59 protein-coding genes and 1 pseudogene (2 of these 60 only partly in view) are annotated in these 55,570 nt (G+C 68.8%); 35 read left to right on the top strand and 25 right to left on the bottom strand.

What is annotated here, in order from left to right:
• The 10 genes from C5E41_RS16525 to C5E41_RS16565 all read left to right on the top strand — a co-directional run.
• Window positions 1-933 carry the 3' portion of a hypothetical protein gene (locus C5E41_RS16525; RefSeq protein ID WP_104376724.1) on the top strand. The gene continues 399 nt to the left of window position 1, outside the view, so only the last 933 of its 1,332 coding nucleotides appear in the window; its start codon lies beyond the left edge, outside the window; its stop codon occupies window positions 931-933.
• Window positions 934-959: 26 nt separating this feature from the next.
• Complete coding sequence (locus C5E41_RS36195; RefSeq protein WP_439956437.1) at window positions 960-1,079, top strand: DUF6893 family small protein; 120 nt, start codon at window positions 960-962, stop codon at window positions 1,077-1,079.
• Window positions 1,076-1,552: a hydrogenase maturation protease gene (locus C5E41_RS16530; RefSeq protein ID WP_104376725.1), complete on the top strand. Its 477-nt coding sequence runs from the start codon at window positions 1,076-1,078 to the stop codon at window positions 1,550-1,552. The genes C5E41_RS36195 and C5E41_RS16530 overlap by 4 nt, the downstream gene beginning before the upstream one ends.
• A 2-nt stretch (window positions 1,553-1,554) precedes the next feature.
• Entirely contained in the window at window positions 1,555-1,794 is a 240-nt protein-coding gene (locus C5E41_RS16535; RefSeq protein ID WP_104376820.1) for a HypC/HybG/HupF family hydrogenase formation chaperone, read from the top strand.
• Between the two features lie 116 nt (window positions 1,795-1,910).
• Window positions 1,911-4,184 (top strand): carbamoyltransferase HypF, encoded by a 2,274-nt coding sequence (gene hypF, locus C5E41_RS16540; protein WP_104376822.1) that lies wholly within the window; start codon window positions 1,911-1,913, stop codon window positions 4,182-4,184.
• Window positions 4,185-4,204: 20 nt separating this feature from the next.
• Window positions 4,205-4,540: a HypC/HybG/HupF family hydrogenase formation chaperone gene (locus C5E41_RS16545; RefSeq protein ID WP_104376821.1), complete on the top strand. Its 336-nt coding sequence runs from the start codon at window positions 4,205-4,207 to the stop codon at window positions 4,538-4,540.
• On the top strand, window positions 4,537-5,649 hold the full coding sequence (gene hypD / locus C5E41_RS16550) for a hydrogenase formation protein HypD (RefSeq protein ID WP_104376726.1): 1,113 nt from the start codon (window positions 4,537-4,539) through the stop codon (window positions 5,647-5,649). The genes C5E41_RS16545 and hypD overlap by 4 nt, the downstream gene beginning before the upstream one ends.
• On the top strand, window positions 5,642-6,727 hold the full coding sequence (gene hypE, locus C5E41_RS16555; RefSeq protein ID WP_104376727.1) for a hydrogenase expression/formation protein HypE: 1,086 nt from the start codon (window positions 5,642-5,644) through the stop codon (window positions 6,725-6,727). Before hypD ends, hypE begins: the two co-directional genes overlap by 8 nt.
• Window positions 6,728-6,757: 30 nt before the next feature.
• Window positions 6,758-7,822, top strand: coding sequence for a HoxN/HupN/NixA family nickel/cobalt transporter (locus C5E41_RS16560; protein ID WP_219823177.1), 1,065 nt, complete (start codon window positions 6,758-6,760; stop codon window positions 7,820-7,822).
• Window positions 7,819-8,577: a DUF6390 family protein gene (locus C5E41_RS16565; RefSeq protein ID WP_258081020.1), complete on the top strand. Its 759-nt coding sequence runs from the start codon at window positions 7,819-7,821 to the stop codon at window positions 8,575-8,577. Before C5E41_RS16560 ends, C5E41_RS16565 begins: the two co-directional genes overlap by 4 nt.
• 12 nt (window positions 8,578-8,589) lie before the next feature.
• On the opposite strand, the gene C5E41_RS16570 is transcribed toward C5E41_RS16565, so the two are convergent.
• Both C5E41_RS16570 and C5E41_RS16575 read right to left on the bottom strand, forming a co-directional pair.
• Window positions 8,590-9,300, bottom strand: a complete 711-nt coding sequence (locus C5E41_RS16570; RefSeq protein ID WP_181063275.1) for a YihY/virulence factor BrkB family protein — start codon at window positions 9,298-9,300, stop codon at window positions 8,590-8,592.
• Window positions 9,301-9,424: 124 nt separating this feature from the next.
• Complete coding sequence (locus tag C5E41_RS16575) at window positions 9,425-11,365, bottom strand: serine/threonine-protein kinase (RefSeq protein WP_104376730.1); 1,941 nt, start codon at window positions 11,363-11,365, stop codon at window positions 9,425-9,427.
• Between the two features lie 141 nt (window positions 11,366-11,506).
• On the opposite strand from C5E41_RS16575, the gene C5E41_RS16580 reads away from it, so the two are divergent.
• Window positions 11,507-12,190: a pentapeptide repeat-containing protein gene (locus C5E41_RS16580; RefSeq protein WP_146097578.1), complete on the top strand. Its 684-nt coding sequence runs from the start codon at window positions 11,507-11,509 to the stop codon at window positions 12,188-12,190.
• Window positions 12,191-12,308: 118 nt separating this feature from the next.
• A complete protein-coding gene (locus C5E41_RS16585) occupies window positions 12,309-16,964 on the top strand; it encodes a cation-translocating P-type ATPase (RefSeq protein ID WP_104376732.1) in 4,656 nt (1,551 codons plus the stop codon).
• A gap of 35 nt (window positions 16,965-16,999) precedes the next feature.
• Here C5E41_RS16585 and C5E41_RS16590 read toward each other — a convergent pair whose 3' ends face one another.
• From C5E41_RS16590 to C5E41_RS16605, 4 genes are all read right to left on the bottom strand, one after another.
• Window positions 17,000-17,491 carry a DUF2231 domain-containing protein gene (locus C5E41_RS16590; protein WP_104376733.1) on the bottom strand — a complete coding sequence of 164 codons (492 nt, stop codon included), beginning with the start codon at window positions 17,489-17,491 and terminating at the stop codon, window positions 17,000-17,002.
• A 107-nt stretch (window positions 17,492-17,598) separates the two neighbouring features.
• Window positions 17,599-17,811, bottom strand: coding sequence for a hypothetical protein (locus C5E41_RS16595; RefSeq protein WP_146097579.1), 213 nt, complete (start codon window positions 17,809-17,811; stop codon window positions 17,599-17,601).
• Window positions 17,812-17,946: 135 nt separating this feature from the next.
• Entirely contained in the window at window positions 17,947-18,144 is a 198-nt protein-coding gene (locus C5E41_RS16600) for a hypothetical protein (RefSeq protein WP_104376735.1), read from the bottom strand.
• Between the two features lie 68 nt (window positions 18,145-18,212).
• A complete protein-coding gene (locus C5E41_RS16605; RefSeq protein ID WP_308706070.1) occupies window positions 18,213-18,650 on the bottom strand; it encodes an Hsp20/alpha crystallin family protein in 438 nt (145 codons plus the stop codon).
• A 132-nt stretch (window positions 18,651-18,782) separates the two neighbouring features.
• Here C5E41_RS16605 and C5E41_RS16610 point away from each other — a divergent pair, with 132 nt between their 5' ends.
• On the top strand, window positions 18,783-19,136 hold the full coding sequence (locus C5E41_RS16610) for a MerR family transcriptional regulator (protein ID WP_104376736.1): 354 nt from the start codon (window positions 18,783-18,785) through the stop codon (window positions 19,134-19,136).
• Window positions 19,137-19,159: 23 nt separating this feature from the next.
• Here the strand turns inward: C5E41_RS16610 and C5E41_RS16615 are convergent, their stop codons facing one another.
• On the bottom strand, window positions 19,160-19,771 hold the full coding sequence (locus C5E41_RS16615) for a hypothetical protein (RefSeq protein ID WP_104376737.1): 612 nt from the start codon (window positions 19,769-19,771) through the stop codon (window positions 19,160-19,162).
• A 249-nt stretch (window positions 19,772-20,020) separates the two neighbouring features.
• Between C5E41_RS16615 and C5E41_RS16620 the strand changes: the two genes are divergently transcribed.
• The 5 genes from C5E41_RS16620 to C5E41_RS16640 all read left to right on the top strand — a co-directional run bounded on the left by C5E41_RS16620 (window position 20,021) and on the right by C5E41_RS16640 (window position 23,452).
• Window positions 20,021-21,037 (top strand): RNA polymerase subunit sigma-70, encoded by a 1,017-nt coding sequence (locus tag C5E41_RS16620; RefSeq protein ID WP_104376738.1) that lies wholly within the window; start codon window positions 20,021-20,023, stop codon window positions 21,035-21,037.
• Window positions 21,037-21,294, top strand: coding sequence for a hypothetical protein (locus tag C5E41_RS16625; RefSeq protein ID WP_104376739.1), 258 nt, complete (start codon window positions 21,037-21,039; stop codon window positions 21,292-21,294). The genes C5E41_RS16620 and C5E41_RS16625 overlap by 1 nt, the downstream gene beginning before the upstream one ends.
• Before the next feature lie 62 nt (window positions 21,295-21,356).
• Window positions 21,357-22,094, top strand: coding sequence for an SDR family NAD(P)-dependent oxidoreductase (locus C5E41_RS16630; RefSeq protein WP_104376740.1), 738 nt, complete (start codon window positions 21,357-21,359; stop codon window positions 22,092-22,094).
• Entirely contained in the window at window positions 22,091-22,825 is a 735-nt protein-coding gene (locus C5E41_RS16635) for an SDR family NAD(P)-dependent oxidoreductase (RefSeq protein WP_104376741.1), read from the top strand. The genes C5E41_RS16630 and C5E41_RS16635 overlap by 4 nt, the downstream gene beginning before the upstream one ends.
• 51 nt (window positions 22,826-22,876) lie before the next feature.
• On the top strand, window positions 22,877-23,452 hold the full coding sequence (locus tag C5E41_RS16640) for a dihydrofolate reductase family protein (RefSeq protein WP_104376742.1): 576 nt from the start codon (window positions 22,877-22,879) through the stop codon (window positions 23,450-23,452).
• Between the two features lie 71 nt (window positions 23,453-23,523).
• Here C5E41_RS16640 and C5E41_RS16645 read toward each other — a convergent pair whose 3' ends face one another.
• Complete coding sequence (locus tag C5E41_RS16645) at window positions 23,524-24,765, bottom strand: fatty acid desaturase family protein (protein ID WP_104376743.1); 1,242 nt, start codon at window positions 24,763-24,765, stop codon at window positions 23,524-23,526.
• Between the two features lie 8 nt (window positions 24,766-24,773).
• Window positions 24,774-25,883: a ferredoxin reductase gene (locus tag C5E41_RS16650; protein ID WP_104376744.1), complete on the bottom strand. Its 1,110-nt coding sequence runs from the start codon at window positions 25,881-25,883 to the stop codon at window positions 24,774-24,776.
• A 254-nt stretch (window positions 25,884-26,137) separates the two neighbouring features.
• Between C5E41_RS16650 and ilvD the strand changes: the two genes are divergently transcribed.
• Together ilvD and C5E41_RS16660 are read left to right on the top strand one after the other, a co-directional pair.
• A complete protein-coding gene (gene ilvD / locus C5E41_RS16655; RefSeq protein ID WP_104376745.1) occupies window positions 26,138-27,829 on the top strand; it encodes a dihydroxy-acid dehydratase in 1,692 nt (563 codons plus the stop codon).
• 17 nt (window positions 27,830-27,846) lie between these two features.
• Window positions 27,847-28,464, top strand: coding sequence for a PIG-L family deacetylase (locus tag C5E41_RS16660; protein WP_104376746.1), 618 nt, complete (start codon window positions 27,847-27,849; stop codon window positions 28,462-28,464).
• Here C5E41_RS16660 and C5E41_RS36200 read toward each other — a convergent pair.
• A pseudogene (locus C5E41_RS36200) lies at window positions 28,452-28,664 on the bottom strand (hypothetical protein); the annotation flags it as partial. The gene C5E41_RS16660 and the pseudogene C5E41_RS36200 overlap by 13 nt on opposite strands.
• A 308-nt stretch (window positions 28,665-28,972) precedes the next feature.
• On the opposite strand from C5E41_RS36200, the gene C5E41_RS33910 reads away from it, so the two are divergent.
• Both C5E41_RS33910 and C5E41_RS16665 read left to right on the top strand, forming a co-directional pair.
• On the top strand, window positions 28,973-29,128 hold the full coding sequence (locus tag C5E41_RS33910; RefSeq protein WP_181063276.1) for a DUF6131 family protein: 156 nt from the start codon (window positions 28,973-28,975) through the stop codon (window positions 29,126-29,128).
• 71 nt (window positions 29,129-29,199) lie between these two features.
• Complete coding sequence (locus C5E41_RS16665) at window positions 29,200-29,679, top strand: hypothetical protein (RefSeq protein WP_181063277.1); 480 nt, start codon at window positions 29,200-29,202, stop codon at window positions 29,677-29,679.
• 33 nt (window positions 29,680-29,712) lie between these two features.
• Here C5E41_RS16665 and C5E41_RS16670 read toward each other — a convergent pair whose 3' ends face one another.
• Complete coding sequence (locus C5E41_RS16670; protein WP_104376825.1) at window positions 29,713-30,201, bottom strand: hypothetical protein; 489 nt, start codon at window positions 30,199-30,201, stop codon at window positions 29,713-29,715.
• Window positions 30,202-30,401: 200 nt separating this feature from the next.
• Between C5E41_RS16670 and C5E41_RS16675 the strand changes: the two genes are divergently transcribed.
• Window positions 30,402-32,348 carry a glycoside hydrolase family 15 protein gene (locus C5E41_RS16675; RefSeq protein ID WP_104376747.1) on the top strand — a complete coding sequence of 649 codons (1,947 nt, stop codon included), beginning with the start codon at window positions 30,402-30,404 and terminating at the stop codon, window positions 32,346-32,348.
• A gap of 206 nt (window positions 32,349-32,554) precedes the next feature.
• Complete coding sequence (locus C5E41_RS16680; protein ID WP_104376826.1) at window positions 32,555-33,046, top strand: beta-class carbonic anhydrase; 492 nt, start codon at window positions 32,555-32,557, stop codon at window positions 33,044-33,046.
• A 314-nt stretch (window positions 33,047-33,360) separates the two neighbouring features.
• Here C5E41_RS16680 and C5E41_RS16685 read toward each other — a convergent pair whose 3' ends face one another.
• Complete coding sequence (locus C5E41_RS16685) at window positions 33,361-34,905, bottom strand: WS/DGAT/MGAT family O-acyltransferase (protein WP_104376748.1); 1,545 nt, start codon at window positions 34,903-34,905, stop codon at window positions 33,361-33,363.
• A 511-nt stretch (window positions 34,906-35,416) separates the two neighbouring features.
• On the opposite strand from C5E41_RS16685, the gene C5E41_RS16690 reads away from it, so the two are divergent.
• Window positions 35,417-35,875 carry a hypothetical protein gene (locus C5E41_RS16690; protein WP_181063278.1) on the top strand — a complete coding sequence of 153 codons (459 nt, stop codon included), beginning with the start codon at window positions 35,417-35,419 and terminating at the stop codon, window positions 35,873-35,875.
• 16 nt (window positions 35,876-35,891) lie between these two features.
• Here C5E41_RS16690 and C5E41_RS16695 read toward each other — a convergent pair whose 3' ends face one another.
• Both C5E41_RS16695 and C5E41_RS16700 read right to left on the bottom strand, forming a co-directional pair.
• Complete coding sequence (locus C5E41_RS16695) at window positions 35,892-36,230, bottom strand: histone-like nucleoid-structuring protein Lsr2 (RefSeq protein ID WP_036505585.1); 339 nt, start codon at window positions 36,228-36,230, stop codon at window positions 35,892-35,894.
• A 97-nt stretch (window positions 36,231-36,327) separates the two neighbouring features.
• The gene (locus tag C5E41_RS16700) at window positions 36,328-36,774 is read right to left on the bottom strand and encodes a zinc-binding dehydrogenase (protein ID WP_258081021.1); all 447 of its coding nucleotides are present in this window, start codon (window positions 36,772-36,774) and stop codon (window positions 36,328-36,330) included.
• 61 nt (window positions 36,775-36,835) lie between these two features.
• Between C5E41_RS16700 and C5E41_RS16705 the strand changes: the two genes are divergently transcribed.
• From C5E41_RS16705 to C5E41_RS33915, 3 genes are all read left to right on the top strand, one after another.
• Window positions 36,836-37,282, top strand: coding sequence for a Zn-ribbon domain-containing OB-fold protein (locus C5E41_RS16705; RefSeq protein WP_439956438.1), 447 nt, complete (start codon window positions 36,836-36,838; stop codon window positions 37,280-37,282).
• Window positions 37,275-38,474 (top strand): lipid-transfer protein, encoded by a 1,200-nt coding sequence (locus C5E41_RS16710; protein ID WP_104376750.1) that lies wholly within the window; start codon window positions 37,275-37,277, stop codon window positions 38,472-38,474. Before C5E41_RS16705 ends, C5E41_RS16710 begins: the two co-directional genes overlap by 8 nt.
• A 295-nt stretch (window positions 38,475-38,769) precedes the next feature.
• Window positions 38,770-38,931, top strand: coding sequence for a hypothetical protein (locus C5E41_RS33915; RefSeq protein WP_181063279.1), 162 nt, complete (start codon window positions 38,770-38,772; stop codon window positions 38,929-38,931).
• Window positions 38,932-39,113: 182 nt separating this feature from the next.
• Here C5E41_RS33915 and C5E41_RS16720 read toward each other — a convergent pair whose 3' ends face one another.
• The 9 genes from C5E41_RS16720 to C5E41_RS16760 form a co-directional block, all read right to left on the bottom strand.
• Window positions 39,114-39,428, bottom strand: a complete 315-nt coding sequence (locus C5E41_RS16720) for a cold shock domain-containing protein (protein WP_258081022.1) — start codon at window positions 39,426-39,428, stop codon at window positions 39,114-39,116.
• A 125-nt stretch (window positions 39,429-39,553) separates the two neighbouring features.
• A complete protein-coding gene (locus C5E41_RS16725; protein WP_104376752.1) occupies window positions 39,554-40,501 on the bottom strand; it encodes an ABC transporter substrate-binding protein in 948 nt (315 codons plus the stop codon).
• A gap of 33 nt (window positions 40,502-40,534) precedes the next feature.
• Window positions 40,535-41,242 carry a class II aldolase/adducin family protein gene (locus C5E41_RS16730; protein ID WP_104376753.1) on the bottom strand — a complete coding sequence of 236 codons (708 nt, stop codon included), beginning with the start codon at window positions 41,240-41,242 and terminating at the stop codon, window positions 40,535-40,537.
• A 7-nt stretch (window positions 41,243-41,249) separates the two neighbouring features.
• Entirely contained in the window at window positions 41,250-42,419 is a 1,170-nt protein-coding gene (locus tag C5E41_RS16735) for an LLM class flavin-dependent oxidoreductase (RefSeq protein ID WP_104376754.1), read from the bottom strand.
• Window positions 42,416-43,546: an LLM class flavin-dependent oxidoreductase gene (locus C5E41_RS16740; protein WP_104376755.1), complete on the bottom strand. Its 1,131-nt coding sequence runs from the start codon at window positions 43,544-43,546 to the stop codon at window positions 42,416-42,418. Before C5E41_RS16740 ends, C5E41_RS16735 begins: the two co-directional genes overlap by 4 nt.
• A complete protein-coding gene (locus C5E41_RS16745) occupies window positions 43,543-44,568 on the bottom strand; it encodes an ABC transporter substrate-binding protein (protein ID WP_104376756.1) in 1,026 nt (341 codons plus the stop codon). Before C5E41_RS16745 ends, C5E41_RS16740 begins: the two co-directional genes overlap by 4 nt.
• 16 nt (window positions 44,569-44,584) lie before the next feature.
• Window positions 44,585-45,337: an ABC transporter ATP-binding protein gene (locus C5E41_RS16750; RefSeq protein WP_104376828.1), complete on the bottom strand. Its 753-nt coding sequence runs from the start codon at window positions 45,335-45,337 to the stop codon at window positions 44,585-44,587.
• Complete coding sequence (locus C5E41_RS16755) at window positions 45,334-46,173, bottom strand: ABC transporter permease (protein ID WP_104376757.1); 840 nt, start codon at window positions 46,171-46,173, stop codon at window positions 45,334-45,336. The genes C5E41_RS16750 and C5E41_RS16755 overlap by 4 nt, the downstream gene beginning before the upstream one ends.
• A 1-nt stretch (window position 46,174) precedes the next feature.
• Window positions 46,175-47,218: an NrtA/SsuA/CpmA family ABC transporter substrate-binding protein gene (locus tag C5E41_RS16760; protein WP_104376758.1), complete on the bottom strand. Its 1,044-nt coding sequence runs from the start codon at window positions 47,216-47,218 to the stop codon at window positions 46,175-46,177.
• A 280-nt stretch (window positions 47,219-47,498) separates the two neighbouring features.
• On the opposite strand from C5E41_RS16760, the gene C5E41_RS16765 reads away from it, so the two are divergent.
• Together C5E41_RS16765 and C5E41_RS16770 are read left to right on the top strand one after the other, a co-directional pair.
• On the top strand, window positions 47,499-48,245 hold the full coding sequence (locus tag C5E41_RS16765) for an IclR family transcriptional regulator (RefSeq protein ID WP_104376759.1): 747 nt from the start codon (window positions 47,499-47,501) through the stop codon (window positions 48,243-48,245).
• Between the two features lie 123 nt (window positions 48,246-48,368).
• Complete coding sequence (locus tag C5E41_RS16770) at window positions 48,369-49,178, top strand: alpha/beta hydrolase (protein WP_104376760.1); 810 nt, start codon at window positions 48,369-48,371, stop codon at window positions 49,176-49,178.
• 18 nt (window positions 49,179-49,196) lie between these two features.
• Here the strand turns inward: C5E41_RS16770 and C5E41_RS16775 are convergent, their stop codons facing one another.
• Entirely contained in the window at window positions 49,197-50,174 is a 978-nt protein-coding gene (locus tag C5E41_RS16775; RefSeq protein WP_439956439.1) for an adenylate/guanylate cyclase domain-containing protein, read from the bottom strand.
• Between the two features lie 134 nt (window positions 50,175-50,308).
• Between C5E41_RS16775 and C5E41_RS16780 the strand changes: the two genes are divergently transcribed.
• Window positions 50,309-51,160 (top strand): SigB/SigF/SigG family RNA polymerase sigma factor, encoded by an 852-nt coding sequence (locus C5E41_RS16780; protein ID WP_104376829.1) that lies wholly within the window; start codon window positions 50,309-50,311, stop codon window positions 51,158-51,160.
• Between the two features lie 396 nt (window positions 51,161-51,556).
• Here the strand turns inward: C5E41_RS16780 and C5E41_RS16785 are convergent, their stop codons facing one another.
• On the bottom strand, window positions 51,557-52,396 hold the full coding sequence (locus tag C5E41_RS16785; protein ID WP_258081023.1) for a hypothetical protein: 840 nt from the start codon (window positions 52,394-52,396) through the stop codon (window positions 51,557-51,559).
• A 47-nt stretch (window positions 52,397-52,443) separates the two neighbouring features.
• Between C5E41_RS16785 and C5E41_RS35120 the strand changes: the two genes are divergently transcribed.
• The 4 genes from C5E41_RS35120 to C5E41_RS16805 form a co-directional block, all read left to right on the top strand.
• Complete coding sequence (locus C5E41_RS35120) at window positions 52,444-53,064, top strand: DUF4232 domain-containing protein (protein ID WP_104376762.1); 621 nt, start codon at window positions 52,444-52,446, stop codon at window positions 53,062-53,064.
• Between the two features lie 157 nt (window positions 53,065-53,221).
• Entirely contained in the window at window positions 53,222-54,172 is a 951-nt protein-coding gene (locus tag C5E41_RS16795) for a hypothetical protein (RefSeq protein WP_439956440.1), read from the top strand.
• A gap of 21 nt (window positions 54,173-54,193) precedes the next feature.
• Window positions 54,194-54,529 (top strand): hypothetical protein, encoded by a 336-nt coding sequence (locus tag C5E41_RS16800; protein ID WP_104376763.1) that lies wholly within the window; start codon window positions 54,194-54,196, stop codon window positions 54,527-54,529.
• Window positions 54,530-54,536: 7 nt separating this feature from the next.
• On the top strand, window positions 54,537-55,570 hold the 5' portion of the coding sequence (locus C5E41_RS16805) for a DUF4185 domain-containing protein (protein WP_104376764.1). It continues 22 nt past the right edge of the window; 1,034 of the gene's 1,056 nt are visible here — the first part of the coding sequence; it begins with the start codon at window positions 54,537-54,539; its stop codon lies off the right edge, out of view.

Below are 55,570 nucleotides of genomic sequence, written 5' to 3' on the forward strand. Positions count from 1 at the left end.
CCGGGCGGCGCCGAGACCGAACCTCTCGACGACCAGGCGACGTTGCCGGGCGGTGCGATCGTGCGCACCCGGTGGCCGCTGCGCGGCGAATTCGCCCTGAATGTCGTTGCGGAGCACGGATATCTGCGCCTGCGCGCGACCGTGCGCAATACCGGCGAACCCGCCGCCGACAAGCGCGATGCTCTCGTCCGGTCGCTGGTCGGTGCGCATGTGATCGCGGAGGTCGCCGATGCGCGGTTCGTCTCGCTGCTGGAACCGCCGCCGGAGGCCGAGGCCGTGGTCGCGCGCTGCACTCAGCGCCGCTGCTTCCCGGTGCTCGCCGGACCGCGCGGTGATCACAGCCTGATGCTGGTCTCGCCGATCATCCTCTACGACCATCCCGAAATCGCCGAGCAGAGCCAGGAATCGCTCTACGACGCCACCGAGATCGATGAGATCCTGACGCTACGCGTCATGGCCATGACCGACGAGGAGAAGGCCGCCGCACGGGCCACCGATCCGCGCGCGGCCCGCATCGTCGAGAGCTGTGACGCGATGACCGCCGAGCAGATGGCCCGCCTGCACGGTGTGCTGCGCGACCCGCACGACGGAGCGGACCGGCTGGTGCCGGAGATCCCGCCCGGGACGGACTGGTGGGATCCCGCCGCCGACGGTGCGGTGCGGCCCGACTCGGATGCGGTGCCCATCGCCGGGACGCTGGTCCGCAAGGGTAGCCGGGTCCGGCTGCACCCGTCCCGGCGCGCCGACATCCACGACATGTTCTTCGACGGCAGGGACGCGCGGGTCACCTCGGTGCACGCCGACGTCGACGGGCGCACTCACGTCGGTGTGGTCATCGCCGACGATCCCGGAGCCGATCTGCACGAATGGTACGGGCGCTACCTGTATTTCGATCCCGACGAACTGGAGCCACTGGACGGACCGGGCGAATAGCGCGGTCGGAGGAAAGGACGGATCTCATGCAAACGGTGGGAATGGTGGCGACGGGAGTCGTCGCGGCGGCGGTCGTCGTCCTGGCGCTGATCGGAATCCGCTCGATTCCGGATATGCGCCGCTACCTGCGAATGCGGCGCATGTGAACAGCCGGGTGCTGGTCGCCGGAATCGGCAACATCTTTCTCGGCGACGACGGATTCGGCCCCGAGGTGGTGCGGCGGATACCCCCGGACCGCGAGGGTGGCGTGCGGGTGGTCGACTATGGCATCCGCGGCATGCACCTGGCCTACGACCTGCTCGATTCCTGGGATGCGCTGGTCCTCGTCGACGCGGTCCCGAATCGGGGCGCGGCGGGTCGCATCGAGGTGATGCGCGCTGAACCGGACCAGCAGGTGCGGGTGGATCTGGACGCCCACGGGATGGACCCGGCGGCGGTCTTCGCGGGGGTCCGGGCGCTGGGTGGGGTCGTGCCACCCACCGTGGTCGTCGGCTGTCAGGTGCTCTCGACCGAAGAGGGGATCGGGCTGTCCGAACCGGTGGCGGCCGCGGTGGACGAGGGCGCCGAGACCGTGGCGCGGGTGGTCGCGCAGTTGCGGATGTCGCGAACGGAGGTGTGATCGTGTGCCTCGGAATTCCGGGCCGGGTCGTGGAGATCGTCGACGGCTACGCGGGTCAGCTGGCTCTCGTCGACGTCTCCGGCGCCGAGCGCAAGGTGAATATCGGCCTGCTGGAAGACGATTCGGTAGGGCCGGGGGATTGGGTGATCATCCACATGGGCCTCGCGGTCGAGCGCACCGACGAGGCGGGTGCCCGCGAGGCGCTCGCCGGACTGCGACTGCTGAGCCGGGGCGAACCGTGAGTACCGAGGCGGGCCGAGCGGTGAGTACCGAGGCGGGCCGAGCGGTGGGCACCGAGGCGGGCCGAGCGGTGGGCACCGAGGCGGGCCGAGCGGTGGGCACCGAGGCGGGCCGAACCGTGCGCACCGGGCGCGCTCGGTGCCGGCTGGTGGTGCGCGGTGTGGTGCAGGGCGTGGGATTCCGGCCCTTCGTCTACAGCACCGCCGCCGAACTCGCGCTGACCGGCAGCGTCGCCAACGACAGCGACGGGGTGATCGTCGACATCGAGGGAACACCCTGGGCGCTGGCCGAATTCACCGATCGGGTGCGCCACCACCCGCCACCGCTGGCGGTGGTCGACTCCGTGGAGCGCACTGATCTGCCGGTGCGCGGCGGAACCGGATTCCGCATCGCCGGCACGACCCGCGGCAGCGGCCGCACCCTGGCCTCGCCCGATGTGGCGATCTGCGCCGACTGTGCGCGAGAGCTGGCCGATCCCGCCGACCGCCGCTACCGGCATCCGTTCATCACCTGTACCAATTGCGGGCCGCGATTCACCATCATCGCGAGTCTGCCCTACGACCGCGAGCGGACCTCGATGGCCGATTTCGCCATGTGCGAGCGCTGCGAGCGCGAGTACCACGATCCCGGCGATCGCCGCTTCCACGCCCAGCCGATCGCCTGCCCGGACTGCGGGCCCACCCTGCGCTACCGCGGTCCGGGAACCGGCGACCCCGTGGCCGCCGCCCGAAAGATGCTGCGCGCGGGCGGAATCGTGGCGGTCAAAGGGATCGGCGGCTATCACCTCGCCTGCGCCGCCGACGACGAGGATGCGGTGGCGCGACTGCGCGCGCGTAAACGCCGCGGCGCCAAACCCTTCGCCGTCATGGTCGCCGATCTGGCCGCGGCCCGCACCGTCGCACACGTCGACGCGGCCGCCGCGGCGATGCTGAGCGGACCCCAGCGGCCGATCGTGCTGCTCCCGCGCCGCGGGCACGCGCTGACGGATGCGGTGGCGCCGGGCCTTCGCGACCTCGGGGTGATGGCGGCCTACACCCCGCTGCACCTGCTGTTGTTCGGACTGCCCGGCGACTCGCCGGGTCCGCTCGCGCTGGTGATGACCTCGGCCAATCTCGGCGGCGAACCCCTCTGCTACACCGACGAGGACGCCGCGCGGCGGCTGCCGGAACTGGCCGACGCCGTGCTGGACCACGACCGCCGCATCCTCGTGCCCTGCGACGACTCGGTGGTCCGGCTGGTCGACGGCATCGAACTGCCGATCCGCCGCTCCCGCGGCTACGCGCCGCTGCCGCTGGCGCTGCCGCAGGAGTCGGCGCCCGTCCTCGCGGTCGGCGCGGACGTGAAGAACACCTGCGCGGTCGCCGAGGGCCGGTACGCGTGGCTGAGCCAGCACATCGGCGATATGGACGATCTGGCCACGCTGCGCGCATTCGGCGCCGCCGAACACCATCTGGAGGAACTGACCGGAGTGCACCCGGCGCGGCTGGCGGTCGACGCCCATCCCGGCTACCGCTCCAGCGCCTGGGCGCGCCGGGCCGCGGCCGGACGGCCGGTACACACCGTGCAGCATCACCACGCCCATATCGCGGCGGTGATGGGGGAACACGGTCTGCCCGGCTCGTCGACCGTCCTCGGAATAGCTTTCGACGGAACGGGTTTCGGCCCCGACGGGGCGATCTGGGGCGGTGAGGTGCTGGCCGCCGGGTACAAGGGATTCCGCCGCCTGGCCCATCTGGCCTATGTCGCACTACCGGGTGGTGACGCCAGCGTGCACCGGCCCTACCGGATGGCGCTGGCCCATCTGCACGCCGCCGGCATCCCGTGGGAGGAATCCATCGCCTCGGTCGCCGCGTGCCCGCCCGCCGAGCGGCGGGTCCTCGCACATCAACTCGGCACCGGGCTGGGCTGTGTTCCCACCTCGAGTATGGGACGGCTGTTCGACGCGGTGGCGTCGCTGGCGGGCGTGCGCCATGTGGTCGATTACGAGGCCCAGGCCGCCATCGAACTGGAGGCCCGCTCACGTGACGCGGATCCCGGATACGGCTATCGATTCGCGCTCGGCGCACCGGATCCCGATGGAGCCGTGCGAATCGATTCGGCTCCGGTGCTTGCCGCGGCGGTCGCCGACCTCGCGGGGGGAGCCGGTGCGGACCTCGTCGGCGCGCGCTTCCACGTCGCGGTCGCCGAACTCGTGGCCGCACTGGCGCGTCGGTTCGGCGAACCGGGTGTGCCGGTGGCCCTCTCCGGCGGCGTGTTCCAGAACGCGCTGCTGCTCTCGCTCTCGCGAAAACAGCTGCGGGACGAGGGTTTTCAGGTCATTACTCATCACAGAGTGCCACCCAACGACGGCGGCCTGGCATTCGGGCAGCTGCTCGCCGCCGGGGCTCGATGAGCGAAAGGAAGGAACCGATCATGTGCCTGGCAGTCCCGGGGAAGGTGCTCGACCTGTACGAGCGCGACGGCACGCTGATGTCGGTTGTCGACTTCGGCGGTGTCCACAAAGATGTGTGCCTGCAATACATTCCGGATGCCACGGTCGGCGACTACGTCGTCGTGCACGTCGGATTCGCCATTCAGCGCCTCGACGAGGAGTCGGCGCTGGCCACCCTGGCCGAATTCGAGCACCTCGGTGTATTGAACGAGGAATTCGGCGACGGATTCGCCATCGCCGCCCGGCAGTCCGGCCTTCCCGATCCCACCTCCGGCGCACCGTCGGAGCCCGCTCGCGACGACGAGGTGAACCGATGAAATACCTGGACGAATTCAGCAATCCCGAACTGGCTCAGCGCCTGCTCGAACGCATCCGGGCCGCGACCTCGCGCCGCTGGTCGATCATGGAAGTGTGTGGCGGGCAGACGCATTCGATCATCCGGCACGGTATCGATCAGCTGCTGCCGGATACGATCGAGATGATTCACGGCCCCGGCTGCCCGGTCTGCGTCACACCGCTGGAGGTGATCGACAAGGCGCTCGAGATCGCCGCCCGCCCGGAGGTCATCTTCTGCTCCTTCGGCGACATGCTGCGCGTGCCGGGCAGCTCCAAGGATCTGTTCCGGATCAAGAGCGAGGGCGGCGACGTGCGCGTGGTGTATTCGCCGCTGGACGCGCTCACCCTCGCGAAACAGAATCCCGACCGGCAGGTGGTGTTCTTCGGGATCGGCTTCGAGACCACCGCTCCGGCCAACGCGATGACGGTGTATCAGGCCCGGCGCCTGGGCATCGAGAACTTCTCGCTGCTGGTCTCGCACGTGCTGGTCCCGCCGGCGATCGCCGCCATTATGGAATCCCCGGACTGCCGGGTCCAGGCGTTCCTGGCCGCGGGTCACGTGTGCTCGGTGATGGGCATCGGCGAATACCCGCCGCTGGCGCGGAAGTACCGGGTTCCGATGGTGGTCACGGGATTCGAGCCGCTGGACATCCTCGAGGGTATCCGCCGCACGGTGATCCAGCTCGAACAGGGCCGCTGTGAGGTCGAGAACGCCTACCCGCGTGCGGTACCGGCCGAGGGCAATCCGGCCGCGAAGGCCATGTTGCAGGACGTCTTCGAGGTCACCGACCGCGGCTGGCGCGGCATCGGCGTCATTCCCCGCAGCGGGTGGCGGCTCTCGCCGCGCTATCGCGACTACGACGCCGAATACCGATTCAGCGTCGGCGATATCCACACCGCCGAATCGTCGGTCTGCCGCTCGGGAGAGGTCCTGCAGGGGCTGATCAAGCCGACCGATTGCGCGGCGTTCGGCACCCGCTGCACACCGCGTAACCCGCTGGGCGCCACGATGGTGTCCTCCGAGGGCGCCTGCGCCGCCTACTACCTGTATCGCCGCCTGGATCTGCCGGCGGAGGTGGCTCATGCTTGACCACGCCGGAACCTCCACTCCGCCACCGGTATTCGACGCCGGCAGCTGGGTGTGCCCGCTGCCGCTGCGGGATTCGCCGGCGATCGTGATGGCGCACGGCGGCGGGGGTGCGATGTCGGGCGAGCTGATCGAGCATCTGTTCCTGCCCGCGTTCGGCGCCGCCGCGGACGCCGCACTCGGGGATGCGGCGGTGGTCGAGGTCGGGGCCGCCAGGCTGGCCTTCTCCACCGATTCGTTCGTGGTGAAACCGCTCGTCTTTCCCGGCGGCACGATCGGCGAGCTGGCGGTCAACGGCACCGTGAACGATCTGGCCATGGCGGGTGCGCAGCCCCTGGTGCTGTCGACGGCGTTCATCCTGGAAGAGGGCACCGAGCTGGCCGATATCGCGCGGGTCGCCGAAGCCATGGGCGCCGCCGCTGTCACGGCCGGGGTGAAGTTGGTGACCGGCGACACGAAAGTGGTCGATTCCGGCCACGGGGACGGCATCTTCGTCAACACAGCGGGCATCGGGCTGGTGCCGGCGGGGGTCGACATCCGCCCCCAGCGCGCTCGGCCGGGCGACGTCGTGCTGATCAGCGGTGATATCGGCGTGCACGGGGTGGCGGTGATGAGTTGCCGCGAGGGCCTGGAATTCGGCACCACCGTGCGCAGCGACACCGCCGCGCTGAACGGTCTGGTAGCCGCGGTTCTCGAGACCGGCGCCGATGTGCACATGCTGCGCGATCCCACCCGCGGCGGGGTCGCGGCGACGCTGAACGAGATCGCGAGATCGGCGCATGTCGGTGTGCGGCTGGACGAACGCGCCCTGCCGATCCCGGACGCGGTCCGCGATGCCTGCGGATTGCTGGGACTGGATCCGCTGTACGTGGCCAACGAAGGGAAGGCGGTCGCGTTCGTCGCCGCCGAGGACGCGGACCGCGCACTGGCGGCCATGCGGGCGCATCCGCTGGGCGCGCGGGCCTGTGCGATCGGCGTCTGCGTCGACGAACATCCCGGGATGGTGGTCGCGCGCACCGCCCTCGGCGGTACCCGGGTGGTGGATCTGCCCGCCGGCGAACAGCTTCCGCGGATCTGCTGAGCGTCCGGTGGGGCGCAGGCGGGAGACACGATGCGGCCGTCGGTGACGATATCGCCCGCCCGGAGGTGGGCACGAGACCGTCGCGGCCGGCGCCGCGACGTGATCGGTATGGCCGTGACCGTGGCCGCGCTGCACGTCGCGGGGTGGGGGCTGCTGGCCGCCCTGATCGTCCCGGGCGACTATGCGGTGGGCAACATGGTGTTCGGCGCGGGATTGGGCGTGACCGCCTACACGCTGGGGATGCGGCACGCCTTCGACGTCGACCATATCGCCGCCATCGACAACACCACCCGCAAGCTGGTGGGCGAGCGCAAACAACCGCAGTCGGTCGGATTCTGGTTCTCGCTGGGACATTCCACCGTCGTCTTCGTCATGGTCGGTGCGCTGGCACTGGGCGCTCGGGTACTGGCATCCGGTGTCGAAGACGACGGTTCCGGCCTGCGGCGCTGGACCGGCACGTTCGGCAGCGGCGTCTCGGGAACCTTCCTGTTGCTCATCGGCCTGCTGAACCTGGTGTCGCTCATCGGTATCGGACGAGCGCTGCGCCGGGGCGAGGGCGACGAGCGAGACCTGGATTCCCGGCCGCACGCGCGCGGGGCCCTGAACCGGGTGCTGGATCCGCTGGTTCGCGCGGTTCGCAGGCCGGGGCAGATGTATCCGATCGGGGTGCTGTTCGGGCTGGGATTCGACACCGTCACCGAGGTGAGTCTGCTGGTGCTCGCCGGTGGCGCGGCGGCGGACACCGACCTGCCCTGGTACGCGATCGTCGTTCTGCCGCTGCTGTTCTCGGCCGGGATGACGCTGTTCGACTCGCTGGACGGGGCGTGCATGAACGCGGCCTACGGCTGGGCCTGCGCCGCGCCGGCCCACAAGATCTACTACAACCTGCTGGTGACCGGGCTCTCGGTCGCGGTGGCCCTGGTGATCGGCGCTCAGGAAATCGTCTCCGTGGTGACCGGCGCACTGGGCATCACCTCCGGTCCGCTGGCCTGGATCGGCGGCCTTGATCTGGGGGCGATGGGATTCGTCGTGGTGGCCTTGTTCGTGGTGACCTGGCTGCTCGCTCTGCTGCTGTGGCGACGTGGGGAAACATGAGCGGGCCGCAGATGTTCGCGCGGTACGCCTACGCGCCGAACGCGCTGGGCTACTGCGGACCGGCCGACGCCCCCGCGCTGGCCGGCGGATCCGATGGCGAGATCCGGGCCGTGGCACGACGCTTCTCCGGAGCCTGGCCGTATCTGCGGGTGCTGTCGTCGATGACCGGTATCGCCGATCCGCTCGACGCGCGGCTGGTCGAATCCTATTGGCTCGGTGGGGGAGTCGGCGCCGGCATCGACAGGACGGAGTTCCTGTCGGAGCTGTTGTCGGTGATCGGACCGATCGCGGGCGGGTACTGGTGTCATCTGGGCCCGGAGCTGGCTCCGGAAAGCGCGCCCAATCACAACTTCCATGTGTTCGGCATCTATCCGTGGACCCGTCTGCTCGGCCGGGGTCCTGCGGACCTGCCGCTGCGCGTGCTCGACAACTGCCGGATCACCTGGGCGCGGGTCTGCGCACGAGACGCCACCACCGCGACGATGTCCGTGCGCCGGCTGCGCTGGAGCGATTCCCAGCTGTCGCTCTCGGCAGCGACGCCGCGCCGCATCGAACTGGCCGGTGCGGGCATCGATGCCGCCGATATCGAAGTGGGCGACCATCTCGCGCTGCACTGGGACCACATCTGTGGCCGGCTCGACCCCACCGGAGTCGACCGGCTCAGGGCCGCGACGGCTTGGCAATTGGCGGCCACGAACCGCCGGCTGGACCCGCACTCCTCGACACCGGCCGCCCGGCGCTCGCAAGCCTCGTGACCGCGATGCCGATCACGCCTCGCGCAACGTTCGCTGCCGGGTGATCTGGGCATCGATGACCGCACCGAGCAGAATCGCGAAGTTGGTGAGCCACAGCCACATCAGCAGGACGACCGCCGCGGTCAGCGACCCGTATACCCGATTGAGCGAGTCGAAATGGGCGGCATACAGCGCCAGTCCGGCCGAACCCGCGATCCAGATGCCCACGGCGATCACGCTTCCGGGGGTCAGCCAGCGCAACCGCTGGCCCTCGGTGTTCGGCGCGACCCAATACAGCAGCGCCAGTGCGACACTCACCAGCAGGGCCAGCAGCGGCCACTTCACGATGGACCAGACGAGCAGGCCCGCCGAACCCATTCCGATCCGGTTGCCGGCGTGTTCGGCGAGGCCCGGGGTGATGGCGAAGCCGAGCACGGTGACCACCACGGCGACCACCAGCACCAGACCCAGCGCGAAACGCAATGGCAGTGTGCGCCACAGGGATCGGCTCTCCCGCACCCCGTAGAGGGCGTTGGCCGCCCGGATGAACGCTCCCAGGTAGGTCGATACGGTCCAGAACGCCGACAGCAGGCCCACAACCGCCATCGGACCGGACAGCGACTCGACCGACTGCAGATGACGAATCGACTCGGCGATCAGTGACGTGCCGCCGCCGGGCCCCAGCCGCCCGGCCGCGCCCGCGAGCGAGTCCGCGGGGGCGGGTCCGGCGACACTCAGCACCACGATGGCGATCTGCCGGTGCCGCGTATTTCCGCTGCAGTGCCCCGCGGTCCCGCCGCGCGACGGCTATCCCGACCACCGGCACGTTCGTGTGTCGTGGGGTGCGCGGTCGGGGCCGGGCGCTCGCCTATTCCGCGCCCGCGTCGGTGGTGGATGCGGCGGCGACGCGTTCGAGTGCCCGGAGGTCCTTCTCGATGACCTCGTAGCACACGTAGGCGAGCATGAAGCCGATGATGCCGCCGACGCACAGGACGCGGACCGCCCAGATGATGGACTCGATATCCGGCGCCGGCAGGAACGTGATGCCCGTGACGCCGACCAGCGGTACGGCGGCGGCCGCGGTGAGGTAGATGCCGGTCCGCCGGGCGAGCCGGCGCAGGTGTTCGACGTCGGCCGCGGCGGACCGTCCGTGGGCCAGGAAGACCGGGTACAGAAACCGCACCACGTACCAGGTGATCGCGAAGTACGGGTAGGCCAGTGCGACGGCACCGCAAACGACCAGTGACAGCAGGAAATGCGTGTAGGTGCCACGCGGAACGCCGCCGGCGACGAGATTCAGCATCACCGGGAATATCACGCCGCCGGATAACCAGAACACGAAGGCGATGGCGGCCACCCGGTTGCCGAGCCGCAACGCATCGATGCGCGCGCTCGTGAGTACGGCGTCGGGATAGTCACGCCCGTTGTGCAGTCCGATGGACACCTCGATGAGGTGGCGCGCGGTGTAGAGGATCAGGAGGGTGGCCGCCGCGATGGCCAGCGGATACAGCACCTGGGCCACATCGTGGAAGGACCGCTGGATCTCGGGCGTGAGTTTGCTGACGATCAGTGTTTTATTGTAGTAGTAGTTGTACCATGCGGCGGCCAGATTGGGCACGGCGATCGCGATCGCGAGAATGGGTATCGGCCACAGCGGCCCACGCGGCCGGTGGCTGTCCGGCGGTGCGTCGACCAGCTCCCGGGCACGCGGGTCGAGGCAGAGCTCGAATTGCTGGGCCAGTTCCGCGCCGTTGGCCCAGCGATCGGTGCGCCGCGGTGCCAGGCAGGTCAGCAGCACGCGGCGCAGCGAGGCCGGGCAGTCGGTGGGAAGGTCGTCGAGGAATTGCGGCGCGATCGGGCGGCGGCGCAGGTCGAGGAGCTGTTCGACCGCGTCCTGCGAATCCTTCGCCGCGGTCGGCCGAAACGGTCGTCGCCCGGTCAGCAACTCCCACAGCATGACCCCCAGAGCGTAGATATCGCTGCGTGTGTCGAGGTCGTCCACCGTGCCGGGCAACTGCGGGTGGCTCGCCTCGAGATGTTCGGGCGACATGTAGGCCAGCGATCCACCGAAGTACGCCACCGGATTGCTGCCCGCGACGTGGTCGCTGAAGCTGATGTTGAAGTCGGCCAGTTTGGGTGCGGCGTCGGCGGAGAGCAGGACGTTGGCCGGTTTGATATCGCGATGCAGCACACCACGTCGTTCGGCGTAGTCGAGGGCCTCGGCGAGCCGGCGTCCGAGCCACGCCACGGTCTCCGGCCAGGACAGGGCCGCGATCTCCTCCCGCGCGCGACTGCTCGAGGTGGGGATCTCGCCCTTGTCCGCCAACGCCTCATCGACGGCGTCCAGCAGCAGCCGCCCACTGCGCCGCTCCGGCGCCGTCGCGCGGACCCGCGTCAGCACCGCGGCCAGCGTGCCACCCGGAACGTATTGCATGTACAGCAGTTTCAGTGCCCGGTCCGGCAGCACCCGCTGGTCGTACACCCGGATGATGGATTCGTGATCCAGTTGAGCCAGGGTCTGGGGTTCGGTGCCGTGGTCCGCGGAGATCTTCACCGCCACCAGTCGCTGCATCGACCGCTGCCGGGCCAGGAACACCTGGGCGAAAGCGCCGTGGCCCAGCTCCAGCAGCAGATCGAAATCGTCGATCCGGTCGCCGGGCTCGAGATCGGCGGCGGGGGACGCGTTCGGCCGCGGTCTGGTCGCGCCGGCGGACTGCTCGGCCGCGGTGGGGTGCGGCGCGGTATCCACCGCCCGATCGGCCGACGGGTCGAAGGCGGCGGTGGCATCGCCTTCCGGTCGAGCGCCCATGTGCTGGTCACTCCGGGATGAGACGTCGAGACATGGTGAATTTTATCGCGCCCCGGATGGCGAATCGGCCGGTCTGGGATCGTGTGGCGGGACGGTTATCCGACAGCGATATCCGTCCGTCTCGAGGGTACGTATCTTCGATTGCCCCGGACGTCCGCCCGGCTCGGCGGATACGACCGGACCGTCCGGCGGACCATCGTGTCCGTTATCGCCGACCATCTCCGCCGCGGCGTGCGCCGCAGCTGGTCGCGCGCCACATTCGATTTCCGCAATGCTCGGCTCGAGGATGCCGATTTCACCGATGCGGTTTTCGGCGGCCCTGCGATATTCGAATGCGCGAACTTCACGGGCATCACCCGATTCGACGGCGCGACATTCTCCGCCGACACCCATTTCCAGGCCGCTACCTTCGGCACCGTGTGGTTCCGGGAGGCGATGTTCACCGATCGCGCCAGATTTTTCGGGGCCCGATTCGTGCGGGCCCGGTTCGACGGAACCACCTTCCGCGGCAGCGCCCAATTCCCACTGGCGGTCTTCTCCGGCGACGCCCGATTCCACCGGGCGGCCTTCCACGGCGGGGCATACTTCGACAGCGCGCAGTTCCGCGGCCATGCCGACTTCGGCGCCGCGTGCTTCACCGGGCCGGCCCGGTTCGACGGGGCCGCGTTCACCATCGGCAGTTCCTTCGAACGCGCCCGATTCCACGACCGGATGCCCACGGAGCAGCCATCGGCCGAAGCATCGGCCGAAGCGGCTCGGTCGTTCGCCGCACCGGCCCCGCACGACGGGCTCGCCCACCGGATGCCGGTCGCCGCATGCCTGTAGCGCCACCGCCTCCGCGGCGGAAACAATCGGCCCCGCTCGGGCTGCCGATGTCGTGGTTGGCTTCGCCGATCCTGGGTAGTAGCTCGGACGACGGTACTCGTACGGGCTGGGAGGTCCGGTGTTTCAGGCGTTGATCGGTGTGGTGTCAGGAGCCGGCCGGACGGGGACGGCTCTCATCGGCGGCTCGGCGCGGCTGCCCGTGCGCGCGGTGACTGCGGCGCAGACCGCGCTGCGGCTGACCGAGGTGGCCGACGATATCGCCACGCAGTTGCAGCGCGACGTGCGGTCGTTGCTGAACCCGGCGCTGCGCCGGGACGAGAGGCGGATCGCCGCCGTCGAGGATCGTGTGATCGTGGAGGTGCGGGGCCTGCGGTCGGAGCGCAGCGAGCGAGTCGCGGAGGCAGTGCATCGGCGAGTGGGCTCGCTGCCGGGTGTGCATTGGACGCGGGTGAACGCGGTGACCGGGGATGTGGTTGCCGCGGTTCGCGACGATGCGGTGGTGCCCGGACTGGTGGACGCGGTCGCCGCGGCCGAGGAGGACGCCGGCGTCGCCGATACCGTCTGGGACCCGAGTGCGGAACATCCCGCCGATCTGGAACCCGTTGTGTCGGCGGCGATTTCACTGGCCGGTGATCTGATCTCCGCCGGCGTCACCGTTGTCGGAGCGGCCATTCCCGGGCGCAACGGCGTGGAGACGCTGCAGTCGCTGGTCGCGCTGGCAGACTCGCAGCCGCGGATCCGGCGGCTGTTGGAACAGCGTCTCGGCCGGGCCCGCACCGATCTGCTGCTCGCCACCGCCAACGCGCTGGCGCAGGCCGCCGGTGAGAGCCCCGCGAACGTCCTGGTCGATGCGCTGCACCGAGTGCTGGCCGTCACCGAACACGGTGTGCGCCATGCCCGTTGGCGTTTGTGGGAGGTCGAGCACGGCCACCGCCGGGCCCGCGATATCGTGCACTCCCCGCCATATCGGCAGCGGCCGGTCGTACTGCCGCCCGGCCCGGTCGAGCGGTGCGCGGACGAGGCGTCGGCCGCCGCCGCCGCCGGAGCCACCGCCGTCGCCGCCGGGCAGGGCCTGTCCTCGGTCGGTCGCGCCTTGTCGCTCGCCGCGCCGAAGGCCGCGCGGGCGAGCCGGGAGAGTTTCGCGGCGACGGTGTCGTCAGTGCTGGCCGCGTCCGGCGTGCTGACGATGGATCCGTCGGTGTGGCGGCGGCTGGATCGCTTGAGCGCCTTGGTGATCGACGGGGCCGTGCTGTACGGAAGTGGCCGTCTGGTACTCGATGCCGAAACCGCTGCCGAGACCGGCGAAACCACACCGTCGGATGCCGCGGAGTCCGACTGGACCACGGCCCGGGTGTGGAACGCCGCTCAGCGACTGTTGTGGTCGAGCCCCGGCGCGGCAAGACCTGCGCCGCCGGATACCGGCGACCTTCGGCTGCGGCCGGATCCGGACCGCAACCGCTCCGACTCGATTCCCGGTTGGTACGACGTGTGCGCCGGAACGGCCGTGGTGGGCCGGGTCCTGATCGGCCGCGAACTCGATCCGCGCGCCCGGACGCTGATGCTCACCGCCCGGGCCTCGGGCCTGAAGGTGGTGGTGCGCGGACAACGTGACGCGGTCGAATTACGGTCCCTGGCAGACGAATTCGTCGAACGTGCGGGGCCGGCGGCGGAGTTGGTGCGGCGGTTGCAGTCCGACGGGCATGCGGTGGGCCTGGTCGCCACCGACGCCGCCGAGGATCTGAACTGCGCGGATGTGGCCATCGGCGTGAGCCGGATCAGCGCCGTCGAGGTCGAGGCGATGCCGTGGGCGGCGGATGTGGTCTGCGGCGACCTCGATCAGGTGATGCGGGTGCTGCTGACGGTGGCTCCCGCCCGGCAGGTCAGCGAGCGCGGTCGCGTCCTCGCGCTCTCGGCGTGTTCGCTCGCGGGCCTGCTGCTGGCCGCGGGCCGCTCACGCGACGCGTGGCCGGTGACCGCGGCGCAGGCCAGCGGACTGATGCAGGGTGCGTGGACGGGCGTGCAGGCCGCGCGCGGCCGGCTCCCCGAGTCGGGCGCACCGCTGGTTCCCTGGCACAGTCTCGAACCCGACGAAGTGCTGACGCGGCTGCCGGAACCCGACCGTGACGAGCTACCTCCCGCGCGGTCGTGGACCGCACCGCTGACAAGCATTCCCGCGCACCTGTCTCCGGCGACGCGTTTTCTCGCCACCGTGCGCCGCGAGCTGGCCGATCCGCTCACTCCCATTCTCGGTGTCGGCGCCGCGGCGTCGGCGGTGCTGGGCTCACCCGGCGACGCCGCACTGGTGGCCGGCGTGGTGGCGGTCAACGCGGTGGTGTCGGCATTACAGCGGCAACGCGCCGAGAACGCGCTGCGCGACCTGATCGCGCACGAGCGCATCACCGGCCGCCGCGTCGATCGCGCCGCGCTCGACCACGATCCCGAGCCGCCCAGCGAATCGGTGCCCGGCACGGCCTTGGCGGTCGGTGATGTGATCGCACTGCGCACCGGCGACGTCGTTCCGGCGGATGCGCGGCTGCTGCGAGCCGAAGACCTGGAGGTCGACGAATCGGCGCTGACCGGCGAATCGGTCACGGTGCCCAAGGACAGCCCCGCCACTCCCGGAGCGGACCTCAACCAGCGGCGCTGCATGGTGTACGAAGGCAGCACGATCGTCAACGGCGCCGCGGTGGCGGTGGTCGTCGCGGTGGGGTGCGACACCGAAACCAACCGCGCCGCCGCCGTCGCCGTGCCGCCACGCCTGGGCGGAGTACAGGCGCAGTTGCGTGCGCTCAGCGATCAGGCGCTGCCGCTGACACTCGGCGGCGGTTCCCTCGTCACGGCGCTGGGATGGTTGCGGGGACAGCACATTCGCGCGGCCATCGCCGACGGGGTCGCGGTCGCGACGGCCGCTGTGCCGGAAGGACTTCCGCTCGTCGCCACGGTGGCGCAGCTGGCCGTCGCCCGGCGCCTGTCGCGCCACGGCCTGCTGGTGCGGGCCAGCCGGACGGTGGAGGCCCTGGGCCGGGTGCACACCATCTGCTTCGACAAGACCGGAACGCTCACCTACGGCCGCCTGCGGCTGACCACCCTGGCCGACCTCGATCACCAGTGGTCGCCGGAGGACGACGACCCGCGCGCCCGCCGATTGCTGCGGGCCGCGGCCCACGCCTGCCCCGACCCTGCCGAGGGCCCGATCGTGCACGCCACCGATCAGGCGGTGCTCGACGCCGCCGAACGGCTCGCCCCGGACGAACGCTGGGACACGATCGAGGAACTGCCCTTCGAATCGAACCGCGGATATGCCGCGACGCTGGGGCAGACGCGGCGGCGGCACTGGCGGCTGATCGTGAAGGGGGCCCCGGAGATCGTGCTCGCCCGCTGCACCGCGATCCGGACCCGGCACGACGGTGCCGATCGCGACGAACCGATGTCCGCCGGCCATCGGCGCGACGCCGACCGAATGATTCATCGCATGGCCGAGCGCGGGCTGCGGGTACTGGTGGTCGCCCGGCGGGATCTGTCCGCGGCACCGGGTGATGTGGTGAGCGCGGTCGAGAAGCTCACCCTCCTCGGCTTCATCGGGCTCGCCGACACCGCGCGTCCGCAGGCGCGCCCGCTCGTCGGCGCGTTGCAGCGCAACGACATTCGCGTGCGCATGATCACCGGCGACCATCCCGTCACCGCCGCCGCCATCGCCGCCGATCTGGGTATCGCCGCCGATCCCGTGGTGACGGGGAGCGATCTGGCCGAACTCGACGATGCCGCCCAGTCGGAGCTCATCGCGCGCAGCAACGTCTTCGCCCGCGTCAGCCCCCAGCAGAAGGTTCGCATCGTCACCACCTTGCAGCGGCGCGGCGAGGTGGTCGCCATGGCCGGGGACGGCGGCAACGACGCGGCCGCGATCCGCACCGCCGACGTCGGCATCGGACTCACCGCCCAGGGGTCGACCGCCGCGCGCAATGCCGCCGATCTGGTGCTGACCGATCCCGACCCACTGGTGCTGCTGCATGCGCTGATCGAGGGCCGTGGCATGTGGCGGCACGTCAGCGATGCGGTCGGCATCCTGGTCGGCGGCAATGCCGGTGAGGTCGCTTTCACGGTCCTCGGCACCGCGCTCGCGGGCCGGGCCCCGCTGGGCACCAGGCAATTCCTGCTGGTCAACATGCTCACCGACATGTTCCCTGCGATGGCCGTCGCACTGGCGACCGAGCGGTCCGGCGACGAGGAGCCGACCGGCCACCAGGAGCGCGCCGATCTGCTCGCCGAACAGCTCGCCGCCCGGCCTCGCACCGATATCGCGGCGGATCTGCGTCGCACGATCGTGATCCGCGGCTCCACTACCGCGGCCGCCTCGACGGTGGCGTGGTCGATCGCCCGCTGGACCGGTACCGAGCGCCGGGCGGCGACCGTCGCCCTGGTCGCACTGGTGGGCACCCAGCTCGGGCAGACCGTTCTGGCCGCGCGTCACAGCCCGCAGGTGTGGCTCACCGCGGCCGGTAGTGCGGCTTTCCTGGGCACGGTCGTCATGACGCCCGGACTGTCGACGTACTTCGGTTGCCGTCCCCTCGGGCCGGTCGGCTGGTCCACCGCGCTCACCTCGGCGGCGACCGCGACCGCCGTGGGCGCCCTCCTGCCCTCCCGCCGGCCGACCGCGCCGGATCAGCCCACTGTCGTGCTGGAACAGCACGCCGACACGGTGGTACGGGCGGCCGGGGACGGCGTCGGCGCGACCCTCACCCGCCGCGCCCGAACGGTGGTGTCCCCGAGTGGCTGATCGCTCCGGCGGCAGCGGTGCCGAAACGGTGTCGGTCAGTCGCCGCGGTTCTTCTGCAGACGTGCGATCTCGTCGCCCCATACGGATTGCGACCCAGCATCGCCGACGCGGTAGGTCTGCACGATCGACGCGATGGCGACGACCACGGCGAGGACGGCGACGGTCACCGTGACCAGGGTGCGGAGATCGGCGCCGCGGCGCTCGGCGAGGTGAAGTCCGGTCAACGCCACCGCGACGACCAGCAGGGCGATGGCGAAATAGAGCATCGTCTCACCGCGTTCGGCGTGCTCGCGCAGGATTTCGTCGGGATTGCGACGCAAGTTGTACAGCCATTGGCCGGCATGAATGGTGATCGGCGTCAGGACCATGACGATCACCGCGAGTGTCAGCGTCAGCCACACCAGATGGCCGCGGCGTGCGGCCGGCCACAGCGCGGACACGATTTCCAGGATCGCGGTCAACGGCACCAGGACCACGATGAAATGAACGAACAGCACGTGCGCGGGCAGGTTGTGGATGACGGTCACCGGGGCTCCTCGGTCACTCGCGGTTGTCGTGGCGCCGACGACCGCCCCGAACCCGCCGACGCCACAGTCGCACCGAGCATAGCCATCGGAGCCGCGGATTCGGCGGATTACTCGCCACCCGATCGGTGCGCCGCGGCAGGGAGACCCGATCGGGTGCGCGGATGGCCGCGCCGGTTGTCACCGTCGATCTCGTCCGCTGGGCCCGCACTGGCGTCGAACCGGGAGACGCGCATCTCCCACCAGTAGGTCGCCGCGACGGTGCCGTATGCGATGGTGACGGCCGCGGCGATGCCGGCGCCGCCGGTCAGCGTGCGCATCATCGGTACGAGATCTTCCTCCTCTCCGTGTGGTCGCAGGCACGGCGGGTGGGACGCATGACGGTGTCCCACCACGACTGCAGGGGGCTGGGGTCGGGCCAGTGCACGACCGCATCCGGATCGAGGTCGCGAGTATGGTCAGAAGGCGAGGCAGTCGTAGTCGTCATCGGCGTGGGGGAGGGTCCAGGACTGATCGATGCGGTCGGCGGTGTCGAAGGCGTCGCGGATGCGGGCGGCGAGCGGATGCACCCCGGCGAAGTCCGGGCCGGTGTCGCGGTCGCGGGTGTCGGCCAAGGCGTGCTGGTCGGCGTCGCTGCCGGCGGGAAACACGCTCATGACGGGGCTCCTTCCTCGAGCGATCACCGGCGCGGCGGCGCCGGTGGGGATCGGAAAAGCCGACCGAGTCAGGCCGTAATCGTCTGCCGGTCGCTGTCGACCCGGTCCACGCTGATCTTGCGTGGTTTGGCCTTGTCCGCCACCGGGATTCGCAACCGGAGTACACCGTCGCGGTAGTCGGCGCGAATGTGATCGGTGTCGAGGCTGTCGCCCAGCATCACCTGACGGCGGAACACCCCGCGAACGCGTTCGGCCGCGATCATCGACCTGCCCGCGTCCACGTCCGGGCGCGATGCCCGCACGGTGACCACATTGCGTTCGATATCCAAATCCAGCGAATCGGGGTCGATGCCGGGTAGATCGAACTCCACCACGAACTCGTCGCCCTCGCGCCAGGCGTCCATCGGCATCACTACCGGTCGAGCCTGCGTGCCGAACACCTGCTGCATCCAACGGTCCAGATCACGAAACGGATCGGTGCGCATCAGCATGGTCGCCACCTCCAGTTCACTCCTTATATCACTCGAAGGAACCTAAGATAACCTCTCTTATCTGAGAGAGATTTATTTAGCACTCTAGTCAGGAGAGTGCAAGGAGTGGCGAGAGATAAACTGGTTGCCGCACTAGAAGGGAGCAGGATGGATTCAGATCGGCGCGATGGACATCTGCCGGGTTCGGGCCAGGCGGTGTATCCGATATCGGTGGCTGCCGAGCTGGCCGGTATCGAAATCCACACCCTGCGCCTGTACGAGCAACACAGCCTGATCACCCCTGCTCGCAGCGCCGGCGGGACCAGGCGGTACAGCGGGGACGACCTCGCCCGGCTCCAGCGCATCACCGCCCTCACCCGCCAGGGCATCCACCTGTCGGCCATCGCGCGGATTCTCGACCTCGAGGACGACAACAGCGCCCTGCGCGCCCACAACACCGCCCTGACCGTCGAACGCGACCATCTGCGTGACACGATCACGCGGCAGCAGCCACCGCCCTGACCCGCCGCGCGAATCGCACCGCGTCAGAACATGATCGGATAGGTGGGGTCCTTGCCGGGCGGCGGCAGCGGTGCCGTCCAGGAGACCCTGCCACTGGGGAAGACGCGGCAGCAGCCGCCGATGGCGCGGGCCCGGCCGTGCACCGTCGCCACTGTGGCCGCCGGAAGTGCGTTGGACGTCGTGGTGCCGGTGGTGTCCAGGGTGTCGATGGTGACGGTGAGTATGTCGGCCACGGTGACGGTGACGACGACCGCCGCGACGCCCGCGTGTGCGACGACGGCGGCGACGGTATCGGCGACCACGGCTTCGACATGGTCGGCCAGCGTGTCCGGCACCTGCTCCGCCGATCCGGTCAGAGCGACGATGCTGCGCAACTGGGTGTGACCGATACAATGCTGCACCGCCCGCTCGACGCGCTGGAGCAGGCCGGCGCCACGGGGTAGCGGGGTGAGGCCGCGACTGCCGTCCGCTCGGCATGGCGTACTGGATACCACGTCGGCGCTCGGGCATTTCGGGTCCGCGCGCTCGGACCGGAGCATCGCGTCGACCAATTCGAAGGCCTGCGACAACGCGTTCCGCACCGCGACGTGGGCGATTGGATCGTTGTCGTTGCGGCCAGTGGGGATGGGAGCCATGGATGGCGTGACCTCTTCGTACCGACACACAGCGAACCGACCCTGCGTATAGAGCCGAGGACGTCGTGTGCAGAATGACCGGTATCGGCCACGGCTAAACCGCAAGTCGCGACTCGCGTCGTGAGGTATCGGACACAATGGGCTGCCGACCATATCCCGCTGATCGTATCCCGACCTGGTCACGTGTCCGAGTAGTGTCTGGAGTTCGGCACACCGATGACCGATCGGACCCGGATGCGTCATACAGGTATGGATCAGAAAGTGGAGGCGGCGCGCGAGGGTGACCAGGTCGCGTTCGCGCATCTGGTCGAGCCGTTGCGGCACGAGTTGCAGGTGCACTGTTACCGCATGCTCGGCTCGGTCGAAGACGCCGAGGACGCCGTGCAGGAGACCCTGTTGCGGGCATGGTCGCGGCTGGACTCCTATGCGGGGCGCGCTCCGCTGCGTGCCTGGTTGTACGGCATCGCGACCCATACCTGCCTGGACGCGCTGCGGCGGCGCAAGACACGGGCGTGGCCGGTCGATCTGGCCGGCCCCGCGGACCCGCATCGTTACGAGCTGGCCTCGGTGGACGTGCCGTGGCTGCAGCCCTATCCCGATCGGTTGCTGGACATGGGCGCCGCCCCAGGGGAGGGACCGGAGGCGGTCGTCACCGCCCGGGAGACAGTCGAGCTGGCGTTCCTGGCCGCGATCCAGCGACTGCCCGCGCGACAGCGCGCCGTTCTGATCCTGCGGGACACGCTGGACTGGTCGGTTGCCGACACCGCCGCCGCACTGGGAGTCAGCCGGGCGGCGGTCAACAGCGCGCTGCAACGGGCCCACGCCACCCTGTCGGAACATCTTCCCGCACAACGAGATCGGTGGCGTCCCGCCTCGACCGCATCCGAACGCCGGGCGTTGGCGAAGCTGATCACCGCATGGGAGAGCGCCGATCCGGCCGCACTCGTCGCCCTGCTGCGCGAGGACGCCACGCTGATCATGCCGCCGGGCACGGTCTGGTTCGCCGGTCGCCGCGACATCGGCGCATTTCTCGCCGACCACGTCTTCGGTGAGATGGGCAGCGGCTGGCGGCTCCTGCCGACGGGAGCCAACCGGCAACCGGCGTTCGGACTGTACTGGCGCGAACCGGGCGCGGACGCATTCGATGCCTTCGCCATCGGGGTGCTGACGGTCAACGGCGATTCGCTGGCCGAGATCGCCCTGTTCCACCAGCCGGAGCTGTTCGCCGCGTTCGCGTTGCCGTCCGCCCTGCCGTCTCAGGGCTGATGAACTCTCGGCGCGTGCGGCGCTGGAGCGTGGTCCTGCAGCCGGGGGACGCCCTCGATTACCTCGCCGCCGACTGGGCCGACGCCCTTGTCATGGTGACCAGCGGCGAACTGGAGCTGGAATGCCACAGCGGCCGGCGGGCCCGATTCGCCGCCGGGGCGGTCCTCGCCCCCGCCGCCGTGCCGGTGCGACGGCTGCTCAATCCCGGCCCCGAGCCGCTCGTGCTGTCCGCGGTGACGCGCCGACGCCACCGATGACGGATCGGGCCGGCGTGCGTCACACAGGTGGACACATCGAACACACCGAGTAGGAGCACATCATGTCCGTCTCAACCACTCTGGCCGGCAAGGCGGTCCTCGTCACCGGCGCCGGGCGCGGTCTCGGTCGCGCACTCGTCGACGAGGCGCTGCACCGCGGTGCGGACCGGGTGCACGCCGCCGCCCGCCGGCCGGTCGAGCATCCGGATCCGCGGGTCACTCCGGTGCGGCTCGACATCACCGATCCCGAACAGATCCGCGCGGCCGCCGAGGCGGTCGGCTCGCTCGACGTCCTGGTGAACAACGCCGGCGTCTCCACGCCGGACGACCTGACCGACGCGGCCGCCATCGAGGCCCATCTGGCGGTCAACCTGTTCGGTACGTATCGGGTCACCCAGGCCTTCCTCCCGCGATTGCGCGAATCCCGAGGGGCTGTGGTGAATGTGCTCTCGCTGGCCGCGCTGGCGACCGTGCCGGTCACCCCGGCATACGCCATCTCCAAGGCCGCCGCCTTCTCGATGACGCAGTCGCTGCGGTTCCTTTCGGCCGCGCACGGTGTCGGCGTGCACGCCGTACTGCCCGGCCCGGTGGATACCGACATGATCCGCGGATGGGACATTCCCAAAGCCGAGCCCGCGGCGGTGGCCCGCGCCATCCTGTCCGGTCTCGCCGACGGCCGGGACGAGATCTTCCCCGACCCGATGTCCGCGGCGATCGCGACCGGGTGGGACGACGGAGTCGTCAAGAGCCTGGAGCGAGCGAACGCTGCTTCCGTACAGGCAGTGGCGGTGGCGTCATGACTGCCTCCCGCCGCACGATGGTCGTCGGTGGCAGCCGCGGCCTGGGCCAGGGCATCGCCACCGCGTTCGCGCGCGCCGGTGCGGAGGTCGTGGCCGTGGCGCGCACGGAGTCCGCACTGCGGGAACTGGCCACCGAGACCCCGGGCATCGACATCGAGGTCGCCGACGCGGCCGATCCGACCGTGCCGGCGGCACTGCTCGACCGCCACCGTCCGGACACGCTCGTCATCGTGGCGGGTGCCGCCCCGCTCATGCGGCCGCTGCACCACCACACCTGGGAGACGTTCTCGGCGAACTGGAATACCGACGTGCGCATAGCCTTTCACTGGTTGCGTGAAGCCCTGCTGACTCCGCTGCCGCCCGGCGGTCGCGTGATCGTCGTCAGCAGCGGCGCCGCCGTCAACGGTTCGCCGCTCAGCGGCGGGTACGCCGGTGCCAAGGCGACGCAGCGGTTCATCACCGGATACGCCCAGGACGAGGCCCGGCGCGCCGGCTCGGACATCACTTTCACGGCGGTCCTGCCGCAGATCACTCCGGCTACGAGCCTCGGCCTGCCCGCGGTGCGCGCCTACGCGGCCCGCGCCGGCCAGAGCGTGCAGGAGTACATCGATCGGCTGGGTGAGCCGCTCACTCCCGAGATCGCCGGGGCGGCCCTGCTTGAACTCGCCTCCGCCGATGAACCCGCGGCGTCCTATCGGCTCACCGCCGAGGGGCTGACGGCACTGTCATGACCGTGCGCGCGGACGTTCCATACCTCGACCGAACGAAAGAAGAGAACCGGCATGCGCAAGCTCATCGCGGCGATGAAGATTTCGGTGGACGGGAAATACGAAGGGGCGCAGGGATATGCGGACTGGGTGCACGGCTGGTCCGATGATTACGGCCTGACGCCGCAGATCGACGCCTGTGTGCTCGGCGGGCGGATGTACGACGGATACGAACCGTATTGGACGGCGATCGGCGACGACCCGGACAAGCCCCTGCCCGAGACCGGCTCGGCGCCGACCCCAGGCGAGCTCGAATGGGCCGAATTCGCCCGTCGCACACCGCATTACGTCGTCTCGGCGTCACGGAGTGCGGCCACGTGGCCGAATACGCGATTTCTCCGCGGCCTCGACGACGTGGCGGCACTGAAAACGCAACCCGGACACGACATCTACCTCATGGGTGGCGCCGCCCTCACCGCCGCCGCGCTCGACGCGGGCCTGGTGGACGAGATACGACTGATCGTCTACCCGCTCATCGTGGGAAAGGGCCCGGCCCTGTTCGAGGCCGCGCGTGTGCGTCATCCACTGGAGCTCCGGAAGTTCGAGCAACTGCCCGACGGCCGGTTGAGTTACGTCTACCGCATCGGCTGACCGGCATCGAACGCCGGACCGCTACCGGCGGCGGCCCGGCGTTCGATGGCAGTCGTCGTCCGCCCCCGCGTTCAGGATGCCGCTCGCACCGGCGCTCGCCTCAGTTCGCGCAGCGCCGTCCGCAACCCCCGGCGCTTGCCGGTCTCGGGGTCGATGCCGAAATGCTCACGCATTCCGTCGCGGATCGCGAACCGCAGCTCGGAGGCGGTTTCGGGGGCATCGTCGGAGGTCGCGGTGAGCAGCGCGTTGGGCAACGCCAGTTTGGCGATCGTCCGGAACGACTGCAGATACTGGCGTCCGAGCGAACCGGTCGTGTATGGCAGGTCGTATTTGTCGCACAGTTCCCGCACGCGGACGCCGATCTCCTCGTACCGATTGCTGGGCAGGTCGGGGAAGAGATGGTGCTCGATCTGGTGGCTGAGGTTACCGCTCATGAAGCGCATGAGCGACCCGGCGCGAAAGTTGGCCGACCCCAGCATCTGTCGCAGATACCAGCGCGGCTGATCCTCCTCCGCGAGTTCCTCGGTGGTGAATTTCTCCGCGCCGTCGGGGAAGTGACCGCAGAAGATGACCATGTAGGCCCAGTAGTTGCGGATGAGATTGGCGGTGGCGTCGGCGGTCAGCGTCGTCTTCCAGTTGCGTCCCGACAATGCCGGATAGATCAGATAATCCTTGGCCGCCTGTTTGCCGACCTTCGTGCCGATGATGCGCAGATCCCGGAACGCCTGCCGCCAGGTCTTGTCCTTGCGGCGAATCTTCTCCACCTCGAGGTGGTGCAGCGCGACGCCCCATTCGAACAAGGTCCCCAATGTCAGGTTGTACACCGGATTTCCGATGTTCCACCACTCCCACCGCTGGTCCCGGGTCACCCGCAGAATTCCATAGCCGACATCGTCGTCCTTGCCGACGACGTTCGTGTACTTGTGATGGACGAAATTGTGCGAATGCTTCCACTGCACGCTGGGGCAGGTCGTGTCCCACTCCCACGAGGAGGAGTGGATCTCCGGATCGTTCATCCAATCCCATTGCCCGTGCATCACATTGTGGCCGAGCTCCATGTTCTCGATGATTTTGGCCAGCGCGAGCATCGCCGTGCCCGCGAGCCATGCGACCTTGCGGTTGCTGAACATCAGCGCCACCCGTCCACCGGCCGCCACGGCGCGCTGCAGGGCGATGGTGCGATGGATGTAGCGGGCGTCCCGTTCGCCGCGGGACTCCTCGATATCGCGGCGGATGGTATCCAGTTCGGCGCCGAGCGCCTCGATGTCCTCGGGGGTCAGATGGGCGTAGGCGTCGATATCGGTGATGGCCATAAGGGCTCCTACAGATCGAGGGTGCATTCTCCGGACACACTGCTGATGCATGTCTGGATTCGTTCTCCTTCGCGCCGTTCCGCGCCGGTGCGCAGATCGCGCACATATCCCCCCGCCAGCGGAACGACACACGTCTGGCAGATGCCCATCCGGCATCCGAAGGGCATCCCGATGCCCAGCTCTTCGCCTGCTTCGAGAAGTGTTGTGGCGCCGTCGATCTCCGCCTTCTTCCCGGACGCGGCGAAGTAGACCGTGCCGCCCTCACCGCCGTGGTCGGTGCGGGCGATGGTGAACCGCTCGGTATGCAGACGGTGGCGCAGTCCGCCGGCCTCGTAGTGCGATTCCATCTCGTCCAGCAACGCCGATGGGCCACACGCCCAGCAGTGGCGTTCGCGCCAATCGGGCACCCATTCGTCGAGGCGTGCCGCGTCGAAATTGCCCATTTCCCGGGTGAGTTGGAGAGTCAGGTCGTAGCCGGGGGAGCCGTCGGCCCGGCTCTGCATCTCGTCCAGGAAGATGACGTCGTCGCGGGTGGGCGCCGAATGGATGTGGCGGATGTCGGGCGACTGCTCATGGGCCTCGAGGGCGCGCAGCATCGCGATCACCGGCGTGATCCCGCTGCCCGCGGTGACGAACAGCAGGTTGTCCGGCACCGGCTCCGGGAGATGAAAATCGCCCCTCGGCGCCGCCAGCCGGATAACGGTGCCCGGCGCGACACCGTCGACCAGATGCGTCGACAGGAACCCGTCGGGATTCGCCTTCACCGTGATCGAGATGGTCTTGTCGTCCCCGCCGATCGAGGTCAGCGAATACGAGCGCCAATGCCAGCGGCCACCGATCTGCAGTCCGATACCGACGTACTGTCCCGGCGTGTACGTGGTCGGAAAGCCCCAGCCGGGCCGGATGGTGACGGTGGCCGAATCGGCGGTCTCCTTGACGACGTCGACGACCTTGCCGCGGAGCTCGCGCGCGGTCCAGAGCGGATTGACCAGGCGGAGGTAGTCGTCGGGAAGCAGTGGCGTGGTGGCCCGCGCCACCAGCCCGCGCACGATGTTGACTCGCGGCTTCTTGGCGCTGACATCGGCGGCAGGCCGTTTACTCCATTTCAGTAGATCCATGGAAGCCCTCACTTCCGTGTACATCCGTACACTCGAAACGCCTGTGCCTACGTGCGCTGGTATACCACCGTCGCGCGCGAGTACACAGGATTCTCGAGGGTCCCCCGAATCGTCCGACGCTCGCCGGGCGTGCCGCACCGTCGTCACATTCGCGCGCTTGTTGAGTGGACGCCTGTGCGCCGAACGGTCTCGCGCCGCCGCGCGCGGAGGCTGACCGATCGGTCCACGGTTCGCGCCGGTCGTAGGCTTGCCGCATGGCACACGATCGCGACGGGTCGCACGACCTCAAGCCTCGCTCACGCGACGTCACCGACGGGCTGGAGAAGACCGCCGCCCGCGGCATGCTCCGTGCCGTCGGTATGGGCGACGACGACTGGGCCAAACCGCAGATCGGCGTCGCCTCCAGCTGGAACGAGATCACGCCGTGCAATCTGTCGCTCGATCGCCTGGCGAAGGCGGTCAAGGAGGGGGTGCACGCGGGCGGTGGCTACCCGCTGGAATTCGGCACGATCTCGGTCTCGGACGGGATTTCGATGGGCCACGAGGGCATGCACTTCTCCCTGGTCAGTCGCGAGATCATCGCCGATTCCGTCGAGACCGTCATGATGGCCGAACGTCTCGACGGCTCGGTCCTGCTCGCCGGATGCGACAAGAGTCTGCCGGGCATGCTGATGGCCGCCGCGCGCCTGGATCTGGCGAGTGTGTTCCTCTACGCCGGTTCCACGCTGCCGGGCAACGTCGACGGGCGGGACGTCACGATCATCGATGCCTTCGAGGCGGTCGGTGCCTGTATGAAGGGATTGATCAGCCGCGCGGACGTCGACCGGATCGAGCGTGCGATCTGTCCGGGCGAAGGCGCCTGCGGCGGTATGTACACCGCCAACACCATGGCCTCGGCCGCCGAAGCGCTGGGCATGAGCCTGCCCGGCTCGGCCGCGCCGCCCGCGCCCGACCGGCGCCGCGACGAGTACGCCCGCAAGTCCGGTGAGGCTGTGGTCGGATTGCTCCGCAACGGCATCACCGCGCGCGACATCCTGACCCGCGAGGCGTTCGAGAACGCCATCACCGTCGTCATGGCGCTCGGTGGTTCCACCAACGCCGTCCTGCATCTGCTGGCCATCGCCCGGGAGGCCGGGGTCGAGCTGACCCTCGCCGACTTCAACCGGGTCGGTGACAAGGTGCCACATCTGGGTGACCTCAAGCCGTTCGGTCGCTACGTCATGAACGACGTCGACCGGGTCGGCGGCATCCCGGTCGTGATGAAGGCCCTGCTCGACGCGGGGCTGCTGCACGGCGATGCGCTGACCGTGACCGGTGCGACGATGGCCGAGAATCTGGCGCACATCGAGCCGGGGCTCGACGGTGACGTGATCCGCCCGCTCGATCGGCCCATCCACAAGACGGGCGGGCTGACCATCCTGCACGGCACCCTCGCACCCGAGGGCGCGGTGGTCAAGAGCGCCGGATTCGATTCCGACGTCTTCCGCGGCACCGCACGGGTCTTCGATGGCGAGCGCGCCGCGATGGACGCGCTCGAGGACGGCACGATCGGCGCGGGCGACGTGGTCGTCATTCGCTACGAGGGCCCCAAGGGCGGGCCGGGTATGCGCGAGATGCTCGCCATCACCGGAGCGATCAAAGGAGCCGGCCTGGGCAAGGATGTTCTGCTGCTCACCGACGGCCGGTTCTCCGGCGGCACCACCGGTTTGTGCGTCGGTCACATCGCGCCCGAGGCCGTGGACGGCGGGCCGATCGCCTTCGTCGCCGACGGTGACCCGATCGTCCTCGACGTCGCCAACCGCATTCTCGATGTCGAGATCGACGAGGCCGAACTCGCCGCGCGCAGGGCCGGCTGGGAACCGCTTCCGCCGAAGTACACCTCGGGAGTGCTGGCCAAGTATCGCAAGCTGGTCAGCTCCGCCGCCCACGGCGCCGTGACCGGCTGAGCCGCGGGCCGTGCGCCATGGCAACGTTGGTCAGTTTCCACGCCCATCCCGACGACGAGGCGATCACCTGTGGCGGGGTGATGCGCAAGGCGTACGAGCAGGGGCACCGAGTGGTTCTCGTGGTCGCGACACGCGGCGAGCACGGGGAGGTGCCGGAGGGTTTCCTCGACGACGGCGAACAGTTGCGGCAGCGACGGGTGCGCGAAACCCACGCCGCCGCAGAGATTCTCGGTATCGCCCGGGTAGAGTTCCTCGGCTACCTCGACTCGGGGATGATGGGGAGGTCCACCAACGACGCGGCCGGTTCGTTCTGGACCGCTCCCGTCGAGGACGCCGCGCGGCGGCTGGCGGCGATCCTCGCCGAGGAGGACGCCGAGGTGCTCACCGTCTATGACGACAACGGCGGATACGGTCATCCCGACCATATCCAGGTCCACCGCGTCGGGATGCGTGCCGCCGAACTGGCCGGCACCCCACGGGTGTTTCAGAGCACCATGAACCGCGACGAGGCCGTGCGCGGGATGACGGAGATGGCCGAGCAGGCCGGAGCGCTGGGGATCGAGGCGCCCGATATCCGGGAGGTCGCCGAATTCGGGAAGCCGGAATCGATGCTGACCACGGCGGTCACCATCTGATCCGGGAACGTCTTGCTGAACAGCACACCGCCCAGCTGCCAACGCTTTTCGTAGGCGTCGCGGCGCTCCTCGTCGGAGACCTCGACGCTGTCGACGTCGCAGCGCGCGCCCGGGTAGCGGTTCCAATACCACACGCCGCCCAGGCCGTCGCCCGCCTCGAACGCCTGCACGCCCAGGCCTTGCCCGCGCAGCCGATGAATCGATCTGTTTCTCCGCCTTCGACGCTAGGAACGCGCGCGGTTCTCGAGCACGTGTGGTCCCGCTGACCGGCGCTCCCGGCGGTACGGTTCCCGATGACCGGGACCCGCGCTGCGCCGGGCGTCCGCATCGGGACCACCGGCCGCCGCGGGCGGAGAACCGGGTTGCGGGCAGGAGTCGAACACCGTTGACAGGGTGAGTTCGCGGTGGTTGAGTAACTTTTACAGCGTGTAGCCGGTGGGTAGCTTTGCAGACCGTCGAAGTGCCCGGTACAGGCCCGTCGCTTCATTCGCCGAATCAGGTATCGACCATGATCATTCTCGGAATCATTCTCCTCGTCGTCGGTTTTCTGCTGAAGATCCACATCATCTGGATCATCGGAATCGTGGTTCTCGTCATCGGTCTGGTGCTGCTGGCCCTGGGGTCGATGGGTCGTGCCGTCGGCGGGCGACGCCATTACTTCTGACGCCATTACTTCTGACGCCGGTACCGGTGCCGGCCGTAGGCCGGAACCCCGAGCGAATTCGAGGAGTCGAGATGAGTACCACCACGATCGTCGTGATCGTTGTTGTCGTGGTTGTGGCGATCCTGGTCATCGCCGCGCTGGCGCGGGTGGCCATGGTGCAACGTAAGAAACACCGCCGCACGGAAGCCGCGGAGATTCGGGCGAAGGCGACCGAGCGGTCCCATGAGGTCGGCCGACGCCAAGCGCTCGCCGACGAAACCGCGGCCAAAGCCCGGGCAGCGTCCGCCGAGGCCGATATCAAGGCGGCGCAGGCGGCCGGTCTGAAGGAACAGGCGGCGGCACACCACAACGAGGCCGCGACCTCGCGCGACGAACTCACCCGGGAGTTCCAGCGTGCCGACAAGGTCGATCCGGACGCGCGAACCCGCGAGCAGGGGAAGGAAACCGAGCCCGGCCGGACACCCGGATCCGATGCTCCGGGCAGCGACGTTCCGAGAGGCGACGTTCCGAGAGGCGACGTCCGGCGAAACGACACCGCCGAAGAGCGCTGACACCTGCCGTCGTCACCGCGCTGTGCCGGCGTGTCACCGCCCCCACAGCGCGCGGTGCGCGCGCGGCCAGAACTCGAAGCCGGCGGTGGCCAGACCGCCGAGACCGATCACCAGCACCGCCGCATCGACGCTGGTCCGCCCTTCCCGTGCCCAATAGACGTCCTCGAGATCCAGCAGCAGCGCCAGTTCGTCGACGATCAGGGCTGAGCCGGCGCCGTAGGAGGTGGCCACCACCGGATGCCGGCGGGCGCGCTCGGTACCGCGCAACGCCACCAATCCCACCGCCGCGAGCGTCGCGATTCCGATGTTGTAGTGGTGAAAATGCTTGCCGCCCAGGCTCAATCCGCCGCCGCTGGGCCCGTGCCCGGCGCGGATCCAGTGCGTGAGGGCCCGCGTGGTCCCGAAGGTCGCCGTGAACGCCGCCCATGCCCACACTGCCGACCGCTCCCCGGGGCCCAACGTCTCCAGCCACGCCCGCCGCACCTCCCGGCTTCGATGCTGCGCGGTGGCCAGGGCGCTCATGCCGTCTTCGTCGGTCACCCTCTCATCGTCGCCCGGCGGCACCGTCCCCATGCAGTATTCGGCAAATTCCCAGACAACCGACTGAATGTCCGCATCGCCTGCTCCGCGCCGGAAGAAAGCCCATAGCAACCGGGCACCGGCGGACTTACGATCGAAGCAGTGCCCGAGCGGGCCGAGCAGGTGGCGAATGGGAGCACCGCATGAACGACCATCCGGAACACACGCCCCGGGTCACCGCCTTCCCGCGCGTCGACGACTACGCGTTCATCTCCGATTCCGAGGTCACGGCCCTCATCGCGCCCAGCGGCGCCATCGAATGGATGTGCTTGCCCCGGATGGATTCTCCGAGTGTCTTCGGCGCGATCCTCGATCGCTCCGCCGGGTCGTTTCGCTTCGCTCCCGACGACATCGCGACTCCGGCCGATCGCCGATACATCCCCGGGACGATGGTCATGGAGACGAGCTGGCGCAGTGGCGAAGGATGGGCAACCGTGCGCGACGTTCTGCTGGTGGGCCCGTGGCGGCACCAGCAACCCGGCCGCAGTGCGCACCGCCGCGCACCCACCGACTACGACGCCGAACACATCCTGCTGCGCATCGTGCACTGCGAGACGGGACAGATCCAGTTCGTGCTCGACTGCCAGCCCGCCTACGAATACGGGCGCGCCCGGGCCACGTGGGAATACCTCGACAGCTACCACCTGGCCCAGGCCGACGCCGTAGGTGTCGATCCACGGTTGCGGCTGACCACCGATCTGCGCCTCGGGATCGAGGGCTCACGCGCGGTGGCCCGCACCCTGCTCAAGAGTGGCGACACCCGCTACTGTGCGCTGTCGTGGGGAAGCCGGGCGGCTCCCGAAACCGTCGAAGAGGCTCGCGAACGGCTGAACGGGACCGTGCATCACTGGCGGCACTGGCTGGCCGGCGGCCGGTTCCCGGATCACCCCTGGAGCGCCCAGCTCACGCGCAGCGCCCTGACTCTCAAGGGCCTGACCTTCGCCCCGACCGGCGCCATCGTCGCAGCACCGACCACATCGCTGCCGGAAACACCGGGCGGAGAACGCAATTGGGACTACCGCTACACCTGGATCCGGGACTCGGCCTTCGCGCTGTGGGGTCTGTACACCCTGGGCTTCAACTGGGAGGCCAACGACTACTTCTCCCACATCATCAATCTGGCCGAAAACGCCGAGGACATGCAGATCGTCTACGGCATCGGCGGCGAGACCGACCTGCGTGAACACACCCTGGACCACCTGCGGGGGTACGAGAACGCCGCCCCCGTGCGGGTCGGCAACGACGCGTATCGGCAACGCCAGCACGATGTCTGGGGTGCGGCGCTGGATGCGGTCTACCTCTACGCCCGCCATCAGGACCAGATCGACGCGCGCACCTGGCCGCTGCTGCGCTGGGCGGTCAAGAGCGCGCTCGCGGTGTGGCGCGAACCCGACCACGGCATCTGGGAGGTGCGCGGGAAGCCGCAGCACTTCACCTCCAGCAAGGTCATGTGCTGGGTCGCCGCGGATCGCGGCGCGCGCCTGGCCCGCATCCATCAGGATTTCGAACGTGCCGCCCGCTGGCAGCGCTCGGCCGACGAGATCCGCGCCGACGTCTGCGCCGATGCCGTCGACTCGCGAGGTGTGTTCACCCAGTACTACGGCAGCACGGCACTGGACGCCTCGACCCTGCTCATCCCGCTGGTCCGGTTCCTTCCTCCCGACGACGAACGCGTCCGTAAAACGGTGCTCGCCATTGCCGACGAACTCACCAGCGACGGACTCGTCCTGCGCTACCGCACCGACGAAACCGACGACGGATTCACCGGGGCCGAAGGCACTTTCACGATCTGCTCGTTCTGGCTGGTGTCGGCCCTGTCGGAAATCGGCGAGAAGCACCGTGCCAAACAGTTGTGTGAGAAGCTGCTCGGCTATGCCAGCCCGCTGGGCCTCTACGGCGAGGAGATCGACCCCGTGACCGGACGGCACTGGGGCAACTATCCCCAGGCTTTCACGCACCTGGCGTTGATCAATGCCGTCATGCACGTCGTCCGGGACGAGCAGATCGAATTGCGCACCGCGCTCGGGGGAGAATCCATCGCCCCGCGCCTCGACGACGGCATGCTCACCGGCGGATACATCCACATCTGAGCGCCCCGATACCGGGCCGGGGCCGGGTGCGGAGCTGTCGTGGCCGGTCGCCCGGGGTCACACGGTCGACGCGGCGCGGCGTTCGCAACACCCGATCGGCAACCGTTGACTTCACGCTGAGCGAATACCTGGTGTTCGCGGCGGACGGGAGTCACGATCCGTACCAACAGGTGAATGTCCGCAGCTACCCGACGAAGGGCGCGATCGTGACCGTGACCGACGAGCTTCTGGCCAACAACGCCGAATACGCAGCACAGTTCAGCGGACCGCTTCCGCTGCCGCCGAGCAAGCACGTCGCCGTGGTGGCGTGCATGGATGCGCGGCTGGACGTCTACCGCATTCTCGGCCTCGAGGAGGGTGAGGCGCACGTCATCCGCAATGCGGGCGGGGTGGTGACCGACGACGAGATCCGTTCACTGGCAATCAGTCAGCGGCTGCTGGGCACCACGGAGATCATCCTGATCCATCACACCGACTGCGGCATGCTGACCTTTACCGACGACGAGTTCAAACGCGGAATCCAGGACGAGGTGGGCATCAAGCCCGAGTGGGCGGCGGAGGCTTTCGACGATCTGGATGTGGATGTGCGCCAGTCGATTCGGCGTATCGAGGCCAGCCCGTTCGTGACGAAGACGAGCTCGCTGCGCGGCTTCGTCTTCGACGTCGCCACCGGCAAACTCCAGGAGGTCGTCGCCTGACTCCGAGGCGGTGCGGGGTAGCTGCTGCGGAGTGCCGTCGGCGGATGTCAGGATAGGCCGGTCCCAGCTTCCCGTCCGATGGTTCGACGCATGGCGAGTGACTTCTCCGGATTCGCCGACAGCGCGCCCTGTCCCGAATCTGCCGTGCCACCTTCGGCCTGCCGCCGTCCGCGTTGAGCCGCAACGTCCGCGTGGCGATCGGCTCCGCGACCGAGCCGAATCGTTCAATCGTCGCGGTGGCAGCCGCGCGAGGCTGGAACGGTGGTGTGCGGATCGTCGACCGTCGGACCCCTCGCGTGTATACGACGTTCTCGCTATAGGCGAGTCATGCTGCCAAAATCGCGCGCCGCGTCACAGCTTCGTTGCAACTCGGCCAGCGCCTCCGCGAGGTGGGTGGTGATGTCCCAGACGTCGGGAACGGCCTCCGGGCAGGCGACGATGCCGAAATCGAGGTGGCCGTCGTAGGACATCACGGTGATGTTCAGGCCGCCGGACAACACGGTGAGCACCGAGACCGGATAGCTGGCCAGTACGCGGATGCCGTCGAGATACAGCGGAAGCTGTGGTCCGGGGACGTTCGAGACGATCAGGTTGACCAGGGGGAGGGTGGGGGCCGCGGCGCGCAGCAGCGCACGCGTCGGCAGCCCGTGCAGGACCGGCGTGAGCAATGTGGTCAGTTCGTGCAGCAGAGTCGTTGGCTGTTTGCCGAACCGATCCTTGGCCACGAGCAGATTGTTGTGCAGCAGTTTCAGCCGGGCACGGGGATCGTTCTCCCCGATCGGCAGTTGAGACAGCATGAGCGAGAACTGATTTCCCGCGCTGCCGAACTGCTCGGGAGTGCGCACCGAGACCGGGATCGCGGCCAGCAGGGGCCGGTCGATGGGGAGTTCGCGGTCGAGCATCCAGTTGCGCAACGCCGAGGTACACAAAGCCATCACGACATCGTTGACGGTGCCGTCGATCGATTTCTTGATCGCCTTGACCGCCGCGAGGGGCAATGAGGTGTAAGCGACACTGCGAGTCGTGGTCAGCGGCTGGTTGAACGGAACATCGTCGTGCTTGGCGCGGAATGCGTCCCGGGTGCGCAGCAGTGTCGGGACCGCGTCGAGGGCCGCGCGCGTGCGGGCCGACTGGCGGGTCACCGCCTTGGGAGCGCTGCAGGCCAGCATCTCGACGATCGACGGAGTGCGATCGCGGCGCATACCTGTCTCGGGTAGCGGTGTGGCCGTGGGTGTTTCGGAGATATCGAGGATCGCCCCCATGATCTCCGCCGCCGACACGCCGTCGATCACCGCGTGGTGCACCTTCGTGTAGACCGCCTGACGGCCGCCCGAGAGTCCGGAGACGAGATGGCATTCCCACAGCGGACGGGATCGGTCGAGCGGCTGGGCGTGGCGGCGGGCGACATAGTCGGCGAGGTCCGCGTCGGTCGCACCGTCGGGCAATCGCACGTGCCGCACGTGGAAACCGAGATCGACGGCGGCGCAATCTTCCCAGTACGGCTCGTCGAGGCCCAGCGGCACGGTCCGTACCCGGCGGCGCAGCGGCGCCACCAGGTGCAGCCGGGCGGCGAACAGCCGCCGCAGTGTGCCGGCGTCCAGCGGGCCGCGCGGCCCGCGGACCGAATCGAGCAACATGACGGCGCCGATATGCATAGGCGCCGCAGCGGTTTCGCTGTCCAGCAGATGCAGATCCAGGGCGCTCAACTGCCGCGGCGGTCCGATTTCCGCCGCGGCGGGGATCGTCGTGGACGCCGGCGCGGCCGCGCGTCGCGCACCGCTGGTCAACGACTCGCCGGGAGTTCGCAGGTGGACGGTGGTCCCCCGTGCGTGCGAGACAGTGCTGTACGAGCCGGTCATCGTTACCTCCCGAAAGACGGTCCGGGCAGGTTCACCGGCAGCGCAGGTGCACCGAATCGAGCCTGGACAGCTGGGTGGCGCCTCCGCGAGGCGCCCAGACGGTGTTCGCGCGGCACTGGTCGAACGACGAGTCGTCTCGATATCCGAAACGTGGCTGCCAGTTTAGGGCCGCTCGTGGCCGGCCGGGCTTCGCGGAGAATTCGGGCCCGTAAATTGTGTGCAAACACCCGATGCGAGCCGGTCCGCGCGGCCCGGCGCCGGGCCGGTTCCACCTTCGGCAGAACATGGGCCCCGAGACTTGTACGATGTGGTAATGCGTTCGCGGAGCCCTGGCGTTCGTCGCGTTGGGGCCCAAGGGCATTCGATCCGGGCGCGCGCCGTTCACCGAAGCCGCGGCACGCGAGATCGCCACCATCGCACGGATAGGAGGCGACGATGTCGTCATCCAACTGGAGGCCACCGCCGAGCTGGTGGCGATGGCGCTGACCCAGCCCGCGCATCGCATGGTGCGATGCCTACTGGGCTCGGCCCGGGGCATCGCGCCGCGGCCCCGCCGGGCACCCGCATCGGCGTGCACCTGCGCCTGGGCAGCCTGCACAACAAGGGTATGCCGCTGCGCACCGCACGGCCCTTGGTCGACGTGGTCAATTCCGTTGCGCGGCGCTGGCCTGCCGGACGCATCCTGGAATACGTCGATGTCCCGTTCGCCGCGGGCGACAGACCGCCGACGGCGCGGGGCCGGTTCTACGCACCCCTCGCCGATCTGTCCTTGCCCGCGGGCGCCCGCTTCTACGCGGGCGTCGTCCACGACGTACCCACCGAGGACGAGCAGCGAAAGACGCTGCACACCATCGAGAATGCGCTCGGCCGCCGCGTCGACGGCGTCGCCTGCGCATGCGGTCTGGGCCGTCGCCCCCGTCCCGTCGCGGACGCGCTCATGGCGCGCGCCGTGACGTTGGCGGGTTCATGACCGGGCGGACCGTGGTCTAGCCGGCTTTGTTGTACGCCTCGACGATGTCCTTGTGAATGCGGCCACGGCTGGAGATCTCATAGCCGTTGTTGCGGGCCCACTCCCGGATGGCAGCCGTCTGTTCCCGGTCCGGTGTCGTGCGGGCGGCACCGGATTTGACGGCGCCCTTGCGGTTTCGGCCGACCTTGCGCGCGGACCCGGTCCACTGCTCGAAGATCTTGCGCAGCTTCTCGGCGTTCTTGGTCGACAGATCGATTTCGTATTCGACTCCATCGATGCCGAAGTGCACCGTCTGGTCGGCATCGGACTTGCCGTCGTAGTCGTCCACCAACTCGACGATGACCTTCTTGGCCATGAAAACCCACCCTCCACTCAGCTCGTATGTGACGCGGCGAAAATGCTAATCGAGTTCGCGAGAGCGTCGTTGAGCAGGGTGAGGACAGCGGGCCGGGTCACGGACGGAAGATCGCGCGAACGCAGCCGTCTCGTTTGTTCTTGAACATGTCGTATCCGCGCACGGCGTCCTCGAGGGGCAGGTCGTGGGTGATCAGGTAGGACGGGTCGAGGTCGCCCTGCTGGATACAGTCGAAGATGCGTCGCACGTAGCGCTGGCCGTGCTGTTGCGCTGAGACGCAGAAGTTGTTTGGCGCGGTCGTAGGCGTTCTGCAGGCCGGTGCCGTGTCCCCCATGCCGACCGCGTCGATGCACGCGTCCGGTCCGCGGCCGCCGGTCATCTCGGCGATGGTGTTCTGCACGCTGTCCACCGCGGTGGAGTCGATGGTTTCGGCGTCGAAATGCTTGCGCGCCAGCGCCAATCGTTCTCGATAGCGGTCGATCACGATCACGCGATCGGCGCCGAGCAGCCGCGCCGAGCGTGCGACCTGATGGTCGTCGGCCACCCGCGGCCGGCGGAGCGGATTTCCTCGCCAAAGTAGAACGTGTTCCTATATCGTCGGCGCTGTGCAGAAAGAACAACGCCCCGCCGTGGAAGGTTGGTTCACTGCGGACGACGGCACGGTACGTCTCCAGGGAAGTCGCTGCGACGTGTGCGGCACACCGTACTTCCCGCGGAACACGCTGGCCTGCCGCAATCCGCAGTGTGCGAGTCCCAAGGACGGATCCGAGCTGGTCGAGTACCTGTTCTCCACGCGAGGCCGGATCTGGTCGTACGCGGACGCCCGCTACAAACCGCCCGCGCCCTATGTCTCGCCGGATCCGTTCGAGCCCTACGTCGTCGCGGCGGTGGAGCTCGAGCGAGAGCAGATGGTGATTCTCGGGCAGGTCGTGCGTGGCCTCACCGTGGACGACCTGGCCGTCGGCATGCCGGTCGAACTGGCTCTGGGCGTGCTGTACGAGGACGAGGAAGCGGAACACACGGTGTGGATGTGGAGGCCGGTCGATGCCTGACAACGATCGCGATATCGCCGTCCTCGGTGCCGGAATGCACCAGTGGGGCAAATGGGGACGCAATTTCGTCGAATACGGCCTGGTAGCCGCGCGGGCGGCGCTGGCCGACGCCGGTGTCGACCACCGCGACGTCGGCTACATCGCCGGCGCGGACACGATCCGCAACGGCTACCCGGGATTCGTGTCGGGTGCGACGTTCGCCCAGGCGCTCGGCTGGTCCGGCGCCCGCATCTCGAGCAGCTACGCCGCCTGTGCCTCCGGCGCCCAGGCCATCGCCAACGCGCGGGCCCAGATTCTGGCCGGGTTGACCCATGTGGCGCTCGTGGTCGGTGCCGATGCCGCGCCGAAGGGTTTCTTCCAGCCGTTCGGCGGTGAACGCCGCGACGATCCGGACTGGTTGCGCTTCCATCTGCTCGGCGCCACCAACCCCATCTACTTCGCGCTGTACGCGCGTCGGCGGATGGCGTTGCACGGGGCCACGCTCGACGATTTCGCCGCCGTCAAGGTCAAGAACGCCAAGCACGGCCTGAGCAATCCGTATGCCCGCTACCGCAAGGAGGTGGCGGCCGAAGAGGTCGCGGCGTCGGCGATCGTCTCGGATCCGTTGCGGCTGCTCGACATCTGCGCGACCAGCGACGGCGGCGCCGCGCTGGTGCTGACGTCGATGGACTACGCCCGCCGCCACGGCATCGCCGACCCGGTCCGCATCCGGGCGCTCTCGACGGTCACACCGACCTTCCCGAAAACCGTGCTCGATCTGCCGGATTTCGCCACGGATTCGGCGGTGGCCTTCGATGCGCCCTCGCGCTCGTTCCGGTCCGCGATCGCGGACGCCGCCTACGAGGAGGCCGGACTCGGCCCCGCCGACCTGTCCTTCGCGGAGGTCTACGACCTGTCCACCGCGCTGGAACTGGACTGGTACGAAGACATCGGGCTGTGCGAGATCGGCGGTGCCGAGGAGCTGTTGCGCAGCGGCGCCACCACGTTGGGCGGTCGCGTGCCGGTCAACCCCAGCGGTGGCCTGGCCTGCTTCGGTGAGGCCATCCCGGCGCAGGCGATCGCTCAGATCTGCGAACTCACCTGGCAGTTGCGCGGCCGGGCCGACGGTCGTCAGGTGGAGAACGCCCGCGCCGGTATCGCCGTGAACCAAGGCTTGTTCGGCCACGGTTCGGCGATCATCGCCACCCGCTGAACTCCGCTTCACTCACGAAACCCGGGTCGCACCCGGGTTTTCGCGTATCCGGCAGGATCGTGGTCGCCGGCGTGGCAGCGGCACCGGAGTCCGGCGCCCGAGATCGCGGCGGCGGTGAGTACACGGCGGAAGGTGAAGTTCGGCAATTCTGCTCCTTGCCGGGCGGAGAAGAGTTCACTGGCCTGTGTCGGCAACCCCACGGTCTGGCCTCGTGTGACGAAAAAGTGGTTTGGCAGGCCGCGATCGGGGTTTTCGGTAGTCAGCAGTGATCTTGGGGGAACGAGGAGTGAGCCGCATGCCGAGTAACAGAGATTCCGTATTCGTCGATGATGAAGCCGTGACACCGACGCCGGCCGAACAACCGGGCGCGGTGAGCTGGCCGGACCCCAGCCCCCTCGATTCGTGGTGGAACGACATCATGGGCCTGTCGGCCGACCCGCCCCGCCCCGCCGCCTGAACCACAGACCGCCCGGATGGAAGACGCGGGCACGCCGGACGCGGGCGACCAGCTCGAACGATTCCTCGACCAGGCGTTCGGCTTTCACATCTCTGCTTTCGTCGTGACGGTCGGGTCGGGTCGGCGGCAGCCGACATCTGGCCCGTACCCCGTCACGGCCGAGGTATTCGCGGCACCTGCGGTCAGGATTCGTCGCGGGCGCACGGGTAGGGGAGGACCTGCGTGGCCTCGGGCCCGCCGCTGGTGTGGGTCACGGTGAAGATCACCCCTTGCCCGGGGCTGAGAGTTTTGTATCCGGGCATGTCGATCGTGCGGTAGTCGACGAATACCGCGTCACCGGAGGCGCCGGTGAGGTAGCCGAACCCCTTCTCGGCGTTGAACCACGCCACCTGCCCCCGTTGCCAGCCCGGCAGTTTCTCGTCGGCCGGCATGAGGTGCGGATCCGGATGGGTCCGGTGCTCGGCGGGAACAACGGCGGGCGTCCAGGTCACGGTCATGCGCAAACTCATTCCGGTCGCGGGTGGGCAACGAGTGGGCGGCGACCGGTTTTCCGGTGCCGCCACCCGCGATACCCGCCGCTTCCGGAGCCAAACAATAACGCCGGCCCGTTCAGGCGGTTCCCTCAGCCGGCCGGTGCAGGTTCATGCGCGGTGAGGAACTCCGCGATCGCCGGATCGACCGCGTCGCGGACCCGAATCTTTTTGGCCAGCAGACCGTTTGCGTGGAGCAGGTCGGCAGCGTGCTGCTGTTCGTCGAGGAACTGCTCGGTGACCGGGTCCAGGCCGAACGGGCGGCCGCGCAGGGCGGCCTCCCAGGCGTCGAGGTCGGCGGCGCCGCCGCGGGCGACGATGTCGTCGACGAAGTATTGGGCCGCGGCGCGGGGGTTTTCGGCGATCCAGGCGTCGGACTCCCGCAGGGCGGTGATGATCGCTTCCAGGGCCGGCCGGTTGGCCTCGGCGAAGTCGCGGCGAGTGAACCACAGCGAGGGGTGGCTGAAGACGGACTCGGTATCGACGAGGGTGTGCAGCGGGGTGGCCGCCTCCACGGCGGTGAGGCCGGGATAGGCGCCGACCCAGGCATCGAGGCTGCCGTCGAGCAGCAGGTTGCCGCCGTCGTGCACGTCGGTGTCCACCGGTTCGATATCGCTCCAGCCCAGGCCCGACCGCTCCAAGGCGAACAGCAGCAGCGTGGTCTGCCAGGAGCCGTGTGCGATGCCGACTCGCTTACCTTTCAGATCGGCCACCGATTCGATGCCGTTGCCGGCCTTGGTGACCAGCCGGCCGTTCTCGATGCGCGGGCCGGAGATGCCGACGTAGACGATGTCGCGGTCGTTGGCGAGCGCGGTGATCGGCGGAGTGAAGCCGGTGCCGATGAAGTCGTAGCCGTCCGAGCTGAACAGGTAGTCCGAATGCAGCGACGGCAGCGCGGTTTTCACGTCGGCGCGGGCCGGCTGCGGCAGGGCGCGCAGGTCCACCCACTCCACGTCGGGGAGCGCGCGTTCCAGGATGCCGCGGTGGCGGAGGACGAACAGGGAATTGTTGTGCGGGAAGTAGCCGACACGAACACTCATGGGAGTCTCCTCGAAGAAGTGCGGAAGTAGGGGTCAGAGCAGCCCGCGGCGCCGGGCCTCGTCGGCCAGCCCGGTGCGCCCCCACTGCACCGCGAGATTGGACTTGTCGAATTCGACAGAGCCGCCCAGGGTTTCGGCGATCGCCTGGTATTGCGCACCTTCCTCGAGCAACACGACCAGCTTCGCCAGGTCCAGCAGTCCGGCACGGCCGACGACGTTCGCACCACCGTTGGCCTCGAAGATGGCGACGAGGTCGGGATCTCGGGTCAGCTGGTCGAGGATGAAGGCGCCCGCGCCGATGCTGCGATCGATATGTGGCGGGATCTCCCGCGACAGGGTCAGCCGCTGTACGGCGGCATAGCGGATCGGAAAGGTGCGGTGGGTCTGCGCCCAGCCGCCCAGCCACGGGCTGTGCACGTGCACCACGGAGGTGATCTCCGGGTGCGCGCGGAAGACCGCGGCGTAGCCGGTGACGAATCCGGCGGAACCGGTGCCGGACAGCACCTCTCCGTCGAAGGTCGCGACCACCGGTCGCACGGTGCGGTCGTCGGCCCAGGGGCCGGGCTCGTTGAGCGCCACCGCGATCTCCGTGCCGGGGACGCGTTCGACGAAGTTGACGGTGCCGTTGCCGGCGACGGTGCCGGTCTCGCGGAAGACCCGGAACGCCTTCTCGGCGTCGCGGGTGGCGGTGGCGACGAATTCGGTGACGGTGTCGTCGAGCCGGATTTCGGTGGTGGTCACGATTCTCCTAGTGGGCATGCGTCAGTTCGGGAGCGGCGCCGGGTGCGGTCAGGCGAGATCGGCCGAGCAGCGGCAGCACTTCCTCGCCGACCCGGTAGGCCTCTTCCAGATGTGGGTTGCCGGCGAGGATGAAGGCGTCGACACCGAGGTCGATCAGCTCGTCGAGGCGCTGGGCGACCTGTTCGTAGCTGCCGACCAGGCCGAAGGCGGGTCCGCCGCGGATGAGGCTGAAACCGCACCAGACGTTGGGTTGCACCTCCAGATCCCGGTAGCCGGTGATGGTTTCGGGGACCCAGCCTTTGATCCGCGCGGCTCCCACCGAATCGCCCTGCGCGGCGCGGTTGGCGGCCTCGCGGTCGACGAAGGCCCAGCCCTTGCGGATCTCGTCCCAGGCCGCCTCTTCGGTATGCCGGGCCAGGATGTCGATTCGGACCGCGAATTTCGGTGTGCGACCGATCTTTTCGGCATGGGCGCGAACGCCGTCGAATTTGGCGCGCAGGTCGCCGAAGGGCTCCAGCCAGGACAGGTAGTAGTCGGCGTGGCGTCCGGCGGCCTGCACCGCGGCGCCGGAGGACCCGGAGAAGTACACTTCCGGGAACGGTTGCCCGGCCAGGCCCGGCGGCAGAGCGGCGGCCTCGGTGCGGAAGAACCGGCCGTCGTGGGAGTAGGGCCGCCCGTCCCACACACCGCGCAGCACATCCAGGAATTCGCTGGTGCGGGCGTAGCGGTCGTCGTGGGAAACCTTGTCGCCCCACCACAATTGGGCCGGGCCGCCGCCACCGCTGATGATGTTGTAGACGAGCCGCCCGCCGGTGGCGCGCTGCAGACTGGCCGACATGCGCGCGGCCTGCACGGGGTGCAGGAAGCCCGGCTGGAAGGCGACCATGAAGCGGTAGGTGGTGGTCTCGCGGGCCAGGGCGGCGGCGAAGGCCCACGGATCCTCGGTGACCGGAAACGAGGGCAGCAGTCCGCCCAGGAATCCGGCGGATTCGCTCGCCCGGGCGACGGCGGCGACGTGATCGATATAGCTGTACCCGTCGAGTTCACCGCCGCGGACGGCCGGGGCGATATTGCCCGGACCGTAGCCGCCGGCGTCGCCGCGGTTGTAGCGGCGTGGTGTGCGCAGCGAGGCGTGGTCGCCTTCCATGCCGATGCGCCAGTAGATGTCGATCGTCACAGTGCGACCTCCTTCAGGGTGCGTCCGGCCGGATCGGCCAGGAACAGCAGGTGCTCGCCGGCGCGGTGCACCTCCTCGATGTGCGGGTGTCCCGACAGCACGATGGTGTCGAAACCCGTTGCGGCATAGACCTGCAGCTGCCTTGCTACCTGCTCGTAGCTACCGACCAGACCGATGGCCTGCGGATACCCGAGGAGGTCGAATCCGGCCCAGCGGCCGTCGCCCAGGGCCAGCGATCGGGCGCTCAACCCGTCCGGGCGCGCCTCACGCCATTGCCGTTCCGCGCGCGCCCAGGCTTCGTCCTCGGTCTCGCGCGCGATGATCGGGAGCTCGAGTCCGGCGCGCACGGTACGCCCGGTCTCGCCGGTGCGGGCGCGCAATGCGGCCAGCTGTTCGCCCGGGCCGTCGGGGGATTCGGTGAACACGTGCACATCACCGTGACGGGCCGAAAGGTCCAGCGCCTCGGGTGAGGTGCCGGACAGGTAGACGGTCGGGAAGGGCAAACCCGACAGCACGCCGCGGAAACCGCCGTCGATCACGTCGTAGTAGTCGCCCGCGAAATCGAATCCGGTGCCCCGGAAACCGGCCGCCGGCACCGGATCCCGGTTCCACACACCGCGTGCGACGGTGAGGAATTCCGCGGCGCGACGGTAGCGGTCGGCACCGGACACCCGGTCGCCCCGCGAGCGCGCCTCCGCGTCGTCGGTGTCGACCGCCAGGCGCCAGCCCAGTCGCCCCGCCGACAGCCGCTGCAGGGTGACCGACACTTTCGCCGCGTAGACGGGAGTACCGAAGGCGGGCTGGAATTCGACGATCACCCGGCTGTGCCGGGTGGCGCGCAGGGCCCCGCCGGCCACGACCCACGATTCCTCGCCGAGCGGATCGTAGGGTGCGAGCACCCCGTCGAGTCCGGCCAGTTCGGCGGCGTCGACCACCTGGTGCAGGTCGTCGAAGGGGCCGAATCGGCCGGGCCGCACATCGGTGGGTTCGCGATCGGGCGCACGAACTCCCGTGCGCCCGCCCGCGGGGGTGGGCACCGGATCGCCGAAACCACCGCGATGCCGCAGCTCCGGGCGCGCGCGGCGGCCGTCACCGCGGCTGGGCAGCCGCCACAGGTATTCGGTCATGCCGCCGCCCGTCCCGCCGCGACCAGCTCCCGTGCCCGTGCCAGAGGTTCCGGCGCGACCCACGATTCGAGGTCGAAGTCGGCGGCGAGGAAGCCGTGGGTGTAGAGGAACTGCTTCTGCACGCCCAGCAGCTCGAGCCGCTCGTCGTCCAGACCGGGGTGCAGGCCGCGATGGAAGCCGTCACCGTAGGCGGCCACGACACCTTCGGGGCCGGACAGGGTTTCGCGTTGCAGCACCGCGCGGACGCCGTCGAGATTGTGCGCGGCCCAGTCGGCGGCGCGCAGACTCTGCGCGAGGAAGTCGATCACCACCTCGGGCCGGGTGTCGAGCAGTTGCTGATGCACGGTGATGGGGCGCGGGGTGCCGTTGTTGACGCGCAGCCGCCTGGTGTCGGTGGCATCGAGGTCCACTGCCACCCGCAGGCCGTGCTCGGCGGCGACCTCCTGGGCGCGTGCGCCCTTGACGTAGATGGCGTCGACCTCGCCGCGCAGCAACTCCTCCGCCCCCCAGGTGACGCGGCGGGCCCGCTGCTGAACATCGGTGCGCACCTGCGGATCCCGTTCGACGGCGAGTTCGACCAGGGTGACATCGGCGAGGGTCAGACCGCCCAGCCGCAGGGCGCTGGCGAAGCCGTGCAGCGCCATGGCGCGCGGGAAGCTGCGGGCCTGATCCTGTGCCCATGCCGGAATACCGATGCGCAGCCCGGCCAGATCGGCAGGGGTGCCGACCGGCGAATCCGGGCCGACCAGAATGGCCTGGGATTCGTCGATCCAGGTGAGGCCGATCAGCCGGGTGGGCGAGCCCGCGGCGCGGGCCGCCAGCGCGGGGACATTACCGCCTTCGCGTACCAGGCCGGGCAGCCCGTGGTCGAAGTGGAATCCGGCCAGTTCGGGCCCGGCGTCCTGCAGGACGCCGAAGGTGAGGCCGCTGCGCTGTGCGGTTTCCCCGAGCCAGCCCAGGCTGTGCGCCAGACCGCTGGCGGTCGGGACGGGGCAACGGGTGTACCAGAGGGTGTCGGTCATGAAATGCTCCGTGAGTTCAGGGGATTCGGTGGCTGCCGATGGTGTGGCCGACGCCGAGTTCGGCGAGCAGAGCCGCCTGGTAACGCAGGGCGGCGGGATCGGTCCGGTCGCGCGGCCGGGGCAGGTCGATGTCGATGTCGACGGCGAAGCGGCCCTGGTTCAGGACCAGGATCCGGTCGGCCAGCCGAACCGCCTCGTCCACGTCGTGGGTGACCATGAGCACCGCCGGGCGGTGCCGCTGCACCAGGTCGCCGACGAGGTCCTGCATCTGCAACCGGGTCAGGGCATCGAGCGCGGCGAACGGTTCGTCCAGCAGCAGTAGTTCGGGCTCCCGAACCAATGCGCGGGCGAGTGCGGCCCGCTGGGCTTCGCCGCCGGACAGGGTGCTCGGCCACTGCCGCGCCTTCCCGTCGAGTCCGACCTCGGCCAGGGCACGCAGGCCCGCTGCCCGGACTTGCTTGGAACGGCGTTGTCCGACAACCACATTCGCCAGGACCCGTTTGGACGGGATGAGCCGAGGCTCCTGGTAGACGGTGGTGCGGACGGCGGGTACCAGCACATCGCCCGCATCCGGAACCTCGAGGCCGGTGAGCAACCGCAGCAGCGTCGTCTTACCGGTGCCGCTGGGGCCGAGCAGCACGACGAACTCACCGCGGCGGATGCTCAGATCCACCCCGTCGAGAACGACCGTGTCACCGAAGGCCTTTCGCAGTCCGGCGATGTGCACGGCCAAAGGTGCGGCGGTGCGCGGTTGGTCCACCGCGGTCATCGGATCGCCACCTGCCCGCGCCACGGCATCGCGAAGCGTTCGATCAGCCGCACCACGCCGTCGAACAGCAAGCCCAGGACCGCGTAGAGCACGACGCACAGCACCATGTAGTCGGTGCGGTTGTACTCCTGCGCGAGGGTGACCAGATATCCGACGCCCTTGCTGGTGCCGACCTGTTCGGCCGCGATCAGGCCGGTGATGCTGATGGACAGGCAGACCCGCAGCGCCATCAGGATGCCGGGCAGCGCCGACGGCAGGATCACCTCGAGCACCAGGCGCGGGCCGGTCAGCCCGAAGCCGCGGGCAGCCTCCACCACCTTGCGGTCCACATTGCGCACGCCGAGATAGGTGTAGGCGTACATGGGCGCGACGATGGCGACCGCGATGAGCAGTACCTTGTACACCTCGTCGATGCCGAACCAGGCGATGAACAAGGGCACCAGCGCGAGGAAGGGGACGGCACGCACGATCTGCATCGTCGAATCGACCAATTCCTCACCGAGGCTGGTCAATCCGGCCGCCAAGCCGAGCAGCAATCCGGCCGAGACCCCGAGCAGCACCCCGAGCCCGGCGCGGACGAAGGAGGCGAGCGCGAAATCGACCAGCTGTCCGTTGTTCACGAGTTCGGTGAACGCCGACCAGACCTTCGGCGGGCCGGCCAGCACCTCGGGCGACAGCGCGCCGGTCGCCGACCCGATCCACCAGCCGGCGAAGATCAGTACCGGCAGCAGCAAGCGCAGGGGCAGCGAAAGCCATGCGGGCCTGCGTTTCTCGATCCGGCTGCGCGGCGGGCCGAGCCGGCCCGCCGATGCGGGGGAAGCGATGACGGCGGTCATATCAGCGGCCCGTCTTCAGCGCGGCCAGCTGGTCGGGGGTGAGCTTGGCCTTCAGGTCGTAGAAGATGTCGGCGGCGGTGATCTTCCGGCTGATCACGCCGTTGCCGGCGAACAGATCGACCACGTCGGCGAGGTCGGCGGCATCGGAATCCAGTGGTAGCCGCGGAACGGTGGCCTCGCTGTCCACCCGTATCGCATCGGCGAGCCGGGCGCCGGTCAGCGCGCGCGGGCCGGTCTGCTCGAAGACGTTCTCGAATGCGGACGGATTGTCGTGCTGCGCAACGGTCAGCCCCTGCAGCACCTCCAGGTACTTGGCGGCGATCTCCGGGCGCTTGTCGAGGATCTCGGTGCGGAAGACCACCACGGTGTTGTCCTTGGAGCCGATGCTCTGCTCGGTCGCGATCTCCACGCCGCCGTTGGCCTTTGCCTCCTGATAGGGCACCAGGAACGACGCCCAGGCGTCGACCTTGCCGGTGGCGAAGGCCGAGGCGGCATCCTTCTGCTGCAACGGAACTCGCGTCACCTGGTCGGCCGGGACGCCGGCCTGGGCCAGGGCCTTGAGCAGGATGTACTCGCCCTTACCGGCCGGATTCACCGCGACGCGTTTGCCGGCCAGGCCGGCCACCGAGTGGATACCCGATTCCTTGGTGGCGATGATGCCGCTCTGATCCTTCCCGGCCGGATCCTGCACCGCCACGATGCGGACCGCCACATCCTTCGACAACGCGCCCACCACCGGGCTGAACGCGGCTCCGGAGACGTCGAGTTGCCTGGTGTTGAACAGCTTGAGCATGGAGCTGAAACCCGGTGTCGTGTTGACCCATTCGACCTTGGCGCCCAGCGGAGCCAGGGCCTTGTCGAACGTGCCGTCCCGTTTGGCCACGGCGAGCGGGCCCGCGTTGCCCGGATCGGCCACCTTCAACACCAGCGGCGATCCGGTGCCCGATTCGGTCGCGGATCCGGAGCCACACGCCGCGACCAGAGCGACGACGGGGGCGAGCGCGAGCGCGAGTCGCCAACCGTGTGGCCTGCGCGTGCGGAACATCGTGGAGCACCTCTTCCGAATCGTGGACCGAAGTCGATTGATCTCCAGCCACAGTAGGGACGCACGGGTCTCGATACGAGGTAATGCTTTCCGAGGATCGGAAGGCTTGACGCGAGGGGCGCTTCGGGTGTATTTCGGCTCGGAGCCCTCTGTACTGGGCGATCAGGTTGTTCAGCGCAACTTTTCGCGCACCGTGATCCGAACTCCGCGCCGGAGAGCTTTCCGGATAATGGAATAGATCGGGCGATGACGGCCGAATTCCTGTGTTACGGTCCCCGTCGTGGAAGCCTCCGGAGTGCAGACCGTCACCCGCGCGCTGTCGGTCCTCGACTGTTTCCGCGACGGAGACGAGCACGGCGTGTCGGAAGTCGCCCGGCAGCAGGGACTCGCGGTCAGCACCGCCCATCGCCTGCTCGCCGCACTGGTGCAGGCCGGCTTCCTGGAGAAAGACGAGGTCTCCAGTCGCTATCGGATGGGCGGCGCCCTGGCCGAATACGGTCAGATCGCCTACCGGCAGCACCGCATCTACCTAGCTGAACCCAGTCTGGAACAACTGGCGGCGACCACCGGGGCCAGTGCTTCGGTCGCGATCCGGCACAGTATCCATGCCGTCCTACTCGGCACCAGCCGCTGGCGGGAAACCGACGGGCACCGTCTCATGGGCGTCCGGCTGCCGCTGCACGCCAGTGCCCTGGGCAAAGCGCTGCTCGCCTGGTCGGCGACCTCCGACGATTTCCTCGCCACGCTCACCTACGACGAGGGCACCGCCCGTTCCGTCTCCACACCGGCCGAACTCCGCGCCGAACTGGATCGCACCCTCGCTCGCGGTTATGCCTACAACGACGAGGAGCTCGACCCCGGCTTCCGGACCATCGGTCTGCCGATTCTCACCGGCGACGGCGACTGCCGCTTCGCTCTCGGTTTGCGCGGGCCCGCCGAGCTGATGATCCCGGAACGGCTACCCCTGCTCGTCGAACTGGCCAAGGTGACGGCGGCCGACATCGCCACGCGGTTTCGGGCCGGGTGAACGGATCTTCCGGATCGGCTGCCGACCCGCCCCGAGAGCGCTATCGTCGCTGCGAGGTCGCGTTTGCCTATTGGTTGCCGGACGTGTGAGCGCGCCCGCCGGCGCAGCGATGAAGGGACAGCCATGAGGATCACCCGTTTCGCGAAAGCCGTTTCGATCGTGTACGCGCTGATCGCCGGTTTCGTCGTGGCCGCAATCGGACCCGCGAACGCTCAGACCATGCCGACGATCGTGCTGGTACACGGCGCGTTCGCCGACACCACCAGTTGGGATGCCGTCGCCGGCGATGTGCGCGAGCGGGGGTATCAGGTGGTGGTGCCCGAGAATCCGCTGCGCGGACCGGCCTACGACGCCGCGGCGGTCGAGAAGACCGTCGCCGGGATCTCCGGTCCGGTCGTCCTGGTCGGCCACTCCTATGGCGGCGCGGTGATCACGAACATTCACAATCCGAACGTGAAGGCGCTGGTGTTCGTGGCGGCGTTCGCGCCGGCGCAGGGCGAGCCGGTGGCTCTGGCGTTGGATCCGATCCGTTTCCCCGGCAGCCAGCTACTGCCGCCGGCATTGCAGATGAAGGTCGTCGACGATTCGAGCAACGCCCTCGGCCGCAACCTCGACGCCTACATCGCCGACGCCTCGTTCCATCAGGTATTCGCCCCCGATGTCAGCGATGCCATGGCCGCTACCATGCTTGCCCACCAGAAATCTCTCGCGGTGGCGGCGAATGTCGAGCCGTCCGGATCGCCCGCGTGGTCGAACACGCCCAGCTGGTACTTGGTCTCGGCGAACGACACCGTGATCCCGCCCGCCGCGCAGCGGTGGATGGCGGGCCGGATCGGCGCGCACACCAGTGAGGTGCAGGCGTCGCACGTCGCGCTCGTCTCCCAGCCGGGCGTGGTGGCCGATGTGATCGCGTCGGCGGCCGCGGCGACATAGCCGCGGCGACATAATTTGTCAGCGCTGTTTGCGCTGACGCTCCCGGAGCACATGGGAACGCAGGCGGGAGAATCCTTTGACGCGCACGCTGCGTAGGTGACGAAGGGAGAACTCGGTGTCGCCGGCCAGGGCCGCGGCCGCGCCGTCGTCCACGAGAACCGTGCCCGGACGCGCGACACCGGTCAGCCGGGCGGCGGTGTTGACCACCGTGCCGTACAGATCACCGAAGCGGGTCAGCACAGAGCCGTAGGCCAGGCCCACCCGGATCTGGGGCATCTCCGAAATCTTCTGTGCCGCTCGGTCGATCGCTACGTGCAGGGCCAGCGCGATGCGCGCGCCCCGGTGCGGATCGTCGACGGCGAACATCACCTCGTCGCCGACGTTCTTGATCACCCACCCGCCGTGGGCGGTGATCGCCTCGGTGGTCGCGGTTTCGAAGGCTTCCAGCAGATCGGTCAGCTCGTCGGGGTCGAGGTGCCGTGACAGCCGGGTGTAGCCCGCCATATCGGCGAAGCCGACGAGCAATTGCCGTGCGGCGCCGTCGGATTCGAGAGACCGGCTCAGCGCCGCGGCCAGATGCCGCCGCCAGGCGTACTGCTGCAGGTCGGTGAGCACCTCGATGGCGTGGGTGGTGGCCTCGGCATCGGTGCCGGCGCCGAGTTCGCGGGTGATCAGGTCCGCCTGCCATTCGGCCAGCCGCGCCATCGACTGGCCGAGGGTACGGGCCGCGGCAATCTGGTTCTGCTCGTTGACATTCGAGGCCGGGCCCAAGGCGCAGAAGGTGCGCACCGCCGCGACGTCGGCGTCGGTGAACGCCTCCTCGTCGTCGCTGGCCGCGGCCGGGAAGCCCAATGCGATCCACAGTTTGCGGGCGCTGTCGACCGAGACCCCGGAAAGCTCGGCGACCTGAGCGCGGGTGTAGCGGCGGGGACCACCGAGGAGAGTTTTTTCGACCACCGCGTCGACCACGTCGGCCGGCTCACCAGACTCGCTCACCCGGCAAGTACAGCACATACGGCACGGATGGCGCCGCCGTCGTTCGGACGGATTCGACCGAAATCTCTTGTTTGATCGTCCGAGCCACGGATACCCAGGGCGGCATGGTTCATACGGAAGCTGCGGAGACGATCATGAGCACCGACACCACTGCTGCCTCGCCCCGTTGCGCGACCGCTCGCGACGACGGTGGCCGCAATTCCTATGACGGAATCGAAGATTCCTTCCGTGCGCTGGCCGAACTCGACGCCGCCGATCCGCGCCGGGCTCGGCTGCGGGAGCAGATCATCGCCGACTGCATGCCGCTGGCCGCGCATATCGCCCGCCGGTACGAGGGCCGCGGCCAGTCGCGGGAGGATCTGCGACAGGTCGCCAATCTCGCGCTGGTGCTGTCGGTGGACCGTTACGACGTTTCCCGGGGCGCACCGTTCCTGGGCTTTGCCGTGCCGACGATCATGGGGGAGGTGCGGCGTTATTTCCGCGACAGCGGGTGGGCGGTGAAGGTGCCGCGCCGGATGAAGGAACTGCGCGCCCGCATCTCCCAGCACAGCCTGGTGCTGTCGCAGCAACTCGGTCGCGAGCCCAGCAGCCATGAACTCGCCCGCGCCCTCGACGTCCCGGTCGAGGAGATCGTGCAGGCCACCGTCGCGGCGAACAGCTATCTGTGCGACTCGCTCGACGAAACCCAGTCCGCCGCGAGCGGCAGCCCCACGCCGCTGGGTGCCCGGCTGGCGGTCGACGAACCGCGCTACGAGCTCACCGAGGATGCCATCACGGTGAAACCGCTGATCGAGGCCCTGCCCGAGCAGGAGCGCACGATCTTGATCCAGCGCTTCTACGAGAACAAGACCCAGTCCGAGATCGCTGCGCTGCACGGTATCTCGCAGATGCAGGTCTCGCGGATCCTCGGCCGGGTTCTCAGCGGTCTGCGCGACCAGGCGCTCGCCGAACCCACGCGACCCCGGCACCTGAGCGCGGTGGCGTAAACCGGCGCGCCGGCTTCCAATTTGCCGGTTCCGTACTCGAATGCCCGGAGCTACGGCCATGATCGGTAGGGTGTGCCGGCTCTAGACCGCAGGGCCGGTTCGTTTTCTCGGCGAGAGAGGTCGGGCCGATCGATGGCTGAGACTCCAGCGGTCACCACCGCCCCGTGCGCTGTCGGCGCTCCCGGACTGTTGCTGCGCATCGACGAGGTGATGCGCCGCCACGCCGGTCACACCCTGTTCCGCATCGTCACCGCGATCATCGGCCCGGTGCACGCGGTCCCGGATTATCTGACCTTGCACGCCGAAGCTCGCCACTCCGCTGGCGTGAGTGGATGCCCAGCGGCCCCGCCGATGCCACGGCCGGGCGAAAGCCGTGCATCGGCGGGACGCACGGCGCTAGGCGAAGTTCTCCGTGATGTAGTTCGCCGCCGCGGTCGTCCACGTCACGTCGGTGCCAGGCATGGTGTGCGCCGGGTACAACACGTGCTGGCCGTCGGGATACGGGGTGAGATAGCCGATCACGCCGTTGACTGTCGTGGCGAAGCGTTGCAGGTTGGCCACCGGATTCGACATCAGGAATTCCAGCAGCTGCGCGAAGATGAGATAGCTCGCGTTGCCGAAGCGCGCGCCCTCGACGAACGAGAACGGCGCGATGCCCACGTCGATGATATGAAGCGGCGAGTCGGCCGGAGACGCGGTGATGATGTCGCCCGGGTTCGCGTACTCCCGGGTGGCGACCGCAGCGGGCCAGGTGCCGTGCTGTCCGTGCAGGCCGTACGTCGTGGGCGGGCACAGGTTGTTCACCGAATCGCCGGCCTTGCGCAGGGGGTTGGCGATGAACACGGCGAAGGCGATCTCGAGCGGGCTGCCGTCGGTGTTGGTGTACTCACCCGAGGCCACCCCCTCGAGGATCCGGCTCGCGCAGATGCCGCCGAGCGAATAGCTCAGCAGCGCACAGACATTCGGCGACTGCGCAATCGCCTCGACACCCGCGGCGATACCCAGCCGGACCGAGGTGTCCAGCGACGGCCCCCACAGATTCGGATCCGGCCCGACGGAGGCGGGCCAGTCGGGTTCGAAGAAGCTGAAGCTGTCTGTCGAGAGCAGATCGGTGACCGCGGCCAGCATGCCCGCGGGGCTGCCGTCCGCGTTCCGGGGCTCTCCGGTTCCTCGCAACGTGATGATGTCGATCATCGGGTTCTCCTTGCCCGCGACGAACTTCGACGGATCTTCCACGGTAGGTCCCGAACCGAGTACGGTCGGGTGTTGTGAAAAGAAGGCGGATGGCGTGGTGGTCGCTCACCGTGGCTGTGGCTGTGACCGCGGCTGTGGCTGTGGTCGTTACCGGCTGCGGGTCGGACCAGTCGGCGCCGGACACTCCGAATACGAGCACGGCCCCGGCCTTACACGTGGGTTCGGTACCTTCCGACGATGGTACCCCGTCCACCCGTGCTGCGAATGCCGTTGCGGCACAATGCCGGACATCGGATCTCGCGGCCGCGTTGGGACCCGCGAACGCCGCTGCCGGAACTGTCGCGTTTCCGATCGTGTTCACCAACAACGGGTCCGGCCCGTGTGTCCTCGAAGGTTTCCCCGGCGTCTCCTACGCCACCGGCCCCGATAGTGCACCCGTCGGCACTCCGGCCGCCCGCGAGGGAACCGCGTCCGGCCCGGTCTCGCTGGCGGCCGGCGGCCAGGCGTCGGCGCTGGTGTTCGCGGTCGACGTGCACAACATTCCGGCCGAGCAGTGCGGACCCGTCGACGTGCCGGGGCTGCGAATCTACCCGCCCGACAACACCGCATCGCTGTATCTCGACCATGCGGCGACGGCGTGCGGTAACGGACAAATGACTACGCATCAGCTGCGGGTGCGAGCCCTCGTACCGGGCGCCGAGGGGCGGTAATTCGATCATCGACGGGTTTCGTTGGGGGACCGTCGATTACGACGCGGTCACGAGAACCGCACTATCGATGACGGGACAGGCGTAGCCTCGGACAATGAGATAGCCACCCACTCGAAACCCGGTCCTGCCGAGGACCGGTCGACTCTTGGAGGGGAATATGGTCGATTCCCTTTTCGCCGACGTGTCCGAGTTCCAAGTGCCGGTCGACGACTCTTACCCGTATCAGATCTTCTCGTTCCGTTCCAACGACGGGACCTATCAGGACCACAACTTCTATTCGAACTATTCCTGGGCGGCCCGGGCCGCCGATTCCGGACGCATCGCCTGCTTCATCGTCTACTTCTATTGGCGGCCGAACTGGCTCGATACCGTCGACACCCACCGGAGCATGGTCGGTCAGGCGGGTGGCCCGCATCCGAAGATGATCGCGATGATCGATGTGGAATCGGGCGGCAACCCCGGTGGGGATCAATCGGACGGAATCAACCGCGCCTACTGGCGGCTGGCCGATTGGCTCGGCTCGACCCGGCGGGTCATCGGCTACGCCAACCGGCCCGACTTCGACAACATGTGGCCGGTGCGCCCGGACGGCCTCAACATGATCGGCGCCGGTTACGGCAGCAACCCCGATCTGCCCGGCCAGATCGCGCACCAGTACACCGACGGTCAGGGCTACGGCGGCGGCCTGCCCGAGGGCGCTCCGCCCTTCGGCAATTGCGATATGAACTCCGCCGACGGCTTCTCACCGGAGGATTTCGCCAACCAGGTCGGGGTCGGCACGGTGGCACCGGATCCGGTGACCGACATGTGGATTCAGTTCATGGGGATCGGCGGCAACGGCTGGCCGCAACTGGCCGGCCATACGCTCGTCGACGGTGTCGCCAGCGTGGGGCAGACCCTCGGCCTGCCGGGCTTCGCGGCGCCGCCGGGCCCCACCCAGGTGCCGCTGCCGCGTGACTCCGACGGCCGCATCCGCGACGAGTGGATCCAGATGCGCGGACTGCAGGGCACCGGCTGGCCGCAGCTGGGCGGCTGGTCCCTGGTCGACGCCATCGCGGCCATCGGGCAGAAACTCGATATCCCCGGCTTCCAGCCGCCCAACCCGTAAAGCCCCCGACGGAGTATTCGCATGCCGACAATCGCCAGTACGAACGGCCGCTTCTTCGTGATCATCGACTGCGTGCCTCAGGTCCGGGCGGCGGCGACAGCGGCCGCCGCGGGCGGCACCCTCGCCGCCCTCACCACCGCCGCGGCCGCCGAGATCGCGTTTCCGGAGGGGGCTTTCGCCGACGTGGCCACCTGCGCCACCCCACAGGCCGGGCCGACGGCCTGGTTCGCCACCTTCAACGGCGGGGTCCCCGACGGCTGCGTTTATGCCATCGATCTGACCACCGGGCAGGTGTGTGCCGAGAACGCCAACCGGGCCGCGGCATGGACCCGGTTCGTGCTCGCGGCCCCGGCATGAGCCGGCGATGGCGACGCATTGGGGGACTCCGCTCACCGGGTACACCGGAAGTACGGCGAGACAATTCGGTGTAGGCGGCACCGATCTCGGAATCCCGTACGACCGAGAACGTTTCGCGCCGGGCGGGTCGGGATTCGTCTTCGGTGACACGTTCACCGGTGACAGTCAGGGGTCCGGCACCTGGCTCGGCTCGCCGGTGTTGCTGTTCGGCTCGGACCTCCCGGACGCCACCACCACCTTCTCCGCGACACCCGATGGCGCGCAGGCGCGCCAGGCCCTCACCTACGCCCACAACACCGACAACGGCTACGGGGTGGAGGTCAGCCGCATTCCCAACGACGCGTTCGTCGATCCGAACGGGCGGACGTGGCTGACCTACACCAGTGTTCACGACTGGAGCATCCCCGACGATCGCTACGGCGCGTTGTTCTGTGGGCTGGCCTACTCCGACGACGACGGCGCGACCTGGACCGATAACGCGGCCGTCTGGCTCAACGACGGCAGTGACGGCTACGACGGCTGGAGTCCGTACATGATGCAGTCGTTCGCCGGCATCGGGAACAACAACGGCGACGGCTATCTGTACATCGTCTCGAAGGAGTGGGGCCGCAGCCACAATCGCAACGGCCCGATCCTGATGCGGGTGCCGTGGCAGCAGATCGCTGTCCGCGCCGATTACGAATACTGGGGCTACGACGGTTCGGCGTGGCGGTGGGGCAATCCCACGCCCACGCCGCTGTTCGGCGGTATGGGACCGATCGGTGAGGTGAGTGTGAAGAACATCGCCGGTACGTGGGTCATGTCCTACTTCGACGTCGTCGGCGCCTGCATCTCGACCCGCACCGCACCGGCCGTCGATCGCGTCTGGACGGCGCCGAAACGGCAGATTGTCGCCTCCGCACCGTGGTGGCAGTTCTGGGTCCGCACCTTCCCGCAACTCTACGGTGGCTATATCCACCCTCGGTCGAGCTCACCCACCGACATCACTCTCTATGTCTCCCAATGGAATACCACCACGAACAGTCCGTATTGGGTGATGCA

The sequence above is a fragment of the Nocardia nova genome (assembly GCF_002933465.1).
GTDB lineage: Bacteria > Actinomycetota > Actinomycetes > Mycobacteriales > Mycobacteriaceae > Nocardia > Nocardia nova_B.

Excerpts from the sequence above, each read along its gene's own strand:
- C5E41_RS16760 (WP_104376758.1), bottom strand. The coding sequence starts at position 47,218 with ATGTTCCGCACGCGCAGGCCACACGGTTGGCGACTCGCGCTCGCGCTC.
- C5E41_RS16635 (WP_104376741.1), top strand. The coding sequence starts at position 22,091 with ATGACTGCCTCCCGCCGCACGATGGTCGTCGGTGGCAGCCGCGGCCTG.
- C5E41_RS16695 (WP_036505585.1), bottom strand. The coding sequence starts at position 36,230 with ATGGCCAAGAAGGTCATCGTCGAGTTGGTGGACGACTACGACGGCAAG.
- C5E41_RS16770 (WP_104376760.1), top strand. The coding sequence starts at position 48,369 with ATGAGGATCACCCGTTTCGCGAAAGCCGTTTCGATCGTGTACGCGCTG.
- C5E41_RS16565 (WP_258081020.1), top strand. The coding sequence starts at position 7,819 with ATGAGCGGGCCGCAGATGTTCGCGCGGTACGCCTACGCGCCGAACGCG.
- C5E41_RS16690 (WP_181063278.1), top strand. The coding sequence starts at position 35,417 with ATGCCTACTGGGCTCGGCCCGGGGCATCGCGCCGCGGCCCCGCCGGGC.
- C5E41_RS16595 (WP_146097579.1), bottom strand. The coding sequence starts at position 17,811 with ATGATGCGCACGCTGACCGGCGGCGCCGGCATCGCCGCGGCCGTCACC.
- C5E41_RS16660 (WP_104376746.1), top strand. The coding sequence starts at position 27,847 with ATGGCAACGTTGGTCAGTTTCCACGCCCATCCCGACGACGAGGCGATC.
- C5E41_RS16610 (WP_104376736.1), top strand. The coding sequence starts at position 18,783 with ATGGATTCAGATCGGCGCGATGGACATCTGCCGGGTTCGGGCCAGGCG.
- C5E41_RS16575 (WP_104376730.1), bottom strand. The coding sequence starts at position 11,365 with ATGGGCGCTCGACCGGAAGGCGATGCCACCGCCGCCTTCGACCCGTCG.
- C5E41_RS16645 (WP_104376743.1), bottom strand. The coding sequence starts at position 24,765 with ATGGCCATCACCGATATCGACGCCTACGCCCATCTGACCCCCGAGGAC.
- C5E41_RS16710 (WP_104376750.1), top strand. The coding sequence starts at position 37,275 with ATGCCTGACAACGATCGCGATATCGCCGTCCTCGGTGCCGGAATGCAC.
- C5E41_RS35120 (WP_104376762.1), top strand. The coding sequence starts at position 52,444 with ATGGCGTGGTGGTCGCTCACCGTGGCTGTGGCTGTGACCGCGGCTGTG.
- C5E41_RS16720 (WP_258081022.1), bottom strand. The coding sequence starts at position 39,428 with ATGACCGTGACCTGGACGCCCGCCGTTGTTCCCGCCGAGCACCGGACC.
- C5E41_RS16640 (WP_104376742.1), top strand. The coding sequence starts at position 22,877 with ATGCGCAAGCTCATCGCGGCGATGAAGATTTCGGTGGACGGGAAATAC.
- C5E41_RS16745 (WP_104376756.1), bottom strand. The coding sequence starts at position 44,568 with ATGACCGACACCCTCTGGTACACCCGTTGCCCCGTCCCGACCGCCAGC.
- C5E41_RS16615 (WP_104376737.1), bottom strand. The coding sequence starts at position 19,771 with ATGGCTCCCATCCCCACTGGCCGCAACGACAACGATCCAATCGCCCAC.
- C5E41_RS33915 (WP_181063279.1), top strand. The coding sequence starts at position 38,770 with ATGCCGAGTAACAGAGATTCCGTATTCGTCGATGATGAAGCCGTGACA.
- C5E41_RS16685 (WP_104376748.1), bottom strand. The coding sequence starts at position 34,905 with ATGACCGGCTCGTACAGCACTGTCTCGCACGCACGGGGGACCACCGTC.
- hypD (WP_104376726.1), top strand. The coding sequence starts at position 4,537 with ATGAAATACCTGGACGAATTCAGCAATCCCGAACTGGCTCAGCGCCTG.
- C5E41_RS16650 (WP_104376744.1), bottom strand. The coding sequence starts at position 25,883 with ATGGATCTACTGAAATGGAGTAAACGGCCTGCCGCCGATGTCAGCGCC.
- C5E41_RS16545 (WP_104376821.1), top strand. The coding sequence starts at position 4,205 with ATGTGCCTGGCAGTCCCGGGGAAGGTGCTCGACCTGTACGAGCGCGAC.
- C5E41_RS16630 (WP_104376740.1), top strand. The coding sequence starts at position 21,357 with ATGTCCGTCTCAACCACTCTGGCCGGCAAGGCGGTCCTCGTCACCGGC.
- C5E41_RS16600 (WP_104376735.1), bottom strand. The coding sequence starts at position 18,144 with ATGAGCGTGTTTCCCGCCGGCAGCGACGCCGACCAGCACGCCTTGGCC.
- C5E41_RS16750 (WP_104376828.1), bottom strand. The coding sequence starts at position 45,337 with ATGACCGCGGTGGACCAACCGCGCACCGCCGCACCTTTGGCCGTGCAC.
- C5E41_RS16755 (WP_104376757.1), bottom strand. The coding sequence starts at position 46,173 with ATGACCGCCGTCATCGCTTCCCCCGCATCGGCGGGCCGGCTCGGCCCG.
- C5E41_RS16780 (WP_104376829.1), top strand. The coding sequence starts at position 50,309 with ATGAGCACCGACACCACTGCTGCCTCGCCCCGTTGCGCGACCGCTCGC.
- C5E41_RS36195 (WP_439956437.1), top strand. The coding sequence starts at position 960 with ATGCAAACGGTGGGAATGGTGGCGACGGGAGTCGTCGCGGCGGCGGTC.
- hypE (WP_104376727.1), top strand. The coding sequence starts at position 5,642 with ATGCTTGACCACGCCGGAACCTCCACTCCGCCACCGGTATTCGACGCC.
- C5E41_RS16740 (WP_104376755.1), bottom strand. The coding sequence starts at position 43,546 with ATGACCGAATACCTGTGGCGGCTGCCCAGCCGCGGTGACGGCCGCCGC.
- C5E41_RS16675 (WP_104376747.1), top strand. The coding sequence starts at position 30,402 with ATGAACGACCATCCGGAACACACGCCCCGGGTCACCGCCTTCCCGCGC.
- ilvD (WP_104376745.1), top strand. The coding sequence starts at position 26,138 with ATGGCACACGATCGCGACGGGTCGCACGACCTCAAGCCTCGCTCACGC.
- C5E41_RS16665 (WP_181063277.1), top strand. The coding sequence starts at position 29,200 with ATGAGTACCACCACGATCGTCGTGATCGTTGTTGTCGTGGTTGTGGCG.
- C5E41_RS16800 (WP_104376763.1), top strand. The coding sequence starts at position 54,194 with ATGCCGACAATCGCCAGTACGAACGGCCGCTTCTTCGTGATCATCGAC.
- C5E41_RS16560 (WP_219823177.1), top strand. The coding sequence starts at position 6,758 with ATGCGGCCGTCGGTGACGATATCGCCCGCCCGGAGGTGGGCACGAGAC.
- C5E41_RS16795 (WP_439956440.1), top strand. The coding sequence starts at position 53,222 with ATGGTCGATTCCCTTTTCGCCGACGTGTCCGAGTTCCAAGTGCCGGTC.
- C5E41_RS16725 (WP_104376752.1), bottom strand. The coding sequence starts at position 40,501 with ATGAGTGTTCGTGTCGGCTACTTCCCGCACAACAATTCCCTGTTCGTC.
- C5E41_RS33910 (WP_181063276.1), top strand. The coding sequence starts at position 28,973 with ATGATCATTCTCGGAATCATTCTCCTCGTCGTCGGTTTTCTGCTGAAG.
- C5E41_RS16620 (WP_104376738.1), top strand. The coding sequence starts at position 20,021 with ATGGATCAGAAAGTGGAGGCGGCGCGCGAGGGTGACCAGGTCGCGTTC.
- C5E41_RS16670 (WP_104376825.1), bottom strand. The coding sequence starts at position 30,201 with ATGAGCGCCCTGGCCACCGCGCAGCATCGAAGCCGGGAGGTGCGGCGG.
- C5E41_RS16625 (WP_104376739.1), top strand. The coding sequence starts at position 21,037 with ATGAACTCTCGGCGCGTGCGGCGCTGGAGCGTGGTCCTGCAGCCGGGG.